We start from the raw sequence: 40,562 nt of genomic DNA, 5'->3' as shown, positions 1-40,562 counted from the left end.
GCGGGTCGGCGTGCGGCTGGTTCACTGGACCGGCCGAACCCTGGCGCTGAGGAGGAGGGCCCCTCCTGGCCGATGGGGGTGGGTCGATCGTCGCCGCGCTCGCAGCTGACCGATCAGATCCAGGCGCGTCGTGGTGCGGTCACCGGGCGGCTCCGCCTTGTGGCCCCGCTCGGTTTCGGGCGGGTCCACATCGCCCCGCTGGTGGCAGCCTTTCAGGAGACGCACCCCGCGGTGAAGGTCGAGCTGTATCTGTCCGATCGGCACGGGACCATCGCCGAGGGGAACTGGGACGTCGCCGTGCATATCGGCGAGCTGCGCGATTCATCACTGGTGGCCCAGCGAATCGCGCCCAACGACCGGATTTGCTGTGCCGCCTGTCGCTGATCGCCCTGCGCGGGATGCCGACGTCGCCCGCGGAGCTGGCGAACTGGCCGTGCATCGCTTCTCGTGAGAACGACGAGGACACCACCCTCTGGCGCTTTGTGGCAGCGGAGCGTCTGGAGACCGTGCGGGTCGAGCCGGTGCTGGCCACGAACGATGGTGAGGTCGCGCGCGACTGGGCGGTGGCCGGGCTCGGCGTCGTGGTCCGCTCGGAGTGGTCGATCGCGGACGACCTGGCGGCGGGTCGGTTGGTTCGCGTGCTCCCGGAGTGCCGCCGGGTGCCGACGTGATGGCGCTGGTGGCGAGCCGGGCCGGGCGATCGGCCAGGGTGACCGCCTTCATTGCGGCGTTGCGGCGGCCTTTCACTTGGTGCCGTGGCGGAGGGCGCACCAGCACCCCACTTGACAAACCACCGTATACTGAGTATATCACTATGCACAGCGGCTCGGTCTTCGCCAAGGCCGATCCCGGCCGATCTACCCGCAGATCATCGAGCAGGTGCGCCAGCGCATCGCGCTCGGCGACTGGCCGGCCGGCTTCCCCCTGCCATCGATCCGCGAACTGTCCGCCGAGCTCCGTGTGTCGGTCATCACCGTGAAGCGGGCCTACTTCGAGCTCGAGCGCGACGGCGTGATCGTGACGCGCCAGGGGATCGGGTCGGTCGTGGCCGAGGTGCCGGACCTGTCGGACCGCCTCTTCGAGGCACAGCTCCAGCCGCTGCTCGACGCGCTCGCCCACCTGGCCGTCCGCAACCACCTCCCCATCGAGGCGCTGCGCGCTGTCTCGCTGAGGCGATCGCCGCGCCGAGGATCACCCATGACCGATCATGCCATCCGGCTCCGGGGGGTGTGCAACCACTATCCCCCGTTTTCTCTCGGCGACGTCGCGCTCGATGCCGACGGGCAGTAATACGGGTTCATCGGCGCCAATGGCGCCGGTGCCGACGACCATCCGCATCATCATGGGGCTGGTCACCGCCGACTCCGGCGAGATCGAGGTGCTCGGCCACCGCATCCCGGAGGCGACCTCCCGGGCGAAGCAGGACATCGGCTATGTCTCCGAGGACATGCGCCTCTTCCCGCGCGCGACGCTGCAGTGGCACATGGACTTTGTGGCCCAGGTCTTCGGCGCGTGGGACGCTGCCTACGCCGCGACCCTCGTGCGCCGCTTCGATCTGCGTCCGGAGCAGCGCATCAAGGGGATGTCACATGGCCAGCGGATCAAGGCCGGACTGCTGCTCGCGTTGGTACGCCGCCCCAAGTTGCTGGTCCTCGATGAACCGACCACCGGCCTCGATCCGGTCGCGCGGCAGGAAGTGATCGGCGCGCTGACCGACGTGGTCCGCGATGCCGGGCGCTCGGTGCTCTTCTCGAGCCAGAACACGCTGGATGTGGAGCAGATCGCCGACCGTGTGAGCTTCCTCGATCGGGGGCGGATCATCGATGCCGACGACACCGCGGCGTATCTCGATCGGTGGCGGCGGCTGCGCCTGGAGCTCGCAGTGCCGGGAGTGGTGCCCGCGTTGCCGCACATCGTCCAGACCACCGTGCATGGCCATGTCGCGACGCTCGTGACGGATCACTACGACGAGACGATGCTCCAGGCGTGCGCCGCGGGCGGTGCGTCGGTGCAGGGGGTGGAGCGCCTCACCCTCGAAGAAATCTTCGTGACCACGGTGATGGCACGCCGGGAGGAGGTCGCGGCATGAATACCACGATGATTGGCCACCTGGTGCGCAAGGACTGGTACTTCCAGCGTGGCCCGGATCGCGGCCGGCTTCGCCCCTCGGCCTGGTCGGGTCTCGGCATGCTGCTCTCGTCGAGCCAGGCGTCTTCTATCTTGGCGCGGTGCTGCTGCTCACGGTCGATCAGCATCGGAATCTTCCTGACCTTCCTGACCGTGGTGCAGGAGCGCACGCAGGATGCTGCCGTTCGTGATGTCGTTGCCGATCGGCGTGCGAGTACACCGCGGCCAAACTCGCCGCCAACCTGCTCCTCTTCCCGCACGCCCTGGCTCATGCTCGGCGCGGGCGCCACTGCCGTGATCCTCCTGCGTGAGTCGGTGCCCGACGGCGTGCTGCCGTTCACCATCGCCCTGCTCCTGTACGTCCTGAGCGGCTACATCGTCACGCTGGCCACGGCCATCGTCACGGCCCGCGCGTGGACCATTGCCGTCATGGCGACGATCAACCTTGGGTTGCAGGCGGACATCTATTGGTCGCTGCGGCTGGCGGATGTCGCCGCCACCATCTCCGGGCCCACCGTCGCGTGGGTACCGAGTCTGCGCACGATCGCCGCCGTCGAACTTGGCGTCGTGGCGCTGGTCCTCGTTGCCACCTGGCAATGGCAATCGCGCCGCAAGGACTTCCTCTGATGACCAATGCCGCCGTCGCGCGCTGGCATGGTCTCGATGCCGTGCGCGGATTCGCCCTCATTGCGGGCGTGGTCCTCCACGCCTCGATGGCCTTCCTTCCCGGCCCGCAGCTCTGGCTGGTGGCGGACGCCACGCGCAGCACGACGTTGTCGGTGGCGTTCTTCACGATCCACATGGCGCGGATGACGCTCTTCTTCGTGCTGGCCGGCTTCTTCGGCCGCGTGGTGCGTGAGCGGCTCGGGACCGCAGGCTTCCTGCGTCAGCGCGCGCTGCGCATCGGGGTGCCGCTGGTGCTGGCCTGGCCGCTCGTGCTCGGTGTCATCGATGCCGTGCTCAAGGTGTCGATGCCCGGGAGTCCATCCGCCACTGGGGGACTCACGGTCGCGACCTTTCCCCTCGCCCACCTCTGGTTCCTGTATCTGCTGCTCTGGTTGTACACGGGCGCGCTCCTCGTGCGCGGCATGGTCGTGCTGCTTGACCGCGCGGGGCGCGTGCGCACCATGGCCGATGGCGCGATGCGCCTCCTGATCGGGCCGTGGGCGCCCCTGGTGCTGGCCATCCCGGTGGCGTGGTGGCTCTACGACACGCCGTACTGGATGATGTGGTTCGGCATTCCGACACCGGACACCGGTCTGCTGCCGAATCGCGCCGCGCTGCTGAGCTACGGGCTCGCCTTCGGCCTCGGCTGGGTGATGCATCGCCAGGCCGAGCTGTTGCTGCAGCGCATCGAGCGGTGGTGGGCACTCTCCCTGGTGATGGCCATCGCCGCCACGGCGGCGTGCCTGGCCGTTGGCGGGGTGACGCCGCGTCTGATGCCGGCGGCATTCGGGGCGCCGAAGCTGCACTTCGCCGCGCTCTATGCCGTGGGTGTCTGGAGCTGGACATGCGGGTTGATCGGGCTCGGTTTGCGCTTCCTGGCGGGGGCGTCGCCCACGCGCCGCTACCTCGCCGATGCATCGTACTGGATCTACCTCGCCCACCTCCCGCTGCTGCTCGGGCTGCAGCTCCTGATGCGCGACTGGCCGCTGCCCTGGCCACTGAAGTTCGCGTTGCTCCTCGGCGTGACCATGCTGCTCCTGCTCCTCTCCTATCACTGGCTGGTGCGTTCGACCTTCGTCGGCGCGCTCCTGAACGGTCGACGCTATCCGCGTGCCTGGCCGACGACCCCCACCACGAGAACTCCGCTGATGCGTGCACTTGCCCTTCTGGCCCTGCTGCCTGCCGCCCTGGGTGCGCAGGGGCCTGTTCCACCCGCTGCCATGCCCCTCGCGACTTTGCTTGCTCGCTACGCGACGGCAAGCGGTTCGCTGGAGAAGGTCCAGAACCGCCGAGTGGCGATGAAGGTGACCGGGATCCTGCCCGAGGCGATTCCGGTCGTGAGCGAGGCGATGCGTCCGAACCTGCTCCGCAAGGATGTGACACTGGCCGGTGCGGTGCAGATCACCGCGACCGATGGGACGAAGCCGTGGCGGGTCGATCCGTTTGCCTCGCGCGACGGCAAGGCGACGGACGTGCCGGCCGCGGAGCTGGCGGACTTTCTCGAGGAAACCGACTTCGACGGACCGTTGATCGGTGCGGCGGCGAAGCACGTCGTGCTGGAATACGCTGGACCGAAGGTGGTCCAGGTGCGTGGCACCGCCACCCCGGTGCATGCCGTGAACGTGCGTTGGCCGAATGGCCGCACGGCCACGGTGCACCTCGACGCGCGGAGCTATCTGGAGGTGTTGCGGACGCAGCGACGCCCGGTGATGGGGCGCGACGCGTCGATGAGCATCACCAGCAGCGATTACCGCGTGGTGCAGGGGTCCAGGTGCCGTACCTGATGGAGATCGCGGTGGAAGGGTCGCCCGCACCGGTGCGTCTGCAGATCGACAAGGTGGAGTTCAACGTGACCATCGATCGGGGACGGTTCCGTCGGCCCTGAGGCTTGCGTTTCTGACAGCGGCCTGATCGCGGGCGCGTCACGGACTAGCGCTCCGTGCGTGTAGATTCCCGCCGCCCGATCCCCTGGAGTCGACTATTCCCGTGAGCGCAGGCACCCTCAACTGGTGGCAGATCGTCGCCCTGATCGGCGCAGCGCAGGGCGTGATCGTCGCCATGGCGCTCGCCACCAAGCGCCCGCGCCGGACCCCGAACCTGCTGCTCGCGGGGGCGGTGCTGGCGTTCGCCTGCCACCTTGCCACCATCATCTACTACTCGGCCAATCTCGTCCCCCGACTGCCGCATCTCTTCGGCGTGACGCAGCCCGTGCCGTTCCTGTTCGGTCCGCTCTTCTATCTCTATGCCGTCACGGCCAGCGACCAGGGCCGGCGACTCCGGCGCAGCGATCTCTGGCACGCGCTTCCGTTCGTGGCGTTTCTCGCGTGGGGGCTGCCGGTCTACCTCCTTCCGGCGAGTCAGAAGATCGCACTCTTCCACGCGGTCCTCGACGGTCGACTGCCAATCCAGGCCATCGCGGCCGGTCCGCTCATGTTGGTCTCGGGCGTGATCTATACCGCGGTCACCATGCTTGCTCTGCAGCGTCACCAGCGCGTGGTGGCGGAGAACTATTCCACGCTCGACCGCGTCAACTTGAACTGGCTACGCGGCCTGGCACTCGCCTACGCCATGATCTGGGTGAGTGCGGTCGCACTCGGGCTCGCCGAACCGGCAGGGTTGAGCCTCCCCTTCTCCACCGACTTCCTGATCGCGGTGGGAATCACGCTGGTCATTGTCGGCATCGGCTACTGGGGTCTCCGGCAGCCGGAAATCTTCCGCTTCGCCACGGCGGAACACGCCATCCCCGTGGGCGTGGTCGCCCCGGCGACGGACGCCGCCCCCGCGCCCCCGCGGTATGAGCGTTCCGGACTCGCGCCGCGCGAAGCGGACGAGCTCAAAGGACGACTCGTTGCATTGATGGAACGCGAACGCCCCTACCGGCAGCCCGAACTCACCCTCGGCGAGCTCGCCGAACGGTTGGGCACCACGCCGCATCGGCTGTCGGAAGTGCTGAACGCGCAGCTCACGCTCTCGTTCTACGACTTCATCAACGGCTACCGGGTCCGCGAAGTGCAGCAGCGCCTGGTCGGTCCCGACGGCGCTCGCTATACCTACCTGGCGCTGGCGCTCGAGGCCGGCTTCGCCTCGAAGTCGACATTCAACGCGGCCTTCAAGAAGCTGACCGGGCTGACTCCCTCGGAATACCGGCGCGCCGAAGGCGCCTGAACGTCCCGGCCGGTCGGTTCGGACGTATCGCTCGGCCGGGCCGGTCGCCGCCTGCTCCCATCCATCTGATGTTCAGCCCACGACACCGCTCGAACCATTCGAGCCGGTCAATGACTCTGTCTGGGAGAAGCTGATGGGAGCACGCTGGTTGGTCGTGGCGGGCGTGGTGGCGCTGACTGCCTGTGAGACCATGACAATGTCGGATCCGGGGAATCTGGTCCCCCGGACCGTGATGGAGGACTCCTCACTCCCCTCGCTCACGATCAATGGCACGCGCCTGCATGCCGAAACCCGGGGCGACCCGGCCAAGCCGGTGATGGTCGTGCTGCACGGGGGCCCCGGGGGAGACTACCGCTCCTTGCTCCGGCTCGCCGAGCGCTACGACGGCTACTCGTTGGCCGACCACTACCACATGATCTTCTGGGACCAGCGGGGGGCGGGGCTCTCCCAGCGTCACGACAAGGACCTCCTGACGATCGACCAGTATGACGCGGACCTCCTCGCACTGGTCGATCGCTTTGCTCCCGGTCGGCAGGTGACCCTGCTCGGCCAGTCGTGGGGCGGCATCTTCGGGACGTCCTTCATCGATCGACATCCGACCCGGGTGAAGGAGGCGGTGTTCATCGAGTCCGGCCCGCTCACGGGGAGCATGTACGAGCGGATCAAGGGCCAGCTCTTCGACATCAACCTGCTGCGAGAGTGGCTGAACGATGTGGCGTGGACCACGCAGTTCTTCTCCCCCGACGAGCATGTCCGCATGGATTACCAGATGGCGATCGGTGCGAAGGGGGCACAGCCGCGCAACAACGTGCGGCAGGGTCCGGGGGCGGAGCCGTCGTGGCGCGAAGGTGCGTTTGCCAATCGCTATCTGCAGGAGGATGGCCAGGACGGGGCCGCGAAGTTCAACTACGACTTCACCGCCAACCTGCAGGCCTTCACGGGTCGCGTGCTGCTGATCGCGGGGGCGCGCAGCGAGGTGCTCGGGCCGACGCTGCAGCAGGCGCAACGACCGCTGTACCGTACTGCCACGCTGAAGATTGTCGACGGTGGTGGCCACGATGTGCACTGGACGCACACGGCCGAGGTGATGGGGCATGTGCGGGCGTTCCTCGCAGTACCGCAGGGCGGAGGTGCCCAGTGACGCGCACCATGCTGCTTGCCCTGGCGCTGCTTGGCGTAGGACCGCGCGACCTGGCCGCGCAATGGAACCTCGCGCGGCTGCAGCCGGGTGACGCGCAGCTGCACCTCACGATGGCGATTGATCCGGCGGTGATCACCTCGCTCGGGTACGGGCGCTTCACCTCGCTGCTCGGCGCCACCGCACGGTTCGGCGTGGAGGCGGGCGTGGTCGCGGGGGACGCCGAGCTGCGCGACTTCCGGGTGCGCCTGAGCGGCGATGTGCAGCTGATGCAGCGCGGGGCGTTCCGCCTCGTGGCGAGTGCGACGTTCATCACCCGGGGGACGCGCAACACATCATTCCGCGCGGTCAACTTCGGCTCGGACATCGGGGCGACGGCGGGCGTGTATCGGCGTGGATGGTTTGTCGCGGGCGAGATCGGCTTCGACAAGGCGATCATCACCCACCTGACGCACACGCAGGAGTACCGCGATCAGTACTACGCCGACGCCAGGGATGGCTGGTACCTCAACAACGGCGGTACCGGCCGCCTCGGCCTCATGACCGGCACCTCGCTTGGTGCTGCCGAACTGATGCTGCGTGCCGGCGTCGGCCGCACGCAGGGCGGCGAGCCGCTCACCGCCCCGGCATACCTGACCGTCGGCGTCGGCTTCGGCTTCGAGTGACGACTACCTTGCAGCAGCACTTTTGCCGGGAGTATTGCCATGCATGACGCCGCGCACGTTCACCCGCTGGAACGTATGCCGCTGCCGAGGCCGCTGTTGCTGTCGGTGCTCTGGGTCAGCGTCACCCTCTGTTACCTCTACGGTGACTACTTCGGGCTGTACGTGCCCGGGAAGATCCAGCAGCTTCTCGACGGCCGCATGGGCCCACTCGGCACGGTGACCCAGCAGGTGCTGCTGGGTACCGCGACGATGATGGCGATCCCGTCGCTGATGGTCGTGCTCTCGCTGGTGCTGGTACCGCGAGTGAGTCGGTGGCTGAACATCGTCGCGGGCGTGGTCTTCACGGCGATCATGCTGGTCACGATGCCGGGCGCGTGGAGCTTCTATCCCCTGCTCGGTGTCATCGAGGTGGCGCTCACCGTGAGCATCGTGGGAAGGCGTGGACGTGGCCGAGGCGTGTCGCATGAGCGGCACGTCGACGCGCACTGCCGGGCTGCTCTATCTGGTGGTGGTTGTGACCGGGCTCTTTACCCTGGGTTTCGTCCCCTCGCGGCTTCTGGTCGACGGTGACCCGGCGCGGACGGTGCAGAACCTGGTGGCGAACGAATACCTCTGGCGCCTGGGGATCGTGTCCGGGTACCTCTGCAACGTCGCCTTCCTGCTGCTGCCGTTGGAGCTCTACCGCGTGCTGCATCACGTGAATCCGCGCGCCGCGGTGGCGATGGTCGCCCTCGCGGCGGTCAGCGCACCGATCGCGTTCCTGAACCAGGTGCACCTGCTCGACGTGCTCACGCTCATCGGCAACGCATCGCTCACGCCGGAGGTGATGGCAGCGGGGGTGTCGGCCGAGCTCTCGAGCTATCGGAACGGTCAGTTGATGGCGCAGATCTTCTGGGGACTGTGGCTCTGGCCGTTCGGTTACCTGGTGTATCGCTCGGGGTTTCTCCCGAAGGCCATGGGCGTCGTGCTGATGGTGGGCGGCGTCGGCTACGTCATCCACTTCGTGGCGACGCTGCTGCTGCCGGGCTATCAGGAGATGGCGATTGTTCGCTGGATCCGGATGCCGGCGGGGCTGGGGGAGATGGGCACCGCGGCGTGGATGACGGTGCGGGCTCACGGCGCCCCTCCGTGATGCTCCGGCTGGAGTTCGGGTTGTATGGCAACCCGCGCCGTGAGCTCTTTCCCACGCAACCTCGCGCTCCCGCGCGCGGCGCCCACGCTGTCGAGGCCATTCCACAGTGACGACCCACACACTGGATCAACTGACGTATCCCGCCATTGCGGTGGGCATTCTGATACCCATCGTCTACTACGGCATTCAACCGATCGCGATTCTCTTTGCGAGGGACTACGATATCGTGCGCCAGGTGGCGAGCGAGCTCGGTATGGTTACGGTGTCGAGCCGCCCCGCGGTATACAATATCGGCAGGATTGTTGGCAGCATTCCGACATGGATCGCCGCGGTCGGCTTCCCGTTCGGCCTCACACGGATGGGAACGCGCCCACTACCAACCTGGCTGACCACGGTCGGCATGATCTGCATCGCCATGAGCACGGTCCAGGCTGGCATCTTCCCACTCCCGGACCCGAGGCATGAAGGGGTGTTCTTGATCGGCTTTCCAGTCTGGTCACTGAGTCTCATCGCAGCCGCTCGAAGCCTCCCCGACAGCGGCGCATTCCGAATCTATCTGACGGTCAACTTTGCCTTGTCGATTCTGATGCTGGTCGCCAGGGGCGTCGTTGGCGAGCAGTTCTTTTCGCCGATTGCTGGGTTGTTCCAACGACTCTTTGCCTTGGTCACCGTCGTTCCCATTGGCGTGGCAGCCTGGTTTCTGGCACGACGCCTCAAGCGATTTGCACTGCAATGACGAGCTTGACGATTCGGCGGTCGCGGCCTTTGCGCTGGTCGCGTCACTCGCGGGGCAGGTTGCTCGGTGGCGCGCGTTGAACTGCTGGGCGAGAGCCACCAGGTCAGCCGTCAGGTGCTGCGTGCCGATGAAGCAGCCCTTCCGGAGCAGATGCACGCCGGGACGAGTCCAGGTGACGGAGCCCTCACAGCGAATCCTGCGCCCCCGCATCATCCCCTCGTGAGCCAGTGGGTGGGTCACCCATGCGTCTTGAATGTGCTCTTCGACTGGAAACCTGCATGTGAGGAGATATGTACAAGACGATAACGCTTCCAGAGAAGTCCGACAGGAAATCGCCAGCGGGTGCAGATGTTCGCATCCTTATGAATGGCAATAGGGGCGGCATGATCCATAGCACGGTCCCTCCGCGCCAAGTCAATCGAGCGGCTGTCCACGCAACGGTGAGTGAATTCTGGTATGTGTTGGAAGGACATGGCGAAATTTGGCGAGATGACGGCACAGAGAGCGGCGTCTCTGTGCTTGTGCCAGGCACATCAATCGACATTCCAGTCGGAACACGATTTCAATACCGCAATGTGGCGGACACCGACTTGAAGTTCATTTGCATCACCATGCCACCTTGGCCAGGGGAATCAGAAGCCACTATTGTCACGGGTATCTGGCAGCCGACGCTGTGAAGGTGTTCTATCGAGTAGAAGCGTTGGACGCGGAGAAGGTGGCTGACACGAGGTGACGCGCCGCCTGGCTCCCGTGTAGTGTGGCGATGAAACAGCCTTTCTGCCGCGCCCGTAGGCCGGTGCGATTCCAGGTGACGGACTCCTCGCGACACCGCGCGCATGGAGGGGATCATTGTCGCCGGCCGTCCAGTCGCTTCACCGCAATGCCGAGGGGAAGTCGTGCGCTTCAGATTGCCACTCGAGACCGTCGTGCTCCTGGCCGTCGTCGCCTGTCAGGATGCTCCGCCCCCCACACCGGATGTCCCGCCGCCCAGTGCCGTGCCGGCGACCGCCGCCCGTACGAATGGCTGTCCCGATGACTCGACGTGGACCGCCCCCCAGGCGCCGTTTCGCATCTACGGCAACACCTGGCATGTCGGGCCGCGGGGGCTTGGCGTATTTCTGATCACCTCGCCAGCGGGCCACGTCGTGATCGATGGCGGGGTACCCGGTGGCGCCGCGTTGATCGAGGCGAACATCACGAGCGCAGGCTTCAATGTTCGCGACGTGAAGTGGATCCTGGTCTCGCACGCGCACTGTGACCATGCGGGCGACGTTGCCCAATTGGCCCGCAGTACGGGCGCCGAGATTATCGCTGGGGCGGAAGACCTTCCATTGCTGGCACGCGGGGGCCGGGATGATCCGCAATACGGTGATCGGTTCGCCTATCCTGCCGTGCAGGGCGCCAGGGCGGTCAGCGATGGTGAGCAGTTGCGCCTCGGCGAGTTGACGCTCACCGCGCACCTCACGCCGGGCCACACCAGGGGCAACACGACCTGGGCGTGGAGGTCGTGCGAGGATGGTCGTTGTCTCAATCTCGTGGATGTCGGATCGCTCTCGGCGCCAGGATACAGACTCGTGGGCAATCCGAAGCACCCGGATCTCGTGAAGGACTATCAGGCGAGTTTTCTGAAGGTCGCGGCGTTGCCCTGCGACATCGCGCTCGCGCCGCACCCAGGGATGGTCGACTTCTGGGAGCGCGTCGCCAAACGTGACCAGGGCCAGGCCGACGCCATGATCGACCGGACGCTTTGCCGTGCGTATGCCGACGGTGCCGGCGAGAGCTTTGCCGCGGCGCTGGCAAAGCAGCAGCAGGAAGCAGCCTCGGCTACGCGAAGCGCCGAAAAGTCGAACTGATCGCTCCAACCTGCTCGGCGCTCAACCCGGTGGCCTTCGCCTCCGGCTCCCATTGCGTCAGCGCGGTATCGACTTCTTCGAGGATCTCGGCACCATCATGGGGGACGTCGAAGGCGCGCGCAGCGGCCAGCAAATCTTCGCGGGTGAAGTCGTCGTCCTTCCCGCCGATCGTCATCTGGTGCGTGAGCGTCCAGTTGCTGCCGTAGGCCCAGGTCACGTCGAAGGCGGGGGCGAGGCGCCAGCGGCCGTCGGGTCCCATCAGGAAGGCGATGTTCTTGACGTGATCGTCCTGATTGCGCGCGGCGAGGTTGAACACCATGCGCCGGAACGCCTGGTCGATGGCGGGCTGCCCCATGCCGAGGGTGCGGATGGTGCGGAAGTAGTCTTCGTAGGAGACGAGTTGCCGGATGTTGTAGTCGGCGTGAAGGAGGCCACCGAGGGAGTGCAGGTGGATGCGCTCACTCCCGTCGCGATCGAACCGCTCGGTCATGAAGTGGGCGAAGTCGCGCTCGTGCAGCAGGTGGCACTCCGACATCTCGATGCCCGCTGCGCGTGCCATCTGCGCATAGGCGTACTCGATACGGCCGAACGGTCCCGGTGCGAACGCCTTGTCGAGCGTGTGGCCGCCCTGGCCGGCGGAGACGCCGTCGAACTTGATCAACCACTGCTCGTCGCCGGCGGCCCCGGGTGCAAAGGCCGACTTCACTCGGCCGAGCGCGCGGTTCCACTGGATCAACGCCTTGGCGCGCGCACCGCCGGCACTCGCGCCGACACGCATCATTTCCGGGACCGCCACGGCCGGGTCACCCTCGATCACGCGCCGAGCCTCGGCGACGAGCTGCGCCACCGAGAGCGCTTCTTCCGCTTCGCGACTCGCCTGCCGATCGAGCGGCGGCGTGAACTCGAGTGCGCCCATCGCGCGCCTGCCGATATAGAGGAGCCGCTGCACCGGACTCAGCGCGGCAGCGGGGGTACCACCCTGCTCGAAGTAGCGCCGGATGACCGCGTTGCCGAAGGCATCGGGGAGCGAGTCGGCCAGCACGCCGGGCAGTCCGGCGAAGGCCTCGACGCGCTGCAGTTCGGGAAAGGCGACGGGGCCGCCGCGCGCGAGCGGGAGGTGGATGGGGGAGATCTCCAGCCCCGAGCGCCGGAAGGGCTCGGTGTATTCGAAGGTCACCGCGCCCAGGCGGTCCTCCGCGACGGCGCCGACGTGCTGCCCCCAGAGGTGCACGCTGGCGACGGTGTACTCCGTCGCCGGACGGCGCCGCGGCGCGCGCGGCGGCACGTCAGTCACCGGTGGGTCCACCGCTCCGGCGGCGTGGTCGGCCGGCGCGCTGCCGTTCGCGTCCGGCCATCGCCGCGAGTTGCAGTGGCGAGACGAGCGGTGCAGGGAGGAAGGCGTCGAGTGCGTCGACGCGGCCCAGGGCGCGGAGGATTCGCACGACGGTCTCGAAGGTGGGATTTTCTCCCGCTTCGGCGCGCTCGACAGTCCGGACCGCGACACCCGCCTCCCTGGCAATCTCCGCGACGGTGCGGTTCTGCTGGAGGCGGTAGCGCTTGAGGCGCTCGCCGGCCTCGCGGAGAATCTCGTGGGTGGTGGCGGTTGGGGTGAGTTGGTGCATTCTATGACCTGTGTGTAATATGGCATAAAAGTCGTATTTAGATACTTCGACTCTTAAAACGGACATATAAGACTTATAATAGTCTCAGATAGTCACCCTGCAAGTGGGGGGGGGCGTTCCAGATTGCAAAGTAGCCACCACGTTTGAGAATCGGCAGGTCGCTGTTTGTGTTGGAAGCATGGGTGCGGTCCGGTGCGCCTGCTTTCGACGTACTCGCCTGGGTTATCGCTCCCGATTCAATCTCCGTTTCTCCCCCTCGATTGCCTGGAGCTGACGTGCGGCCTGCAGCCAATTCGCCCGAAGTCCGTGCTCAGGTTGCGCAACTCGTTGCGCGCACTGCGCTCACACAGGCCAAGTCCGAAATTGCGATCGGGTTCTGGCATGGCCTGAGCGAGAAAGAAATTGCCACGTGGTTGGGCGAGCCGCAGAACACCGTGCACGAGCACGTGCGCCGACTGTACCGCGATCAGCGGTGGCCTGAGATGCGGTGCTCTTGACCGCTGGCAAAATGGGATCGACGTGATGGTGCGCTGCGATCAGTTGTAGCTTACGGCAACCTCCCAATCGGCCTGCCGGTAATATTCCCGACAGGCCGATTTCCATCACGCCGCGGCTGCGCACGGTCAACTCGTAAGTCGATCTCGAGAGGTGGCAAGTCATGAAGCTGGGGATCAGGTGTGCGATGTACGGCGCGGTCCTTCTCGGCGCCTCAGGATGCGCGGACGCGGCAGAAGACCGAGGCGTCGAATCGGTTCCGCTTGCCGTTCTCGACCTGGAGCGGATGCCATTTGCACCGGACAGCGTCGTCGCACCCTTCGGGCAGGTCTCGGTCGTCGCAGATGCCGAAGGAGGACTTTACTTTCTCGGTCAAACCATCGAACGCTTTTGGATCACCCACCTCGATTCAACTGGGCGGCTGATCCGGCGATTCGGAAGGGAGGGTAGCGGTCCAGGTGAGCTTTCCGGGGGAGGCGTCCTGCTTGGCTTGGGTGCAGATTCACTCGTCGTGGTCGACACAAGAAGAAGCGTCGCGGTAATCTACGACGGGGCTGGAAACTTCCTTGGTGAAACCAGGCTGCCTCCATCGATGTTTCCGCTGGCAGCGGCCGATCAGGCGGTCTTCGGATTTGACCCAATGGAAATATTGCGCGGCGGTTCCCCGCGGGTTGTCCGCCTCTCTTTAGGTACGCCCGCCGGTGAGGTCCGAGAAGTGGTACTGGATTCCACCTCACCGACTTTTATCGCACCCTACCGTCGGACGAGGGCCGGTGGGTCGCCGCCACCGATTCCTGCCTTCTCAGCTTCCGGCGGGTGGCGCGCAGTTGCGGATGGCGTTTCTGGGCGCATCGCTGTGGTTGGACCCGATACCGCGTTCGACTTTACCGTGCCCTTTGAACCCTTTCACCGTGGCCCCAAAGAGCTGTCGCAGATTCGTGCGAGCCTTACGGCTGCCATGCAACCAACTCGTGGCCCTGGGGGCAAGATTGAGCCCGTCGATCCGGCCCTTGCCGCACGGTTAGACACGCTTGCACGCGAACATCTTCCATACACGGCGTGGCCCGGGCTGGTCATCGACGCTCGCGGCCGAGTGACACTGATCGCCGGTCGCAACGACTCCACCGCCGTTGATGTATTCCAAGGCTCGCAGCCCCTGGCCCACGCTATGCTCGATTGCTATCGCCCAGGGAAGCGGATCTCCCTCCGGGGGCGTTGGCTGGCGCTCCAGTGCACAGTAGGGGACGAATCGGACCCGTCGTTTGAACTCCGGCTATATCGGTTGCGGAGCTAGCTCTGCGGCGAGTTGCCCTCACTTCTTGAAGTGGTCAGCCCAATGTGACGGGAACGGTATCCACTTGGGTTTTCCCTTGCCCCCCGATTAGCTCGCCTCAGCGGCCCCCACCCCCCCGACACCGATCCGAGCAGTACTTCACCCGCTCCCCCTCCCGCTCCCACTTCTCCCGCCAGGTGAACGGTTTGCCGCACACCGCGCAGATCTTGGTGGGGCGCTCGGAGGGCGGGCGGTGCTTGGGCATGTGCCTACCTCGGCAACCAGCTCCCCCCACCCACCAGCTCCGCCACCACATCCTCACTGGTCCGGTCCGCGGCCTCGGCGGCGAAATTCGTCATCACGCGATGCCGCAGAACGGCGAGCGCCACGCTCTTCACGTCGTCGAGGTCCGCCTGCGGCCGGCCGTCCCATGGCGGCGCGCGCCTTGGCGCCGAGCACCAGGTACTGCGACGCACGCGGCCCCGCGCCCCACTCGACGTACTCGCGCACCAGCGGCGGCGCCTCGGCCTCGTTCGGCCGCGTCATCCGCGCCAGCAACACCGCCGCCGAAATCAGCGACTCGCTCACCGGAATCCGCCGCACCAGCGACTGCATCGCCGAGAGCTCGGCACCGTCGAAGACCGGCTTGACCGTCGGCATCCGTGAGCCGGTGGTCTGCGCGACGATCGTCTCCTCCTCGCTGCGCGACGGATAGCCGAGCCGGAGCTCGAGCATGAAGCGGTCGAGCTGCGCCTCGGGGAGGGGGTAGGTCCCCTCCTGCTCGATCGGGTTCTGGGTGGCCAAGACAAAGAACGGAGCGGGGAGGGGGTAGGTCTGCCCGGCCACCGTCACCGTCCGCTCCTGCATCGCCTGAAGCAGGGCGGCCTGGGTCTTCGGCGGGGTCCGGTTGATCTCGTCGGCCAGGACCACCTGGGCGAAGATCGGCCCCGGGACGAAGCGGAAGTGCCGCTTGCCAGTGGCCGGGTCCTCCTCGACCAGCTCGGTCCCGGTGATGTCGCCCGGCATCAGGTCCGGGGTGAACTGCACCCGGTTGAAGGAGAGGTTCAGCGCCTCGGCCACCGTCGACACCAGGAGCGTCTTGGCCAGCCCCGGCACCCCCACCAGCAGGGCATGCCCCCCGCCCAGAATGGCCGTCAGGACCCCATCCACCGCCTCGGTCTGCCCCACCACCCGCTCGGCGACCTGGGTCCGGAGGGCGGTGACGCCATCGGCGAGCCGCCGGAGCTGGGTCAGGTCATCTGGGGCGGAAGGAGCGGTCATCGGAGGTCCGGTGGGTGGATTGGTGAGGGGGGAAGATAGAGGGGCCAGAAGCCCGATGATCGATCATCGATGATCGATCATCGATCATCCCCTGCCGACCTTGGTACGCCCCCCCTCCGGATGGGGTTTCGCGGGGGGCTTTTTCGCTTGCGAAATATTTCACAAGCCCATACCTTCCCGCCCGTGAAACCCCGTGATTCGGGCAATCGAGCCATGGGAGAGGGGTGGGTCTATGTATCCCACGGGATCACCTTCGCGGTGGTCGTGACCCTCTCCGCGCTGGGCGGCGTCTGGCTCGATCGACGCCTCGGCACGATGCCGCTCGCGACCCTCGTCGGCACCATCGGCGGGACGGCGTGGGTCGGGGTCTGGCTCTTCGCCAAGTTGCGCGGCGGGAAGGGGCCCAAGGAGCCACCCACTGGGTAGCCGGTTGCTGGTCGGAACGGTCGCGACAGCCCTGGTTGCTGCGGTGGCCTGGCTGGCGGGTGGGGTGGCAGGGGCGACGGGTGCGGCCACGGCCGGCCTCGTGGCGACGCTGCTCTCGCTGCTGGCGCTCCGGCTGGTGAAGCGGACCGGACGCGAGCCGACGGTGGACCAGTTGATGGTGTACGGCATCGGCGTGGTGTTGCGGATGCTCGGTGTGCTGATCATTGCGGTGCTGGTGGTGCGGGACGCGGAGCACTTTCCGCCCTGGCCCACCGCGCTGGGATATCTGGGAGTGATCCTCCCGCTTCTGTATCTGGAGACACGGCTGCGATCATGAGTGGCGAGAGCGAAGGGTTCAGCATTGCCGAGATGATGTTCCATCACACGGCCGACGCCCATGAACTGGACTTCGGCGGGTACATCATTCATCTCCCGCGCTGGGAGCCGGTGCACATCGGCAGCATGGCGATCGACCTCTCGCCGACGCGCCACGTCGTCTTCCTCGTGCTGGCCGCCATCATCGTCGTGACGCTGATGTGGATCACCGCCAACGGCGTCGAGAAGGCGCGCAAGGCCGGCGTCCCGCCGAAGGGCTTCGCCGGGATGATGGAGATGATCGTCCTCTACGTCCGGAACGACATCGCCATCGCCAACATCGGCGAGGAAGAGGGCCGTCGCTGGGCCCCCTTCATCATGTCGCTCTTCTTCCTGATCCTCGTCTCGAACTTCCTTGGCCTGATTCCGTTCGGCTCCTCGCCGACCGGCAACCTCGCCATGACCGGCGCGCTGGCGTTCATCGTGCTGCTGGCCATCGAGATCGGCGGGATGTTCAAGCTCGGCTTCAAAGGCTACATGGGCACGATCTTCCCGCACGTTGACGGGCTCCACGGCATCGGCGCCGTCGCGATGTCGATCGGGATGGCGCCCATTGAAGTGCTCTCGAAGCTGGTGAAGCCGTTTGCCCTGGCCGTCCGACTCTTCGGCAACATGCTGGCCGGCCACTTCGTCCTGCTCTCGCTCTTCGGCATCGTCTTCATGTTCAGCGGCCTCGGCATGGTGGGCAGCGGCGGCATCGCGCTGATCACCGGCGCGGTGGTCGTCGGCATCATGTTCCTCGAGCTGATCGTGGCGCTGCTGCAGGCGTACGTCTTTGCGCTGTTGAGTGCGGTGTTCATCGGGATGATGCAGCACGAGCACTAGTTAGTCGTTAGTCGTTAGTCGTTAGGAGTATCACTCCATGACGATGCCCCTAACGACCAACGACTAACACCTAATGACCTTGTTCCACCCCGTCGCCCCACGCATCCTGTGGCGCCGGTTCTCGAGGCGGTGACCGTCACCGCCCAGGAGGTTGGGCCGCTGGCCCGTTGACCTCCATCGTATGGCCGCTCGTTCCGGAAGAGACGAGATGGCTGGCGCGCGATGCAGATCCTTGACTCATCTTCCCTGGCTTTGTGGACTACGACAATGATGATGAACATGCTGATGCAGACGGGTGAGATGTCGGAAGCGGCGGCGAAGTTGATCGGGGCGGGCTATGGTCAGCTCGGCGCCGGCATCGCGATCGGCCTCGCCATCCTCGGCGCGGGCATCGGCCTCGGCCGGATCGGTGGCCAGGTGGCCGAAGGGATCGCGCGGCAGCCGGAAGCGGCGGGCGAGATCCGCGGCGCGGGCCTGCTGATCGCCGTCCTCCTCGAAGGCGCCACGATCATCGCGCTCGTCTTCGCCCTGCTCTTCAAGGTCATTAAGTGATCATCCCGATGCTGCTCCTCAGCACGGAAGGTGGGGAGGGGCTTCCTGGCCCCTTCCAGCCGACCCCGGCGCTTGCGGTGTGGACGGTGGTGGTCTTCGCGGTGGTGCTGTTCATCCTCGCGAAGAAGCTCTTCCCGGTGATCGTCCGTGCGACGGCCGACCGCGAGGAGACCATCCGGCTGCAGCTCGCCGAGGCGAAGCAGATGCATGCCGAAGCCCAGGCGGCGCTTGAGGAACAGCGTCAACTGTTGGCTGGCTCGCGTGGCGAGGCGACGGCGATGCTGGCCGAAGCGCGTCAGGCAGCCGAGCGCGAGCGCACGCTGGCCGTGGAGAAGACCCGCGCCGAGCAGGATGAGATGTTGGCGCGTGCGCGCCGTGAGATCGAGGCGGAGAAGTTGCGTGCCGTCGCCGACCTCCGTCGTGAGGCGGTGGATCTGGCGATTGCGGCCGCCGGCAAGGTCGTCGGGCAGTCGCTCGACAGCGCCGCCGACCGCAAGCTGGTCGAGGAATACCTCGGGTCGATCGGGAAGTCGGCGTGAGGGAAGTCACCATCGCCCGCAACTACGCCGAGACGCTGCTGTCGCTGGCGAAGCACGCGGGGGCTCCGGAGGCATGGGGCACCCTGATGGACGAGGCGACCGCGGCACTGGGCACCCCGTCGATCGAGGCGGTGATGATGTCGCCGCGCGTCACCAAGGAGAAGAAGGTCGAGATCATCCGACACGCGCTCCAGGGGGCCCCGACGCCGTTCATCCTCTTCCTCGGCGCGGTCGTCAAGCGCGGGCGGCAGATGCTGCTGCCCCAGATTGCCGACGAATACCGGGTGCTGGTGGACGTGCAGCTCAACCGCGTGCGTGCCGGGGTCACCCTGGCGCGCGACGTCGATGCGCTCACCCGGCAGGTGCTGGTGGAGCGGCTGAAGACGGCGATCGGCAAGGACGTGATCGCGGGCTTCGCGGTCGATCCGTCGCTGCTCGGTGGTGTGGTCGTGAAGATCGGCGACCGCGTCTACGACGGCTCGGTGAAGAAGCGCCTCGCGCAGTTGCGCAACAAGCTCATCAGCCGCTGAGTTCCGCGGTTGGACGGACCCGCGACGCCGCACCCAGCACTGGTGCGGCGTCGCTCGTTTCCGGGTATCCTTCGGGCCATTCCATGACCATCCTGTCCACGCGTTTCCTGCTGATTGCCGCCCTCTGCGCGCCCGCCACTCTCGGGGCGCAGCGGCCGTTTCCGGATGCCTGGTACAACGACGCCGGCGGCCTCACCCTCGGCGTCAGGCTCCGCACGCCACTGACGGAACGCGGTGATCGGCATACCCTCCGCCTCGGCTGGTCGACCGGTCTCCTCTCGCCCCGCGACTCGACGGTGAAGACGCTGCAGGTGTCGCTCACGCTGGAGAATCCGTTCCGGATTCAGCGCCTCGACCTCACGCAACGGATCGACCTCTTCCGCCTCGACGGGCGGAGCGGCGCGTCGATCAGCATCGCACAACGTGACCGCGTCGGGGCCGCTCTCCGGTGGGTCGCGGTGCACGACGATCGCTTCGTCATGAACCCGAACTGGGAAGTTGGCGGCACCATCGAGCTCCCGGTCTGGGTCGAACGCCATGGCACCATCGGCGCGTGGCAGACCCGAGCGCGCGGCACCGTCACCGGTGGCGTCGAGTATCGCCGCCCGGGCGACGGCATCACCACGCGCACGCGCTACGACATGCAGCCGTGGGGCAAGCTGGCGCTCGAGGCCACGGTGCATCGCACGCTCTCCGGCAACGTCGCACTCGCGGTCCGCGGTGCCCATGCGTCATTGTTCAGCGCCGATCCGCTCCTGCCGCAGCGGCGCCTGTTCGTCGCCGGTGCCGACCCCTATGAGCAGCTGGCGAACCCGTTCCTCCGCGCCGACGGCGCGCCGCTGGTGCGTGGCGAGATGGCGGGGCACTGGCACGAGGCGGGCGGCGGCAACCTGCGCGGCTTTGCGCCATCACTCTCGACCAACCACCTCACCTCGCTGAACGTCGAGGTGGTCGCGACCATCCTGCAACCCAAGACGCCGCTCCTCTCGCGCATCGCGATCGTTGCCTTCGGCGATGCCGCTCGACTCGGCGGCGAGCGCGGCGCCGGGGGTGACGGGACGTCGCTGGCGCTGCTGCTTCCGGTGCGCCGCATGCTGCTCGACGCCGGGGCCGGGCTCCGATTCAGCCACCGCTTCTTCGGCGTCGCGTTCGAGAGTCGTCTCGAGCTGCCGTTCTACGTAAACGATTCCCCGTGGGCGGCGTCGGAGCCGATGGACCGCGTCTCGGCGAAGCGCTGGCTGATCGGCATCGCCCCGGTGATCCGATGACCGACTTCGGCGGCGATCGGCGCACCTTCTTCCGCCGCGCCCTCGGCAACGCCATGGAGCAGGTGGCCAAGGCCACCGAAGAGCGAATCGTCCAGAAGCGCTATGTCCGGCCGCCCGGTGCCCTCGGCGAGGTCGGTTTCCTCACGGCGTGCACCCGATGCGGCGCCTGCGCTGCGGCGTGCCCGGCCGGGGCAATTCTGCACGTGCCTGCCAGCGGCGGGCTCGCCGCCGCCACGCCCTATCTCGAGCCGGCGCGGATCCCGTGCATCGCCTGTCCCGACATGCCCTGCGCCGCCGCCTGCCCCACCGATGCCCTCACCGTGCCCGCCAACGGCTGGGCGGGGCAGCGGCTCGGCTGGATCGAGTTTCATCCCGATCGCTGCATTACGTTTGAAGGGAAGGAATGCGGGGTCTGTGTCCGCAGTTGTCCTATCGGGGAACGGGCGCTCTCGCTCGACGAGGACGGCCGCCCCGTGCTCAAGGTCGAGGGATGCGTCGCCTGCGGGGTCTGCGTCCGCGACTGCATCACCGTCCCGTCGTCGTTCACCTTCCATATGCAGGGGTCGTGATGGCCGAAGTGCCGAGGCGCGTCGAGAAGCCGTGGGGCCACGAGCTCATCTGGGCGCACACCGATCGCTATGTGGGCAAGGTGCTCCACGTGAAGGCAGGCCACATCCTCTCGTGCCAGTACCACCACAAGAAGGACGAGACGATGCACGTCTTCTCCGGGGAGTTGATCCTTCGGACCTGGCCGCATGAAGGCGCTGCACCGGTCGAACGGCCGTTCCGTGCCGGCGACTCCGTGCACATTCCCGCGCTGACCATTCACCAGATCGAGGCTGTCGTCGACAGCGACGTGCTCGAGGCCTCCACGCCCGAGCTCGACGACCTGGTGCGCATCAACGACCGCTACGGACGAGGCTGACCTGATGCAGGTGATCATTCCGACCGCAGGGAAGGGCACCCGGCTCCGGCCGCACACGCACCTGATCCCGAAGCCGATGCTGAAGGTCGCCGGCCGTCCGGTGATGGACTGGGTGATGGACAAGCTCGCCGGCCTCGACGTCGAGGAGCTCATCTTCATCACGGGGCACCTCAAGGACCAGGTCGAGGCGCACGCGCGGAGCAGCTACGCCATCCCCTCGCGCTTCATCGAGCAGAAGGTCCAGGATGGCACCGCCGGAGCGATCAACCTCGCGCGGCCGTTCATCCACGGGCCGGTGATGATCATCTTCGTCGACACCGTCTTCGAGGCCGACCTCTCGCTGGCGCAGACCCTCGATGCCGACGGGATCATCTGGGCCAAGGAGGTCGAGGACTACCAGCGCTTTGGCGTGGTGGTGACCGACGCCGACGGCTACATGACCAAGATCGTCGAGAAGCCGAGCGAGCCGATCTCGAAGTTGGCCAACATCGGGCTCTACTTCATTCGCGATGTCGAGGCGCTCTGGGCCGGGATCGATCACGTCCTCGCCGCACCGGCAAACAAGGGCGAGTACTACCTGACCGATGCATTCCAGCACATGATCGAGCACGGCAAGAAGATCCGCACCGCGGAGGTCGGCGGCTGGTACGACTGCGGCCAGCTTGAGACCACCATCGAGACCAATGGCATTCTCCTCGCGCAGGGCGCGGCGAAGCACGGCCCCGTCGGTGCCGATGTGACGATCATCGAGCCGGTGCTGATCGAGCCCGGCTGCACGCTCGAGCGCTGCACCATCGGGCCCAACGTGACGCTCGAGGCGGGCACGACGGTGCGCGATTCCACGGTGGCCAATGCGATCGTCGGTCCCGGCTGCACCATCGAGCGGAGCACGCTTGACCAGGTGATGATCGGCGAGAAGGCGAAGGTCATCGGCTTCACCGGCTCCGGCAGCTTCGGGGCGCATACCGAGGTGCACAGCACATGACGGCCGACTTGACCGCCCTGCTGGCGTCGTATCTCGACCTGGCGCGCCACCTCGATCCGATGCGCCATCCCGACGGAGCCCCCGCCGAGACCCAGCAGCGGCTCGGTCGCTTCGACGCGCCATGGCTCGTGGCGCAGGCCGCCGCGCTCCGCAGTATTGCCCACGCCATCGAAGACCTCGAGGATGTCGAGGCTCTCGACGACGAGGTCGATCGCACGGCACTGCTCGACACCATTCGTGATGACATCCTTGCCCTCGAGGCGGTGACGCAGGCCGAGGCCGCCGATCCGACCCTCCCGCTGCGTCACGCCGTCGATGCGCTCGCCGTGCTGATGGACGAGGGCTTCGACGCCGAGGCGGAAGCCGCGCTGCGCGGCCGGGTCGCGGCGCTGCCGGAGTTTCTCGGCGGCGTCCAGGCCGATCCGCGCCCGATCCCCGATCAGACCGCCGGCGATGCGCTGGCACTCGTGGCCCAGCTCGAGGATCTGCTCGACGAGGCGTCAGAGTACCTCGACGACATCGCCGTCCAGCCTGCGCTGGTCGCGCTGGCCGAGCATCGTCGCTGGCTCGAGACCGAGGCGCCGCGCGGTGGCGAGCCGGGACTCGGCGAGGACGCGCTGGAGCGCCGCCTCGCGATGCTCACGCACGAGCCCGTCGGCATCCGCGGCACCCTCCGCATTCTCGAACTGCGCCGCGCCGGCGTCGAGCGGTCGCTGCACGCCGTGGCGCTGGTGCTGGGTTCCGAGGATCCGCTCGCGCTCGTCACGGAGCTGCAGGAGAACGGCGAGATCGATTTCGAGGAGCTCCCGACCGAGTGGACCGACACCTGGGAGCGGGTGCGTGGCGAGATGGTCACGCTCGGGCTTCCCGCGACGGACGCGCCGTGCACGGAAGATCCCGTTGACGCCTTCGATCGCCACGCGCTCGGTGGCGAGGCGATCCGCGCCCATGCCGAGTTGATGCAGGAGGCGGCACGTGGCGCACTGCCGAGCATCATCCGGCGGGTGCTCGTGGCGCCCGGTCTCGCGATGGGATGGGGGCGGACCGTCTCGGCGCTGGTCCGCACCACCATCGTCGGTGGCAGCGAGGAGCAGCAGCTGATGATGTGCCACCGCGCGCTGATCGAGAGCGCGGCGGCAGAGGTCGACCTGCACCTGCAGGCGCGGCGGATGGACCGCGAGGCGGCCGCCGCGTTCGTGCGCGAGGTCACCGGGCTCTCCGAGGTGGAGGCGCGCCTCGTCGTCCAGGAAGTCTCGTCGCAGCCGCTCGAGGCGCTGTCGGCGGCGCTCTCCCATGAGGCGTGGCAGTCGTGGTACGCCGAACAGGGCGGCGATCCGGTCGCCTTCATCGGGCGGGCACTGCAGGGCGGTGGCCTGCCGGTGCGGCTCGCACGCTGGGCGCTTGGCCAGGACTGACGCACCGCTCCCGCGCCGCGTGCGCGGGCTGTCGCTGGTCTCGGGGCTGAACGACGCCTCGAGTGAAATGGTCTACCCGCTCCTCCCCGCCCTGATCGTCACCACACTGGGCGGGTCGGCTACCTCCCTCGCCGCCCTCGATGGTCTCGCGGACCTGACCGCCGCGCTGCTCCGCCTCCCGGCGGGGAAGCTCGCGGATCGGCGCGAGCGCCGTCCGGTGCTGGTGCTCGGCGGCTACTTGATCGCTGCGGTGGCTCGCGCGCTGATTGCGCTGGCGAGCTCGGTCGGCATGGTTATCGGCCTCCGGATGACGGACCGAGTCGGGAAGGGGCTGCGGTCGCCGGGGCGGGACGCGATGCTGGCCGAAGCGGTGCCGGCGGCACAGCGCGGACGCGCCTTCGGTTTTCATCGCGCCTTCGACCACGGTGGCGCGGTGGTGGGGTCGTTGCTCGGGTGGGCGCTGCTGCAGTACGCCGGGCTCACGCCGCGCGCGGTGATTGGATGGAGCGTGGTGCCCGGGGTGCTGGCGATCCTGATGCTCTGGTGGACGCTGCGTGGCCGGGAGGTGGCGGCCGTCGAGGCACCGCCGGCACCAGCGACTTCCGCCTCCGCTGAGCGCGCGGCCACGGCCGCGTTCTGGCCGCCGATCCTCGCCCTCACGCTGCTGGTCGTCAGTCGCCTCCCCGAGACGCTCCTCCTGCTCCACCTCCAGCAGCACGGCGTCGCGCTGGCGCTGATTCCGCTCGCCTGGGCCGGCCTGCATGTGGTACGCAGTGCCTCGGCGTATCCGGCCGGATGGTTGGTGGACCGGGTCGGCGAACGGGGCGTGGTGGTCCTCTCGGGATCGCTCGCGGCGCTCGGTGCCTGGGCACTGGGGGAGGCGCGGACGCCCGTCGCGATGATGGCGGTCTTCCTCGCCTTCGGGCTGGTGACCGGGATCGGCGAGCCCGCGGAGAAGAGCACCGTGGCGCGGCTGGCGCCCAAGGGGGCAGGGAGCGCCTTCGGGCAGGCGCAGGCGGTGACCGGCGTCACGTCGCTCGCGGCCGCGCTCCTCTTCGGCATGGTGGTCGACGCCCAAGGGACGGCGGCCGCGCTCTGGCTCTCGGCCGTGGCCGGCGTCGGTGCGACGGCTGCATGGTGGCTGGTGACGCGCCCAGCAAACAAGTAAGCCGTACAACGAAATCAGCTATCAGTGGCCGTGCCTCGCGCAATACCGCTCGCATGCTCATTTTTTGACATTTCATAAGACGTGCAACGATACTTGCACCAAGGCGCGCGCCGGTTAGCTTGGCCCCATTCGTGGTGGCCAAGTGGGCCACCCAGCCTCACCCTCTCGCGCCAGGACTCCCCCGTGACGGACATCTCGCCCAACGACCGTGTCGACGCCCTCTTCGGGGTGGACACCTTCTCCAAGTCGGTGATGCAGAAGCGGCTCCCGAAGGCCGTCTACAAGTCGTTGCTCCGGACGATCGACCAGGGCGAGCCGCTTGATCCGCAGGTGGCCGACATCGTCGCCGCCTCGATGAAGGATTGGGCGGTCGAGCGCGGGGCGACCCACTTCACCCACTGGTTCCAGCCGCTGACCGGCCTGACCGCCGAGAAGCATGACTCGCTGGTGTCGCCCGACGGCATGGGAGGTGTGATCTACAACTTCTCCGGTGCCGACCTGACGCAGTCGGAGCCGGACGCGTCGTCGTTCCCGTCGGGCGGCCTCCGCGGCACCTTCGAGGCGCGCGGCTACACGGCGTGGGACCCGACCTCGCCGGCGTTCCTGAACCGGAACGGCAAGGCGGTCACCCTCTGCATCCCCACCGGCTTCGTCTCGTGGACCGGCGAGGCGCTCGACACCAAGATCCCGCTGCTCCGCTCGATGGAAGCGCTCTCCAAGCAGGCGATGCGGATCCTCCGCCTCTTCGGCTCCGACACCGGCGTCTCGCGCGTCCTGACGACCCTCGGCCCCGAGCAGGAGTACTTCCTGGTCGACAAGGAGCTCTTCTACCGCCGTCCCGATTTGGTGACCTGCGAGCGCACGCTCTTCGGGGCGCGGCCGCCGAAGGGGCAGCAGCTCGAGGATCACTACTTCGGGGCGATCCCGGCCCGCGTGCTGGCGTTCATGGCCGAGGTCGAGGAAGAGCTGTTCCGCGTGGGCGTGCCGGTGAAGACGCGCCACAACGAAGTCGCGCCGGGGCAGTATGAGTTGGCGCCGCTCTTCGAGGTGTCGCACATCGCGTCGGACCATCAGATGGTCACGATGGAGATCCTGCGCCGCGTCGCCGAGCGTCACGGCCTCAAGGCCATCCTGCACGAGAAGCCGTTCGCCGGCGTCAACGGCAGCGGCAAGCACAACAACTGGTCCATCGCCACGGACACCGGCGTCAACCTGCTCGATCCGCAGGATGACACGCACACCAACATGCAGTTCCTGGTCTTCCTCTGCGCCGTGATCCGCGGCGTCGACATCCACGCCGACCTGCTGCGCGCCTCGATTGCCGCGGCCGGCAACGACCACCGCCTCGGCGCCAACGAGGCGCCGCCGGCGATCATCTCGATCTTCCTGGGCGAGATGCTCTCCGACATCCTGGCGCAGGTCGAACAGGGCCTCCCGAAGCGCACCATCAAGGGCGGCACGATCGACCTCGGCGCGAAGTCGCTGCCGCAGATCCCGCGGCACTCGGGCGACCGCAACCGCACGTCGCCGTTCGCCTTCACCGGCAACAAGTTCGAGTTCCGCGCGGTCGGCTCGACCGCCTCGGTGGCATGGCCGACGATGGTCTTCAACGCCATCGCCGCGGAGTCGCTCGACTTCATGGCGACCGAGCTCGAGAAGGCCGCCGGCAACAACCCGACCCCGGCCAAGCTGCAGACCGCGGTGCTCGGCGTCCTGAAGAAGGTCCTCAAGGAGCACAAGCGGATCGTCTTCGATGGCGACGGCTACTCGCAGGATTGGCACAAGGAGGCGGAGAAGCGCGGCCTGCCGCACCTCCGCGATTCGGTCGAGGCGTTTCCGGTCCTCAAGGCGAAGAAGACCGTCGACCTCTTCAAGAAGTACGGCGTGCTGAACAAGGCCGAAGTCGACTCGCGCTACCACATCTCGGTCGAGAAGTGGGTCAAGCAGCTGACGATCGAGGCGGAGATGATGGTGTCGATCGCCCGGACGCAGATCCTTCCGGCGGCACTGAAGCACCAGACGCTGATCGCCGAGGCGGCCACGGCCACCGAGGCCGCGGGCGTCGACTGCGAGGATACGGTGCAGTCGCTTGAGCACTTCACCGGCCTCGTCACTGCATTGCGCACCTCGCTTGCCGCCCTCGATGCGGCCGTCGCCCACGAGGACGCCGACCCGATCAAGCACGCGCAACAGATCAAGGTGAAGGTCCGCCCGGCGATGGCCGACCTGCGCAGCGCCGTGGACACGCTGGAGACGCACGTCGACGCGGGGCTGTGGCCGATGCCGACGTATCGGGAGTTGTTGTTTCTGAAGTAACCGGCGAACCGCGAACGGCGAACCGCGAACCGCGCTGAATGGTGAGGGGTGAGGAGTGAGGGGAAACAGCCCCTTACCCCTCACCCCTTACCCCTTACCCCTCACCGCTGTTCGCCACCGGTCGAGTATGACAGGGCTCTGACATTGCGGCCGCTCCCGACCGCGTAGTGTGCAGCACGCTCCCTCCGCCGATCCCCGAGACCCGAGTCGATCCCATGCCGCACCGCCTGGTCATTGCCCTCGCCGCCGCCTGCTTGCTGCTCCCGCCGCTCGGGGCACAGGCCCCGGCGACCCCGCGTCCCAAGGGCGCCACCGAGCTGCGTGCCGATTCGCTGCTTCGCGCCGGGAATCCGGTCGAGGCGGAGCGGCTCTATCGGCAACTGGCGCAGGCCGACAGCACCTTGCTCCGTGCCTGGTATGGGGTGGGGAACGCCGCAGTGGCGCAGCAGCGGATCGCCGAGGCGGCCGAGGCGTTCGAACGGGCCGCAGTGGGCGGACGCCTGGTCGCCGCGGTCTACAATGCGGGTGCGATGCACAGTCGCCTGGGCCACGTCGACGCCGCGATGGCGTAGGGTTGGTGAGTGGGACGTGTCACCGAGCAGTGCGCCGGGGGTGGCGGCCGGACGGAGTTCGGTGCAGCGCGTCAGTGGTGGCTGCGCACTGCTGGAGAACTGGACGGCCAGCAACGGCTCCGTGGGGAAGAGCCTCAACGCCTTCAACAAGGCCACGGGGCAGTGGCAGCAGTACTGGGTGGGACAAGGGGGCGGGGTGGTGGAATTTCGCGAGAGTCGCTGGGATGGCCCGACGCTGGTCTTGCGCACCGTCGGTGGGACGCCGTGGCAGCGCCTGAGCTTCACCCCCTTGGACAGCATGACGGTGCGCCAGTTCGGCGAGACGTCCAGCGACAGCGGCAAGACCTGGCAGGTGGGTTACGACTTCCGCTACCGGCGCCGCCCCTAGCAGGCGCGCCGCTCAGCAGCAGCGGTTCGGTCCGCCCTCGTATCGCGCCTTGAGATACACCTCGAAATATTCCCGCTCACTCGGCAGTGGCATCCCCGGATGCGCCTGCCGCACGTGCGCGCAGTACGCCGCGTAGTCGGGCATCCCGAGAATGCGTCGTACAGCACTGAAGACCGCATTGAGCGTCATGGAGCCGCCGGGAGCTGATGATCGATCATCGATGATCGATCATCGATGATCGATGATCGTCTCGTCCATACGCGGACTCCGCTCACCACCACCGCCCACGTCACCAGCACGAAGGCCGCGACGAGCACGGCGTTGATCCGGTCGTTGAGGATCAGCCGCGACGCGGTGCTCTGGACCATGGTTCCATTGGCGGCGTCGGTGGCGAGCTTGGAGGCGTGCGCCAGGAATCCGATGCGCGGATCGGTGTGGAAGAGCTTCTGCCAGGAGGCGGTGGTGGTGACCAGCAGCACCCAGCCGAGCGGGAGGATGGTGGTCCAGGCGTAGCGCGCGCGACCGCTCCGGATGATCAGCGTGGTGGCCACCGTGAGCGCGACCGCGGCGAGCAGCTGGTTGCTGATGCCGAAGAGCGGCCAGAGGGCGTTGATGCCGCCGAGCGGGTCCTGGACCCCCTGCAACAGGAACCATCCCCAGGCGGCAACGATCGCCGCCGAGGCCAGGACGGACGCGGGGTACCACGAGGTGCGGCCCAGCGGCTTCCAGACGTGACCGGCGAGTTCCTGCACCATGAAGCGGCCGACGCGGGTGCCGGTGTCGACGGTGGTGAGGATGAAGAGCGCCTCGAACATGATGGCGAAGTGATACCAGAGCGCGGTGAGCGACGGACCGAACGCGCCCGCGAAGACCTGCGCCATCCCCACGGCCAGTGACGGCGCACCACCGGTGCGGGCGAGCAGCGAACTCTCCCCCATCTGCGCGGCGAGGGCCTCGAGTTGTCCCGGCTCGAGGACGAATCCCCAGCCGCGAATCGTCACGATCGCGGCGTCGATGTTGCCGCCGAGGATCGGCAGCGGCGCATTCATCGCGAAGTAGACGGCCGGGTCGAGCGACGCCGCGGCGATCAGCGCCATGATCGCGACGAACGATTCGGTGAGCATCGCGCCGTAGCCTATCAGTCGCGTGTCCGTCTCGCGGTCGACCATCTTCGGCGTGGTGCCGCTCGCCACCAGCGCGTGGAAGCCGGAGATGGCGCCGCAGGCGATGGTGATGAAGCAGAACGGGAAGAGCGACCCGGCGAAGATCGGCCCGCTGCCATCGGTGAAGCGGGTGAGCGCGGGGAGGCGGATCTCGGGCAGGGTCAGCAGGATGCCGAGCGCCAGCGCGACGATGGTGCCGACCTTGAGGAAGGTCGAGAGATAGTCACGCGGGCAGAGCAGCATCCAGACCGGAATCACCGAGGCGATGAAGCCATAGGCGATGATCCCCCAGCCGATGGTGAGGCCGTCAGCGGTGAACATCGGCGCCAGCGTCGGCGACGCGGCCACGTAGCGGCCGCCCACCAGCGCGGCCATCAGCATGATGATGCCGAAGATCGAGGCCTCGACCGTCTTCCCCGGCCGCCAGACCTTCATCCAGAAGCCCATGATCAGCGCGATCGGAATGGTGCAGAGGATGGTGAAGACGCCCCACGGCGAGTGCTCGAGCGCGCGCACCACCACGAGGGCGAGCACCGCGAGGAGGATCACCATGATGGCGAGAATCGCGACCATCGCGAGGATGCCGGTGGTCGCGCCGAGTTCTTCCTTCGCCATCTGGCCGAGCGACTTGCCATCCTGGCGCATTGAGCCGACCAGGATCACGAAGTCCTGCACCGCGCCGCCGAGGATCACGCCGATGATGATCCAGAGGGTGCCGGGGAGGTAGCCGAACTGCGCGGCGAGCACTGGCCCGACCAGGGGACCTGCGCCGGCGATCGCGGCGAAGTGGTGCCCGAAGAGGACCCACTTGGTGGTCACCACGAAGTCGCGCCCGTTGGCGTGACGGTGCGCCGGCGTGACCCGCGCATCGTCGAGCGCCATGACGCGGCTGGCGAGGAAGCGTGAGTAGAAGCGCCAGGCGATCAGGTAGGAGCCGATCGCCGCCAGCAGCAGCCAGGCGGCGGAGATGGTCTCGCCGCGATGCAGGGCGATCGCACCCCACCCGGCCGCGCTGGCGAGGGCGGCGACGATCCAGAGGATGTTGGGCATGGCGGTGAAGGTAGCGCGGGCCCCGGAGCGGCGCGAGGCTCGGCTGCTAGCGCGCGGTCAGCGCCGCGACCGTCTCGTCGACCCATCGCGCCATTGGCGGACGCATCCGCACGGCCGACGCGTTGACCATCAGCACGACGGTGATCTTCGATGCGGGGTAGTAGCGCAATTCGGTGAGGTAGCCCGGGAAGAAGCCGCTGTGACCGCGAACCGGGCCGGCCGCCGTGCTGTCACGGAGGATCATCCCGAGCCCGTAGCTGGTGCCGGCGCCGAGCATCCGCGCCGGCGTCCCGTGTGTCGCCTGGGCGAGCAGCGAGTCGCCGTGAATCGCGCCGCTGAAGTAGGCCGCTCCCCAGCGTGCCGCATCGGCCGCGCTCGCGGCATAGCCACCGCCGGCGCCCTCGAACTGCGGGTTGACGATCATCACGCCACCGTCGAGCATCGCGTCACGGCCACCGAAGGGATTCTGCGCGCCGGCATAGCCCTGCACCACGCCGGGGAGGCGGCGCGCATCCGAGGGGAGCGTGTTCGCCAGCTTCATCGGGACGAGGAAGCGGTGGCGGATCTCGTCATCGATCGGCTTGCCGGTGATGCGCTCCAGCACGAGTGCGAGCACAAGGTAGTTGGTGTCGGAGTAGTCCCATCCGGCACCGGGGGCGAACGGCGGCGTCGCGCCATGCAGGTAGCGCACCTGATCGCGCGGATCCCAGACCCGGTCGGGGTTGCTCGTGAGCGCGGCGGTGAACTCGGGACGGAACTCGTAGCGGACAATCCCCGAAGTGTGCGTCATCAACTGGCGCACCGTGATGCTGGTGGCGTGTGCGACCGAGTCCCACCATCCCTGGCCACCGACGTACCGACTCACCGGGGCATCGAGCGAGAGCTTTCCCTCGCGCACCAGCTGCATCGCCACCGCGGCGACGTAGCTCTTCCCCACGCTGCCCATGAGCAGCCGCGCGTCGGGGCGCATCAGTTGCTTCAGCGCGGTGTCCGCCATGCCGCTCGCGATCGCGATCACGCGCCCATCGGGGAAGGCGACGCCGAGCACCGCGCCGGGGATGCCGGTTGCGGTGCGGTAGCTGTCGAGGCGGGCCTGCAGGGTGCGCTCGACCGTGTCCTGCGGGGCGAGCGTGGCGAGCGCGAGGAACAGGAGAGGAGTCATGCCCGAAGGATACGACGGGGGCCGGGGCCGGGTTTCCCCGACCCCGACCGCCGCCGTCACTTCGTGGTCGGTGCCGCCGTGACGAGGCCCCGGGCCGAGCCGATCCACTCGACCGCCATCCCGCGGGCTGCGAGGCGGGCCACGAGCGCCGCCTGCTCGGCCTGGTGCATCGGAGCGCCCGCCGCCGGCAGGTAGAGCCACTTCAGGGTCGGTGAATAGACCGCCATCGCGCCGACGAGGTCGGGCGCGGTGAAGGGCTCGAGCCAGAGCGAATCGCTGCCGATCCGGACCCAGCGCGGCGTGGCCACGACCGTTCCCGCGGCGGCTCGCCCGGTCACGCGCCGGATGATCGGCGCCGCGCCCGGTGCGACGTAGAGCGGGGGCGTTGCGCGGGTGAACCAGCGGGCGCCGCCATTCGAGGGCGACGGGATGGTGGCGATGCCCGCCCCGACCGGAACGCCCGGTGCCACCTTCGCGAGCCAAGCGGTGACCAGCTCGACCGCACCCTCGTGCTGCGCCGTCTCCATCAGGACCCACTGCCCGCCGATCTGCACCGCGCCCGGCGTACCGAGCATCGGCGGCGTGGTGGCGAAGCGCTCGCGCACCACCTTTCCCATGGCGGCGACGTCGACTTGCCACATCGGGCGGTGTTCGGTGGCGAGGTAGACCCGAGCGAGCGAATCGCTGATGGCGAAGGAGTCGGCAGGGGCCGGCGCATTCACCGCCATCGCGAGCACCGTCATCCGCTTGTAGGGCACGCCGAGCCGGCGCACGTCGCGCTGGCGCGGCAGCAGCACGCCGGATGCCACCCGCTGCCATCCCGAATACCAGAACTCCACCTCGTGCCGTCCCCACGGCGCGAGGCCGAAGTCGGCGATCTCGTCGGCGTGGAAGCGCACCATCGTCGGCAGCGCATCGGTACGGCGCACGAAGAGCGTGGCGGGCCAACCGTCGACCGTGGCGTGCAGCCGTGCGTGCGGCGCTCCGTCGATCGTGGTGTCGGCCAGCTGGCGCAATGCGGGATCATGGCGCAGCTGGAGCACCAACCGCTCCGGTGCGAAGGCAAAGAGCTCGCGCCGCTCGTCGACGTAGGCGAGGTTGAGCGCCCCCCACGTGGGGGCGGCGTTTGGCGCCGCCGGCATCAGTCGCACGGCAATGGTGTCGCGCACCACGTCGACGATCCCTGTCGCGGGCCCGCCACCGAGGAACTGGCGCGTGTTGCGCCAGGAACCGGTGGCGTAGTCGCGCAACTCGACGTTCCGCTCGTACGACGGCAGGTCCGCAAAGGGGCGATTCGCGAAGGTGGTACGCGCCCACTGCGTCATCATGTCGAGCCGGAGCGAGCGGATGCCACGGAGCGCCGAGTCGCCACCCATGCGGGCGATGGTGCGGTCGAGGAGCGCGGCGGCAGGTGCCGGCACCTGCGCCGAGCCGACGAACGGTATTCCAACAAGCAGGAACTTCAGGAGCAGGGCGGTGCGCGACATGTCGCCTCAAGGGTGAGAAGGTGCACCGAGATTTCGACGCCTCGACCGCTGCGCTCAACACCGCGTGGGGTGGATCGCGTCCTCGCGGGACGAATCGCGTCCCGAGGGCCGCATTTCGGCGCTAGCTTGTTGGCATGGCCTCCCCCGAACGCTCCCTGCCCCGTGCGCCCCGCACCGCGACCTGGCTGCTCCTAGCCGTCTTCGGCGCGCTGACGCTGCTGACGGCGGCGCAGGGCTATCTCTCCCGCAAGGCCTCGGGCGAGGCCGCTCCGCTCGGCGATGTCCTCGCCGTCGGCGCCGCGGCCTGGGTCGGATGGCTCTGCCTCGCGCCGCTGATCATCTGGCTGGGTCGCCGGGTGCCGTTCACGCGGGCGACCTGGCTGCGGGCGACCCTGATCCACGCCGTTGCACTCACCGTCTGCTACGTCCTCTCCGTGACGGCGCTGATCTGGATCTCGATCACGCTGCTCGCCCCGACGGAAGCGATGACGCGCGAGATGATCACGCGCACGCTGCTCACCTCCTCGCGATTGTCTCTGGCGATCTTCACCTACGTCACGATCCTCGCGCTCGATCATGTCCTGCTGACGCGCGAGGCGTTGCGGCTCCGCGAGCTGCAGGCCACCCGGCTCGAGGGCCAGGCGACGCAGGCCCGTCTCGATGCGCTCGCCGCACGGCTCGAACCGCACTTCCTCTTCAACGCGCTGCAGTCGGTGAGCGCGCTGATCGACAGCGACCCGGTCCGCGCCCGCACCATGGTGGCACAGATCGGCGATCTCTTGCGGGATGCACTCGCCGCGCCCGAATCGGGCGAGGTCCCGCTGCGCGAGGAGCTTCGGCTGCTCGGCCGCTACCTCTCGATCGAGGAGACGCGCTTCGCCGACCGATTGCATGTCGAGTGGGCCATCGCCCCCGAGGTCGAGGCGGTGATGGTGCCGCGCTTCGTGCTGCAACCGATCGTCGAGAATGCGCTGCGCCACGGCCTCGCGGTGCAGCCCGAGGGGGGCCGCCTCCGGATCACCGCCCTGTCTGAGCCGCACCGCCTGCGCCTCGTCGTCTGGAACGACGGCGTCCCGCTCCCTGCGGCGCTGCGTGAGGGAGTGGGCCTCGCGACGACGCGGGAGCGACTCGCGGCGCGCTACGGTGCCGCCGCCTCGCTCACGGTGCGTGCCGCCCCCGAGGGCGGCGTCGAGACGGTGATCGAGGTCCCGGCATGAGCACCATGCGCGTGGTCGCCGCCGACGATGAGCCCCTCCTCCTCGCCGACCTGGTGCGGTTGCTCACCGCGCTCCCCGAGGTCGAGGTGGTGGGGCAGGGGAAGAACGGCCTCGAGGTCCTCGATCTCGTCGAGCGCCATCAGCCCGACGCGCTCTTTCTCGATATCCGCATGCCGGGGCTCGACGGCCTCGGCGTCGTCGCCGAACTCGACCCCGCCCAGGCCCCCGCCGTGGTCTTTGTCACCTCGTTCGACCAGTACGCCGTCCAGGCCTTCGAGGCACAGGCGGTCGACTACCTCCTCAAGCCCTTCGACCCGGCCCGGCTGGCCAAGGCGGTCGATCGGGTGCGGGCTCGGATCGGCCGGGACCAGGGCGAGGCGTTGGCGCGCAGCATTGCCGCGCTGGCCGCACAGCGGGCACACGCGCCGGTTGAATACCTCGAACGGATCGCCGCGCGCGGGGTGGGCCGCACCACCGTGCTCGAGGTCGGCGACATTCGCTGGATCGAGGCGGCCGACAACTACGTCCGGCTGCACACCGCCGACGGCGTCCACCTCTCCCGCCGGACCATGCGCGACCTCGAAGTCCTCCTCGACCCGAAGCGCTTCGCCCGGATCCACCGCTCGACGATCGTGGCCCTGCGCCTGGTCCGCGAGCTGCGCCCCCTGGGCGACGGCGACCAGGAACTCCTGCTGGAAGGCGGCAGCCGGCTGGTCCTCACCCGCTCCTACCGTGAGGCCTTCGAGGCCCGGTTTGGCGGGGTGGCCTGACTCCACCTGCGTTTTTCAGATCTCCTCGGCACTGCCCGCCGTTGCCGAGCGCCGCTTCGCCCCGTAGCTTCGCTGGATATGTCCCCATACCCTGGCGCCGCCCCCGATCCCTGGTCGGCTGCCCTTGCCGCGTCGGTCGCCGAGCCGATCCCTGAGACTGAACCCCGCCCCGCGGCAGTTGAGGCCGTGACGCCGGGGCGCGTCGCCGTGGTCACCGGCGGCGCCACGGGCCTTGGCCGCACCATCGCCCTTGAGTTCGGCCGCCTGGGGTATCGGGTCGCCTTCTGCTGGTTCGAGATGGGAGGGCGCGACGTCGAAGCCACCGCCCTGATGACCGAGGCCACCCTCACGACGATGGGCGCCGAGGTCTATGCCGCGCGCTGTGACGTGCGGGACCGGGACCAGGTCGATGCCTTCATCGCGGAGGTGGTCCGCCGCTTCGGAACCGTCGACTGCCTCGTCAACAACGCCGGCATCGCTCGCGACGGCGCGCTGTGGCGGATGACCGAAGAGGCGTGGACCACCGTTTTCGACACCAATGTGGCTGGCGCCTTTCACTGCGTGGCGGCCTGCGCTCCCCACTTCCGCCGACAGCATTGGGGCAAGGTGGTCAACATCTCGGCCCACCAGGCGGCGCGCCCCGGCTTCGGCGTTGCCAATTACGCGGCGAGCAAGGCAGCGCTCGAGGGGTTCACCCGTGCGGCCGCGGTCGAACTCGGCCCCTCAAACGTCAATGTCAATGCGGTGGCCCCGGGCTTCGTCCACACCGAGCGCCTCGACGAGCTGCCCTCGGACGTCATCGAGCGGGCCCAGAAGCGTGCTGTCCTCGGTCGTCTGGCGGAGCCGGAGGATGTTGCCGCGGTGATCGCCTTCCTCTGTTCCGATGCGGCACGCCACGTGACCGGGCAGGTCATCGCCGTAGACGGCGGGCTCTCGCTGGAATAGCTTTCCGCGGTGAAATTCCCCGCCGCCCACCATCGCGCGCTCCGACTCGCCGCCACGCTCCTGCTCGTGGCGGCGCCTGCCTGCGCGCAAGCGACGAAAGAGGGGAAGGAACCGAAGACTCCTCCCGCGCCGGCATTGTTGTTGTCCCCGCTCGCCGGGCAGTCGATTCCGGTCCTGCCAGTGACCTATCTCGTCGCCGATTCGGCCTCCGGTGTCGGCATGCCGGCCGAGTTGCACGCGCGGTTGCGCTGGGCCGACTCGCTGGTCGGCGAAGTGCTGCAGATGCGCGGCCCCGAGGTGACGTGGTTGCTTGGCGACGAGCTGCGCCGCGTGGCGCGCCGCGCCCCGGGGACCATCAACGATCCCGACAAGATGGGGCAGGCGATGCTTCGGGCCGACGGCCTCAAGCGGATCCCCGATCCACTCTTCTCGCAGCTCCGCATGCTCGCCGCATTGACCAACGGCCGTCAGGTGATGGTGCCGGCGGCGGTGCGGTTCCAGTCAGCACCCGGTGGCATCCGCGCCGAGGTGGTGCTGGTGCTGGCCGATGCGCGCAGCGGCGCGCTGCTCTGGCGCAGCACACCGTTCGCGATTGCCGCGACGCCGGCGGCAGCACTGGCCGCTGCCGTCGCCAGGATCCTCCCCGATTTCAACTGAGTCCATGACGCACTCCATCACGCTCATCCCCGGCGACGGCATCGGTCCAGAAATCACCGACGCCACGCTGCATGTGCTCGCGGCCACCGGCCTCTCGTTCGCGTGGGACCGTCAACTCGGCGGGATGGCGGCGGTCGAGGCCACCGGCGACCCGATGCCCGAGGCGACGCTCGACTCGATTCGGCGCACCAACCTGGCGCTGAAGGGGCCGCTGACGACGCCGGTCGGCGGCGGCTTCCGCTCGGTCAATGTCGCGCTCCGGAAGGAGTTCGCCCTCTACGCCAACGTCCGCCCCGCGAAGACGATCGTGCCGGGCGGTCGCTTCGATGGCATCGACATCGTGCTGGTGCGCGAGAATCTCGAAGGGCTGTACATCGGGCAGGAGCGCTACGTCGAGGTCAATGGCGATCCGCACGGCCAGGCGGAATCGGTGGCCGTGGTCACGCGGGTCAACTCGGAGCGCGTGATTCGCTACGCGTTCGAGTACGCGGTGCGCCATGGTCGCAAGAAGGTGTCGCTGGTGCACAAGGCGAACATCCTCAAGTTCACGACGGGGCTCTTCCTCGAGATCGGCCGCGAGATCGCCAAGGAGTACGAGGGGCGCGTTGCGTTCAACGACTTGATCGTCGACAACGCGGCGATGCAGCTGGTGCTCAAGCCGGAGCAGTTCGACGTGATCGTCACCACCAACCTCTTCGGTGACATTCTCTCCGACGAGATCAGTGGCCTCGTGGGTGGCCTCGGCCTGGCGCCCGGTGGCAACATCGGCGAGAAGGCGGCGATCTTCGAGGCCGTGCACGGTTCGGCGCCAGACATCGCGGGGCAGGGGCTCGCCAACCCGTCGGCGCTGATCCTCGCATCGGCGATGATGCTCGATCACCTTCGTGAACACGCCGCGGCCGACCGGGTCCGTCGCGGACTCGTGGCCACGATCGTGGCCGATGGGGTCCGCACCCGTGACCTCGGCGGCAGCGCATCCACCGAGGAGTTCGGCCGTGCCGTCGCCGCTCGGGTGGCCTGAGGTCCCTTGCAGTGATTGCGGGCGACGGGTGCCCGACATCGATTTCAATGAACGGTGCCCGGACTGCCAGAAGCGCTGGCGGCGTCGGGTCACGCTGGTGGCCCGCCGGGCGGCCCTGCTGGCGGGAGCGGTCACGGCGGCGTGGAGCCTGACACGCCCAGCGACGTCTCCCGAAGGCCAGTGGTATGCCGTGATCGCCGTCCCGGTGGTCGCCGTCCTGGTTTACAAGATTGCCGGCCGTGTGGCCGAGGAGCTGCAGCGATGACCCGAACCCTGCAATTGGCGATGCTCGCGCTCGTGGCGCCGGCGATGGTGGTGGCGCAACAACCGGCGGACGCTTCATCCGTCACCCTCTTCAATTCCGGACGCGTGCTGATCCGCCGTACGCTTCCCGCCGCGATCGCCGCCGGCACGTCGACGGTGTCGTTGCCGCTCGGGATCTTCGAGCCGGCATCGTTGATGTTGCTGGAGCCGGGGGTGAAGCTCGGCCGCGTGAGCTTTGACGGTGCGTCGACCGAAGAGGCGCTGCTGCGGCGGCACGTCGGCGAGACCTTCATGATCGACCAGCAGGTCGGCGCGGCCCACAGCATCATCAGCGCCAAGCTGCTCGCGCTGCAGCCCGAGCGCTGGCAGATCGGCGATGCGGTCGTGTTCGGGCGCCCCGGCCAGATCCGCTGGGAGCTGGCCCGCGTCCCGGCCACGCCGGTCACCGATCTCACGCTGACGAGCGATCGTGCGCGCAGCGGCGTCAAGATGATGTACGCCACGAGCGGCGCGTCATGGGGCGTCTCCTATTCGCTCATCCTGGGCGCTGCCGGCCGGATCGAAGGCGCGGCAGCGATCATGAGCGGTACGCTCGACCTGGCGAATGCCGAGGTGCAGCTGCTCGCCGGGGATATCGGGGTGCAGGCGCCGAGCCCGTCGCCGCGCGCCTATGCCATGTCCGCGAAGAGTGTCGCAGTGAACTCCTTCGAGGATGCCGCGCCGTCGCAGGAGGCGGTTGGCGAGGCGCGGCTCTACACGTTGCCGGGGCGGATCACCTTCACGCCGGGGACCCAGTTGGTGACGCCGCTCTTCGATCCGACGCCGGCGCGCGCCGAGCGGCGCTTCACGGTGTCGGGTGGCATTCCGTTCTGGGGCGGCTTCGCGCAGGAAGAGGACGAACGCGAGGTGCCGGTCGCGGTCACGTACCGTCTCGAGCGGAAGCTCGGCACCACCTTCGGCGACCTCCCGCTCCCGGCTGGTGGCGTGCAGGTCTTCGATACCGACAAGGCGGGGCGGCTGCAGCTCATCGGCATGGGCGCGATCGGCCACACCGCACCGGGTGAAGAGCTCAACGTCTCGACCGGGACGGCGTTCGACGTGACCGCGAAGCGGACGCAGACCGCGTTCACCACCACGCGTGGCACGGCACCCAACACCAGTCGCACCATCGCGATGGCGTCGTATCGTGTCGACCTGCAGAACGCCAAGGATTCGGCGGTGGTGGTCGAGGTGCGCGAAGATCGCGGCGGCGAGTGGTCGATCGTCGAGAGCTCGGTGCCGGTGCAGAAGCGCTCCGCCACCCGCGCCGTCTTCCCGGTGACGGTCCCCGCCAAGGGGAAGGCGACGCTGACCTACCGCGTGCGTGTGGTCTGGTGATGCGGCGGGCGGTGGTGGGCCTCGCGCTGTTGATCACCGGACTCAGCGCTGCGCTGCCTGCGCAGCGGCCGATCGTCACGATCGCCTCGAACGGGATCGTGCGGGTGTCACAGCGGCTGCCGATCGGGTTGCCGGCAGGGCGCTCGGAGCATCGAGTGGTCCTGCCTGGTGCGATCGCGGTGTCACTTGTGAGCGCCACCGATGGCGTCCAGATCACGGAGGTACGCCGAGAGCTGGTGTTTGATGGGATCGAAGCCCTGCGCAAGTCAGTCGGTCGCGAGTTCGAATTTGCGCAAGCTGACGGTACCACACTCAAGCGTCGGCTCGTTGGTGTGAATCCCGAACGATGGAGCCACCCCTCTGGTGCGATCGATGTCGCCCCGTCAGGAAGGATGCTCTGGCCCGCAGATATCCTCGCCCCGATCGAGGGGCTGCTGGTCACCTTCGCGTGCGATCGAGCGCGGCAGGGGCTGACGGTCGAGTATGAAGTGCCCGGCAGCGCATGGGTCGCGTCCTACGAGCTCCGTCTCGGAAGTGCATCATCGCTGAGGGGAACCGCCGTCCTAGGCACCGGGGCGTTGCGGCTAGATACCTCAACGGTCCGACTCCTCGCCGGGGACCTGGGTTATGGCGCACGCACACTCCCCAGTCTCAGCGTGCGGTACCCGGATCTGAGTGATGGCGCGATGGCCGGCCTGCTGCCGATCGACAACGTCTCGCGAGTCCTTCAAGCCCAGCCGGGCCGACGCGACGAAGCGAACACCTACATCGACGGTGTGCCCGTTTCCGCCGGGTCGACGTTAAGCGGGCAGGTCTATCGCTATGAGTTGCCCTCGCCGGTCGTCTTCCTGCCTGGTAGGGAGCTGGCGGTGCCGTTGCTTGCGCAACAGCGGGTAACGCCCATCCGAAGTCTCTCCACCGGCGGTGCGCTCCCACCCAGCGGCGAAGTTGAGTTGGCTCCGGGCACCCAGTCGCTGCGTGTCCTCGTCAGCTACGAAATCTCGCGACGCTC

The 40,562-nt window shown here is 67.9% G+C and carries 43 protein-coding genes and 4 pseudogenes; 39 read left to right on the top strand and 8 right to left on the bottom strand.

All coding sequences use genetic code 11. The features are described from left to right. Positions 1 to 78: 78 nt before the first annotated feature. The 14 genes and pseudogenes from IPP98_06105 to bla all read left to right on the top strand — a co-directional run bounded on the left by IPP98_06105 (position 79) and on the right by bla (position 11,482). Positions 79 to 384, top strand: coding sequence for a hypothetical protein (locus tag IPP98_06105; protein MBL0178686.1), 306 nt, complete (start codon positions 79 to 81; stop codon positions 382 to 384). Beyond that, positions 363 to 671, top strand: coding sequence for a hypothetical protein (locus IPP98_06100; protein ID MBL0178685.1), 309 nt, complete (start codon positions 363 to 365; stop codon positions 669 to 671). The genes IPP98_06105 and IPP98_06100 overlap by 22 nt, the downstream gene beginning before the upstream one ends. A gap of 184 nt (positions 672 to 855) precedes the next feature. Further along, positions 856 to 1,053 (top strand): annotated as a pseudogene (locus IPP98_06095) (GntR family transcriptional regulator). Between the two features lie 144 nt (positions 1,054 to 1,197). Continuing rightward, positions 1,198 to 2,089: pseudogene (locus IPP98_06090) on the top strand (ABC transporter ATP-binding protein). Then, on the top strand, positions 2,086 to 2,754 hold the full coding sequence (locus IPP98_06085) for a hypothetical protein (protein ID MBL0178684.1): 669 nt from the start codon (positions 2,086 to 2,088) through the stop codon (positions 2,752 to 2,754). Before IPP98_06090 ends, IPP98_06085 begins: the two are co-directional and overlap by 4 nt. Further along, positions 2,754 to 4,577: an acyltransferase gene (locus IPP98_06080; protein ID MBL0178683.1), complete on the top strand. Its 1,824-nt coding sequence runs from the start codon at positions 2,754 to 2,756 to the stop codon at positions 4,575 to 4,577. Before IPP98_06085 ends, IPP98_06080 begins: the two co-directional genes overlap by 1 nt. Positions 4,578 to 4,779: 202 nt before the next feature. Next, positions 4,780 to 5,958 (top strand): AraC family transcriptional regulator, encoded by a 1,179-nt coding sequence (locus IPP98_06075; GenBank protein ID MBL0178682.1) that lies wholly within the window; start codon positions 4,780 to 4,782, stop codon positions 5,956 to 5,958. Between the two features lie 133 nt (positions 5,959 to 6,091). Beyond that, entirely contained in the window at positions 6,092 to 7,099 is a 1,008-nt protein-coding gene (locus tag IPP98_06070) for an alpha/beta hydrolase (GenBank protein ID MBL0178681.1), read from the top strand. Next, complete coding sequence (locus IPP98_06065) at positions 7,096 to 7,761, top strand: hypothetical protein (protein ID MBL0178680.1); 666 nt, start codon at positions 7,096 to 7,098, stop codon at positions 7,759 to 7,761. The genes IPP98_06070 and IPP98_06065 overlap by 4 nt, the downstream gene beginning before the upstream one ends. 39 nt (positions 7,762 to 7,800) lie before the next feature. Next, positions 7,801 to 8,228, top strand: a pseudogene (locus tag IPP98_06060) (hypothetical protein). Further along, entirely contained in the window at positions 8,225 to 8,893 is a 669-nt protein-coding gene (locus IPP98_06055; protein MBL0178679.1) for a DUF4386 domain-containing protein, read from the top strand. Before IPP98_06060 ends, IPP98_06055 begins: the two are co-directional and overlap by 4 nt. Before the next feature lie 106 nt (positions 8,894 to 8,999). Then, positions 9,000 to 9,629, top strand: a complete 630-nt coding sequence (locus tag IPP98_06050; GenBank protein ID MBL0178678.1) for a DUF998 domain-containing protein — start codon at positions 9,000 to 9,002, stop codon at positions 9,627 to 9,629. A gap of 290 nt (positions 9,630 to 9,919) precedes the next feature. Continuing rightward, positions 9,920 to 10,306: a cupin domain-containing protein gene (locus tag IPP98_06045; GenBank protein ID MBL0178677.1), complete on the top strand. Its 387-nt coding sequence runs from the start codon at positions 9,920 to 9,922 to the stop codon at positions 10,304 to 10,306. A 219-nt stretch (positions 10,307 to 10,525) separates the two neighbouring features. After that, a complete protein-coding gene (gene bla / locus IPP98_06040) occupies positions 10,526 to 11,482 on the top strand; it encodes a subclass B3 metallo-beta-lactamase (protein ID MBL0178676.1) in 957 nt (318 codons plus the stop codon). On the opposite strand, the gene IPP98_06035 is transcribed toward bla, so the two are convergent. Together IPP98_06035 and IPP98_06030 are read right to left on the bottom strand one after the other, a co-directional pair. Beyond that, the gene (locus IPP98_06035) at positions 11,454 to 12,776 is read right to left on the bottom strand and encodes a type II toxin-antitoxin system HipA family toxin (protein MBL0178675.1); all 1,323 of its coding nucleotides are present in this window, start codon (positions 12,774 to 12,776) and stop codon (positions 11,454 to 11,456) included. The two genes, bla and IPP98_06035, sit on opposite strands and share 29 nt — an antisense overlap. Further along, complete coding sequence (locus IPP98_06030; GenBank protein MBL0178674.1) at positions 12,769 to 13,104, bottom strand: helix-turn-helix transcriptional regulator; 336 nt, start codon at positions 13,102 to 13,104, stop codon at positions 12,769 to 12,771. Before IPP98_06030 ends, IPP98_06035 begins: the two co-directional genes overlap by 8 nt. A gap of 275 nt (positions 13,105 to 13,379) precedes the next feature. On the opposite strand from IPP98_06030, the gene IPP98_06025 reads away from it, so the two are divergent. Both IPP98_06025 and IPP98_06020 read left to right on the top strand, forming a co-directional pair. Further along, positions 13,380 to 13,601 carry a hypothetical protein gene (locus IPP98_06025; GenBank protein MBL0178673.1) on the top strand — a complete coding sequence of 74 codons (222 nt, stop codon included), beginning with the start codon at positions 13,380 to 13,382 and terminating at the stop codon, positions 13,599 to 13,601. 161 nt (positions 13,602 to 13,762) lie between these two features. Beyond that, the gene (locus tag IPP98_06020; GenBank protein MBL0178672.1) at positions 13,763 to 14,893 is read left to right on the top strand and encodes a hypothetical protein; all 1,131 of its coding nucleotides are present in this window, start codon (positions 13,763 to 13,765) and stop codon (positions 14,891 to 14,893) included. A 97-nt stretch (positions 14,894 to 14,990) separates the two neighbouring features. On the opposite strand, the gene IPP98_06015 is transcribed toward IPP98_06020, so the two are convergent. Beyond that, the gene (locus IPP98_06015) at positions 14,991 to 15,137 is read right to left on the bottom strand and encodes a DUF2256 domain-containing protein (protein ID MBL0178671.1); all 147 of its coding nucleotides are present in this window, start codon (positions 15,135 to 15,137) and stop codon (positions 14,991 to 14,993) included. A gap of 4 nt (positions 15,138 to 15,141) precedes the next feature. Continuing rightward, a pseudogene (locus IPP98_06010) lies at positions 15,142 to 16,153 on the bottom strand (AAA family ATPase). Between the two features lie 183 nt (positions 16,154 to 16,336). Between IPP98_06010 and IPP98_06005 the strand changes: the two are divergent. The 15 genes from IPP98_06005 to IPP98_05935 all read left to right on the top strand — a co-directional run bounded on the left by IPP98_06005 (position 16,337) and on the right by IPP98_05935 (position 28,437). Then, positions 16,337 to 16,579: an AtpZ/AtpI family protein gene (locus IPP98_06005; protein ID MBL0178670.1), complete on the top strand. Its 243-nt coding sequence runs from the start codon at positions 16,337 to 16,339 to the stop codon at positions 16,577 to 16,579. Positions 16,580 to 16,583: 4 nt separating this feature from the next. Then, on the top strand, positions 16,584 to 16,916 hold the full coding sequence (locus IPP98_06000) for an ATP synthase subunit I (GenBank protein MBL0178669.1): 333 nt from the start codon (positions 16,584 to 16,586) through the stop codon (positions 16,914 to 16,916). Further along, positions 16,913 to 17,779 (top strand): F0F1 ATP synthase subunit A, encoded by an 867-nt coding sequence (atpB, locus tag IPP98_05995; protein MBL0178668.1) that lies wholly within the window; start codon positions 16,913 to 16,915, stop codon positions 17,777 to 17,779. Before IPP98_06000 ends, atpB begins: the two co-directional genes overlap by 4 nt. 267 nt (positions 17,780 to 18,046) lie before the next feature. Next, the gene (atpE, locus tag IPP98_05990) at positions 18,047 to 18,331 is read left to right on the top strand and encodes an ATP synthase F0 subunit C (protein ID MBL0178667.1); all 285 of its coding nucleotides are present in this window, start codon (positions 18,047 to 18,049) and stop codon (positions 18,329 to 18,331) included. Positions 18,332 to 18,339: 8 nt separating this feature from the next. Further along, a complete protein-coding gene (atpF, locus tag IPP98_05985) occupies positions 18,340 to 18,870 on the top strand; it encodes a F0F1 ATP synthase subunit B (GenBank protein ID MBL0178666.1) in 531 nt (176 codons plus the stop codon). Next, positions 18,867 to 19,400, top strand: a complete 534-nt coding sequence (atpH, locus tag IPP98_05980; GenBank protein MBL0178665.1) for an ATP synthase F1 subunit delta — start codon at positions 18,867 to 18,869, stop codon at positions 19,398 to 19,400. The genes atpF and atpH overlap by 4 nt, the downstream gene beginning before the upstream one ends. Before the next feature lie 83 nt (positions 19,401 to 19,483). Next, positions 19,484 to 20,668: a hypothetical protein gene (locus IPP98_05975; GenBank protein ID MBL0178664.1), complete on the top strand. Its 1,185-nt coding sequence runs from the start codon at positions 19,484 to 19,486 to the stop codon at positions 20,666 to 20,668. Then, the gene (locus IPP98_05970) at positions 20,665 to 21,237 is read left to right on the top strand and encodes a 4Fe-4S binding protein (protein MBL0178663.1); all 573 of its coding nucleotides are present in this window, start codon (positions 20,665 to 20,667) and stop codon (positions 21,235 to 21,237) included. Before IPP98_05975 ends, IPP98_05970 begins: the two co-directional genes overlap by 4 nt. Next, the gene (locus tag IPP98_05965) at positions 21,159 to 21,593 is read left to right on the top strand and encodes a cupin (protein MBL0178662.1); all 435 of its coding nucleotides are present in this window, start codon (positions 21,159 to 21,161) and stop codon (positions 21,591 to 21,593) included. Before IPP98_05970 ends, IPP98_05965 begins: the two co-directional genes overlap by 79 nt. 4 nt (positions 21,594 to 21,597) lie before the next feature. Continuing rightward, positions 21,598 to 22,578, top strand: coding sequence for an NTP transferase domain-containing protein (locus IPP98_05960; protein ID MBL0178661.1), 981 nt, complete (start codon positions 21,598 to 21,600; stop codon positions 22,576 to 22,578). Beyond that, positions 22,575 to 23,993 carry a hypothetical protein gene (locus IPP98_05955; protein MBL0178660.1) on the top strand — a complete coding sequence of 473 codons (1,419 nt, stop codon included), beginning with the start codon at positions 22,575 to 22,577 and terminating at the stop codon, positions 23,991 to 23,993. The genes IPP98_05960 and IPP98_05955 overlap by 4 nt, the downstream gene beginning before the upstream one ends. Beyond that, positions 23,980 to 25,161: an MFS transporter gene (locus IPP98_05950; GenBank protein ID MBL0178659.1), complete on the top strand. Its 1,182-nt coding sequence runs from the start codon at positions 23,980 to 23,982 to the stop codon at positions 25,159 to 25,161. The genes IPP98_05955 and IPP98_05950 overlap by 14 nt, the downstream gene beginning before the upstream one ends. Positions 25,162 to 25,413: 252 nt before the next feature. Next, positions 25,414 to 27,477, top strand: a complete 2,064-nt coding sequence (locus IPP98_05945) for a glutamine synthetase III (GenBank protein MBL0178658.1) — start codon at positions 25,414 to 25,416, stop codon at positions 27,475 to 27,477. Positions 27,478 to 27,692: 215 nt separating this feature from the next. Beyond that, positions 27,693 to 28,049: a tetratricopeptide repeat protein gene (locus IPP98_05940; protein MBL0178657.1), complete on the top strand. Its 357-nt coding sequence runs from the start codon at positions 27,693 to 27,695 to the stop codon at positions 28,047 to 28,049. Between the two features lie 16 nt (positions 28,050 to 28,065). Next, entirely contained in the window at positions 28,066 to 28,437 is a 372-nt protein-coding gene (locus IPP98_05935; protein MBL0178656.1) for a hypothetical protein, read from the top strand. 12 nt (positions 28,438 to 28,449) lie between these two features. On the opposite strand, the gene IPP98_05930 is transcribed toward IPP98_05935, so the two are convergent. The 4 genes from IPP98_05930 to IPP98_05915 are packed head-to-tail and all read right to left on the bottom strand — an operon-like array spanning position 28,450 to position 33,299. Beyond that, positions 28,450 to 28,626, bottom strand: a complete 177-nt coding sequence (locus tag IPP98_05930) for a YbdD/YjiX family protein (protein ID MBL0178655.1) — start codon at positions 28,624 to 28,626, stop codon at positions 28,450 to 28,452. After that, complete coding sequence (locus IPP98_05925) at positions 28,623 to 30,650, bottom strand: carbon starvation protein A (protein MBL0178654.1); 2,028 nt, start codon at positions 30,648 to 30,650, stop codon at positions 28,623 to 28,625. The genes IPP98_05930 and IPP98_05925 overlap by 4 nt, the downstream gene beginning before the upstream one ends. Positions 30,651 to 30,696: 46 nt before the next feature. After that, positions 30,697 to 31,812 carry a beta-lactamase family protein gene (locus IPP98_05920; GenBank protein MBL0178653.1) on the bottom strand — a complete coding sequence of 372 codons (1,116 nt, stop codon included), beginning with the start codon at positions 31,810 to 31,812 and terminating at the stop codon, positions 30,697 to 30,699. A gap of 56 nt (positions 31,813 to 31,868) precedes the next feature. Continuing rightward, the gene (locus tag IPP98_05915) at positions 31,869 to 33,299 is read right to left on the bottom strand and encodes a hypothetical protein (protein MBL0178652.1); all 1,431 of its coding nucleotides are present in this window, start codon (positions 33,297 to 33,299) and stop codon (positions 31,869 to 31,871) included. Between the two features lie 134 nt (positions 33,300 to 33,433). Here IPP98_05915 and IPP98_05910 point away from each other — a divergent pair, with 134 nt between their 5' ends. The 8 genes from IPP98_05910 to IPP98_05875 form a co-directional block, all read left to right on the top strand. Then, the gene (locus IPP98_05910) at positions 33,434 to 34,516 is read left to right on the top strand and encodes a histidine kinase (protein ID MBL0178651.1); all 1,083 of its coding nucleotides are present in this window, start codon (positions 33,434 to 33,436) and stop codon (positions 34,514 to 34,516) included. After that, on the top strand, positions 34,513 to 35,286 hold the full coding sequence (locus IPP98_05905; GenBank protein ID MBL0178650.1) for a response regulator transcription factor: 774 nt from the start codon (positions 34,513 to 34,515) through the stop codon (positions 35,284 to 35,286). Before IPP98_05910 ends, IPP98_05905 begins: the two co-directional genes overlap by 4 nt. Positions 35,287 to 35,364: 78 nt before the next feature. Further along, entirely contained in the window at positions 35,365 to 36,231 is an 867-nt protein-coding gene (locus IPP98_05900; GenBank protein ID MBL0178649.1) for an SDR family oxidoreductase, read from the top strand. A gap of 9 nt (positions 36,232 to 36,240) precedes the next feature. Beyond that, positions 36,241 to 36,888, top strand: coding sequence for a hypothetical protein (locus IPP98_05895; GenBank protein ID MBL0178648.1), 648 nt, complete (start codon positions 36,241 to 36,243; stop codon positions 36,886 to 36,888). Next, complete coding sequence (locus IPP98_05890; GenBank protein MBL0178647.1) at positions 36,878 to 37,909, top strand: NAD-dependent isocitrate dehydrogenase; 1,032 nt, start codon at positions 36,878 to 36,880, stop codon at positions 37,907 to 37,909. The genes IPP98_05895 and IPP98_05890 overlap by 11 nt, the downstream gene beginning before the upstream one ends. Before the next feature lie 28 nt (positions 37,910 to 37,937). Next, positions 37,938 to 38,174, top strand: coding sequence for a hypothetical protein (locus IPP98_05885; protein ID MBL0178646.1), 237 nt, complete (start codon positions 37,938 to 37,940; stop codon positions 38,172 to 38,174). Continuing rightward, positions 38,171 to 39,550, top strand: coding sequence for a hypothetical protein (locus IPP98_05880; protein ID MBL0178645.1), 1,380 nt, complete (start codon positions 38,171 to 38,173; stop codon positions 39,548 to 39,550). The genes IPP98_05885 and IPP98_05880 overlap by 4 nt, the downstream gene beginning before the upstream one ends. 14 nt (positions 39,551 to 39,564) lie before the next feature. Next, a partial coding sequence (locus IPP98_05875; protein ID MBL0178644.1) for a hypothetical protein occupies positions 39,565 to 40,562 on the top strand: 998 nt, incomplete at its 3' end.

The organism is Gemmatimonadota bacterium, assembly GCA_016720805.1.
Lineage (GTDB): Bacteria > Gemmatimonadota > Gemmatimonadetes > Gemmatimonadales > GWC2-71-9 > Palsa-1233.
The sequence above is the reverse complement of the archived record's forward strand: the minus strand, read 5'-3'. Positions and strand labels throughout refer to the sequence as shown.

Coding starts and splice junctions, on each gene's coding strand:
- IPP98_05960 (MBL0178661.1), top strand. CDS start 21,598: ATGCAGGTGATCATTCCGACCGCAGGGAAGGGCACCCGGCTCCGGCCG.
- IPP98_05940 (MBL0178657.1), top strand. CDS start 27,693: ATGCCGCACCGCCTGGTCATTGCCCTCGCCGCCGCCTGCTTGCTGCTC.
- IPP98_05965 (MBL0178662.1), top strand. CDS start 21,159: ATGCGTCGCCTGCGGGGTCTGCGTCCGCGACTGCATCACCGTCCCGTC.
- atpB (MBL0178668.1), top strand. CDS start 16,913: ATGAGTGGCGAGAGCGAAGGGTTCAGCATTGCCGAGATGATGTTCCAT.
- atpF (MBL0178666.1), top strand. CDS start 18,340: ATGCTGCTCCTCAGCACGGAAGGTGGGGAGGGGCTTCCTGGCCCCTTC.
- IPP98_06020 (MBL0178672.1), top strand. CDS start 13,763: ATGAAGCTGGGGATCAGGTGTGCGATGTACGGCGCGGTCCTTCTCGGC.
- IPP98_05945 (MBL0178658.1), top strand. CDS start 25,414: ATGCAGAAGCGGCTCCCGAAGGCCGTCTACAAGTCGTTGCTCCGGACG.
- atpE (MBL0178667.1), top strand. CDS start 18,047: ATGATGATGAACATGCTGATGCAGACGGGTGAGATGTCGGAAGCGGCG.
- IPP98_06045 (MBL0178677.1), top strand. CDS start 9,920: ATGTACAAGACGATAACGCTTCCAGAGAAGTCCGACAGGAAATCGCCA.
- IPP98_06055 (MBL0178679.1), top strand. CDS start 8,225: ATGAGCGGCACGTCGACGCGCACTGCCGGGCTGCTCTATCTGGTGGTG.
- IPP98_05925 (MBL0178654.1), bottom strand. CDS start 30,650: ATGCCCAACATCCTCTGGATCGTCGCCGCCCTCGCCAGCGCGGCCGGG.
- IPP98_05915 (MBL0178652.1), bottom strand. CDS start 33,299: ATGTCGCGCACCGCCCTGCTCCTGAAGTTCCTGCTTGTTGGAATACCG.
- IPP98_06030 (MBL0178674.1), bottom strand. CDS start 13,104: ATGCACCAACTCACCCCAACCGCCACCACCCACGAGATTCTCCGCGAG.
- IPP98_05910 (MBL0178651.1), top strand. CDS start 33,434: ATGGCCTCCCCCGAACGCTCCCTGCCCCGTGCGCCCCGCACCGCGACC.
- IPP98_05970 (MBL0178663.1), top strand. CDS start 20,665: ATGACCGACTTCGGCGGCGATCGGCGCACCTTCTTCCGCCGCGCCCTC.
- IPP98_06015 (MBL0178671.1), bottom strand. CDS start 15,137: ATGCCCAAGCACCGCCCGCCCTCCGAGCGCCCCACCAAGATCTGCGCG.
- IPP98_05975 (MBL0178664.1), top strand. CDS start 19,484: ATGACCATCCTGTCCACGCGTTTCCTGCTGATTGCCGCCCTCTGCGCG.
- IPP98_05955 (MBL0178660.1), top strand. CDS start 22,575: ATGACGGCCGACTTGACCGCCCTGCTGGCGTCGTATCTCGACCTGGCG.
- IPP98_05920 (MBL0178653.1), bottom strand. CDS start 31,812: ATGACTCCTCTCCTGTTCCTCGCGCTCGCCACGCTCGCCCCGCAGGAC.
- IPP98_05900 (MBL0178649.1), top strand. CDS start 35,365: ATGTCCCCATACCCTGGCGCCGCCCCCGATCCCTGGTCGGCTGCCCTT.
- IPP98_05930 (MBL0178655.1), bottom strand. CDS start 28,626: ATGACGCTCAATGCGGTCTTCAGTGCTGTACGACGCATTCTCGGGATG.
- IPP98_06080 (MBL0178683.1), top strand. CDS start 2,754: ATGACCAATGCCGCCGTCGCGCGCTGGCATGGTCTCGATGCCGTGCGC.
- IPP98_06085 (MBL0178684.1), top strand. CDS start 2,086: ATGAATACCACGATGATTGGCCACCTGGTGCGCAAGGACTGGTACTTC.
- IPP98_05905 (MBL0178650.1), top strand. CDS start 34,513: ATGAGCACCATGCGCGTGGTCGCCGCCGACGATGAGCCCCTCCTCCTC.
- IPP98_06070 (MBL0178681.1), top strand. CDS start 6,092: ATGGGAGCACGCTGGTTGGTCGTGGCGGGCGTGGTGGCGCTGACTGCC.
- IPP98_05880 (MBL0178645.1), top strand. CDS start 38,171: ATGACCCGAACCCTGCAATTGGCGATGCTCGCGCTCGTGGCGCCGGCG.